Source organism: Nostoc sp., assembly GCF_036917355.1.
In the GTDB taxonomy this organism is placed as follows: Bacteria; Cyanobacteriota; Cyanobacteriia; order Cyanobacteriales; family Nostocaceae; genus Nostoc.
On sequence record NZ_JBALDP010000084.1, the window covers coordinates 1 to 57,671 of the forward strand.

A 57,671-nucleotide genomic window follows, 5' to 3' on the forward strand; every position below is an offset into this window, starting at 1 on the left:
TCGGGGTCATGCTTTATAACTGCTGAAATGCTTATCATATATACATTTTCGCAGTTTTTGACCCCCTTTTTTTATCTCTTTGTGAGAAATCCGGGCTAGTTCCCCAAGTTTCTCTGCCCAACGTTCTGCTCTAGTTGTCTCATCTAAACCATCTACTGCAATCAACACTCGAACTGGCAAACGTTTTGATATATCAACAGCGTTGGCAACGGAACGAACTTCAGATTGAATTGCTGCCGATTCAAGAGCATCAAGAACTTGCCGTAGATTCCACCCAGGCTGACCAATTGCATTTGCCAGTATTGATTCCCAACTTTGTGCTAACTCAACATCTCTAGCTCTAATTAACACAGCAGGTTTTTTCTGGGCTAGATGTTGTCGTACTTCTTCTGCCAAAGCATGAGTTTTCCCAACACCAGGATCACCAATATATATGACTGGCTGCCCCCAATCCTGCAATTTTCGAGGGGTAATTTTCCGCTCATACCAACGTTCAAGCAACTTCTGTAGTTGTTTCCCAATGGGTTCAACTGCGTTTTCTCGCGATCCCTTTTTTTCTTCAGGCAGGAGTACGTTAATTAAATTATGCAAACCCACAGCACCACTAGGATCACATTCAGTCCCAAAATCGGTAACTGGGAATAAGTTACCTGGACAAAGACAATTTTCTAACTTTACTTGCTCTGCGATCGCTTCTATCAACCAGCTTTGAGCAACTTTAATCAGAATTTCTGCATCTACTTGCTCCATAAATTCTGGGTAGCGTCTCAAGCGATTTGTTGCAATGTGTGCATCTTCTAGAAGATTACGCATTTGCCTAACGCCTTCTAGCCACCCAGGATAAATGCCAGGGCCATTCAATCGAATCTTCAAATCCTGCTCTATTTGGCCAGATTGATGTAAATCAGGGGTATATCGGTTACTCAGCCAACCATTTTGAGCTTGGTTGAACTTCATACCAATGTACTCTAGGTCAGTAACTGAGCCTTCAAACCAATAGCGACGCAATCCTTCACTGCCCAGTTCGGCTAGTAGAGAAGCAATCCGAGTTTCATCCCACAAATCAACAGTGATCCCTGGATGAGTTGTCTTAGCAAAAGTTATAAATTTATTCCAGCGATCGCGTTCAGTGTCAACATTTTGTCCGTTTTTACGAATTCTTCTGACATCACTCAAGTCACGAGGAACAACAACTACGTATCTTACTAACCCACTCCTTTGAGTCGCAGCTGTGCTGAGTGAACCTTTAATCTGACTAATTTGAGAAGATTCAAGTGGTTCTCTAAACCATTTTGCCTGTAATCCAATGATATCCCCATTATTCAACTGAGCATACGCTTCAACGCCGCCATCTCCTCAAGCCCCATTAACAAATATCACCTGCCTAACCTGTGAAGCATATTCACGGTGACACCATCGCTCGAAAATTATTCCTGTTAGAGATTCAAAAGCACGTTGAGGAGCATCGCCATGAAGATTGAAGCTAGACCAGTCCAATTTTCCCTAAACCTTGTTCTCAAGACGGATTTTACTTTATTGCAATTTTATCTCTAGAATTCTGCCGTGTCTGGGTGACAAATACTACTCTATTTGTTTCATAGACATATATTTTTTTTAGACATCTAGAGGTCAATAAATCTTTTGACGCTTTGCCATCTTTGCAAAAGACAGAGAACAATGAGGGCATTCACTTTTTACCCAATCTGAGGGAATTGAGAAAGGTGTCTCGCAGTTAGTACATTTGGTTAAAAAACCCAACTGGTGGCGATCGCATTTAAATTTATCCTTATACTGCCACTCAATTCTGTGACAAGGTACTTCTGCATAACAAGCAGCACATAACCGAATTGGTCTAGGCTTCATCGTCACTCCATTGGGCGGTAGCATCTCGGCTAATCTATCTGCATTAACTCCTACCAGAGATGCCAAAGCCTCTAACTCTTGTCGAGTAGGAAATGGGTTAAAGTACAGTTTTTCCCAACGTCCCGTAACAGCACCAAGACCAGCAATTTTTCCTAAAGAGTATCCTGAAGGCAAGCTGTTAGCCTTAAATCGACGCAAACGCCCCAAATAATGACTAATGCTCTCTCCTTCGTATGGTTCAACATAGCCTAGTTTTGCAAGAATTTCATCATCTTCATTCATTCCTCTTCTTGTTTTCGAGGGGAACGTATTTTCTGCCATAATGACTAGCAATTTTTTCTAAAATGCTTTCATCAACTCTGCTAAATCCATTTTTTAGAGAATGTAAAACTGCCTTTGTAAGTATCTTTACTAGAAGCCCCATTCGCGCACTTGTACTAAGCGCTAAAATTTCAAATATAGTTCCTTCAGCTAAATTAGACGCTTCTGGAAGAGATAAAATATCCAATTCTATTGTACTTAATGTCTTCTTAAAATCTTCATATTCCAGACGTTCAAACTCATACAGTGTTGGAAAAACTGTCAATAAATCACAATCTTGCAAGATATCGTCTAATTCCTTACCTCCAACTAAGACAATAGGAATATTAGATTCTTCAAAAAGTTGCTTTAAGTCTAAAAGCGCCTCTTTTTGAAGATTTTCAGCATTATCAATAATCACAATTTCTAGCCCAAATAGCTCCAGACTACCAGCTAATCTTGGACGTAAGTCTTGTCGCTTACCTGTTGGTGCAGCATGGTTAATATCCTTCAGTATTTGTGAAAATAGACGTTTAGAACTCGATGCTGACCAAGATTTTACATAGGAAACTCGTTTTTTATCCTCATTTCGATAGTGAAGCGATGCTCGACTTTTACCAACATCTCTTGGGCCAATGATTCGACCACATTGTTTGAGGAGACGCAGTTCATCTAACCATCTGAAGCATTCCGAAGCCCGGTCAGTTGTGATAAAACAACTTCTGAAAAGTTCCTCAATATCACTAGTTTTAGCAATTTGATCATTCCGGTCTAACTTTGGGGCTAGGACTTCAACAAAGGATTGGGTTGCAAGTTGCGATCGCGCCATAATTTACCAAATCTTTTTCAAGTTTTTTTGACGGTTAGAGACTACTAACTTATGTCTCTGCTCTTCTTGAGTATTAGTTTGTGTTGAAATATTTTCCTGAGCTTGTGGTTCTATCTTCTCAACTTTAATTTCTTCCCTGCAAACTCTTTCAGGTAAAACTTCCTGATTTTCTTCCTTCCTTAAAGATTTGGAAGCCCTACTTTTGCGTAATTCAATAAGATTTGAGCTTTTCTTAGATGTAGAACGTAAACGTTTTTGCTCTGCTCTTCTTTTTTCCTTCTTGTCTTGTTTGCGCTCTTCTACAAGTTCCTTGCGTTTACCTAGTGCTAATAAAGTATCATAATTAAAATGCTCCTTACGAGCTTTACTGCGCTGTCTATTCAGGGCTTTTAATTCTTCTAAACTCAGGTCATGAGTATCCATGTTGATGGCATGAGCATAGCCTAAGAAATCTTCTAAATTATCATCAGTTTCGCAACTGTAAACATATAAAGTCAGGATATGATCGGGATCATATCTCAGCGTCACATATTCACCTTTATATATCTTGAGTAATTCTCCTCGATAAATAAGGTTCTCAAACTGTATAGAGCCATGAGCTTGAACAACTCGTTGCGCTTCTTTCATTAAACAGATATCCAATTCTCGCTCATCCAAAGGCTCAGGTAGTTTTTCTCCCATTCCCTTGAACCAGCGTTTAAATCTCGTATCGAGAGCTTTATCGGGAAGATTTTTAGGATAAAGCTCGTGGTTATAAATCTCACAAAAGAAACTAGTGAGAATTTTATCCAAATCCTGTATTGTCAAACAGGCTTCTTTCTCTGCATTTTTGGGGCGTTCCTGAACATTTGCCCCTGTATAACCAGGTAAATCTTTGAGAACTTGAGTATTAATGGTTTGAAAAATTCGTTCTACAATACCACCTTCGGGAGGGCGATCGCGTAGTTCACACTTAAATCCTAGTTTCTTACCAATGGCTTTTAGATGTTTTGATCCCAAATCTTTTCCACCATCAGTAAAAAAATATTGAAAAGGAGTCCTGCATATTTCCCAAACTTTATTTAGCTGATAATTTTCAGGATAGTTCTTGGGCAAAATAGCATGTCTTAAGGCTAAAGCCACCTCTGTAGAACCTGGTTGTTTGATCCATAAGTGGAAACCAACAACACAGCTTGAAAAAGTATCCACAACAGTAGTTAGCCAAGGACGGTCAGACAATAAATTACCATTACTATCAACTATGCGAATATCCAGTTTGGTATGGTCGCATTGAATAATTTGGTTACTAAAGTCAGCCTTCAGTAGCTGTCCATCTTTTGTTACAACTGTCATCCAAGATCCCGAACCCGGATTTCTGACTTTTGTCTTCTGTTTATGTTGTGCAATTAAAGGATCTAAAATCCTATAAACAGTAGCTTGATGAGGATAATCTCCTGGTTTCAGCTTAAGCTCAACGCTCGCGTATCGTTTCACTTCGCGAACTATAGATGCTGCCGAAATTGGATGTTTGTTTTTAATACTTTCTTCATAAATTGCTTTGATAAATTCTTGCCAGTCTTCGCTGACTCGATGTTTTCCCTTATCTGAGCATTGTAACGACATTTAATTTGATAATCTAGGATTTACGACATAGAAAATACGAATTCAGCAAATTTATTTTCTATGTAATTAAATAGTTTATAATCCTTACAGGATAAAGGTTTCAATTATTTAAATCGGTTGCGACACATCTGCAAATCGCGACATATAATCTGCGAATGTACAGCAGGGGCTGTACCTTTTCTTAGTGCCATCCCCTTTACCCCTTACCCTTTTCCCCACAATGCCAAGAAGTCTAAAGATTAAAGCAAAATCAAACCCAGTCGCACACCCACAGCAACAGCCTCGGTGCGACTAGAGACACTGAGCTTTTGAAAAATGGATGAAAGATGAAATTTGACGGTATGTTCAGAAATATGTAAACGTTTTGCGATCGCTTTATTTCCCAACCCCGATCCAAGCATTCCTAAAACCTCTATCTCCCGTGGTGTCAAGCTTTGTACAGGATTCGTTACCACTTTTTCGCGGATAGATAGTAATTCTACAGCATTCGGGTGTAGCACCAGCAAACCAAAAGTGATCGCTTCCACAGCCGCGACAATTTCTGACTCTGTACTAGTACTGGGCAATATCCCCCGGATACCAGAACGTAACGCTGTCTCTAAGTCGATGCTGTCGAGTTCTTCAACAATGACGATCGTTCCTAGTGGGTATTGCTGTTCTTGAATAACCAGCAATTTTTCCCATACCGATTGTTGAAAATTACCGCTCAAATCTACCAGCACTACATCCGGCTGTAATTGCCCAACTTCACTCGCCAATACATCCAAATCGGATGCACTCCCCACAACCGTCAACCGAGGATTGGTTGTCACCACAGCTGATAACCCTGCTCGCACTACAGGGGAAGTAGCAACCACCATCACCCGGATCATGTCGCCTCCACAGCAGTTTGATCGGACTGCACGGGTACATAAATCACGACTTGCTGTCTACCCCGTAGGAGTTGTACCGGCACAGATCCTTTACTTTCATGAAGATATTTGCTTAAGTCATTCATGCTAGTGAATAATCGCCCCGAAACTCCAATTAAAACATCGCCGATTTGTACACCAGCATTTTCTGCCGCACTGTTAGGTAGAATTGACAACACCAATAAACCCAAGCTACGCCTACTTAAAAGCACAGGTTGCAGTGTAACTCCCAGCTGCGGACGACTATTTCCCTGTAAAAAACGCTCAACGGTGTTGCTGGGAACTGCCACAGCCAAACCATTAACAATCATGGTGTTAATTCCCACGACAAGTCCTTGACAATCGGCAAGTGGCCCTCCAGAATTACCAGGATACAGCCGCAAATCAGCCATAACTGCTCGTGAATTATTTGCATAGATAATTCCAGTTGTCACAGCGCCACTGTCAGCAAAGGGATTACCTACTGCTAAGACTAATTCACCCACTCGTAGCGCATCAGAATTGCCGATAGTTGCAGCAGTTAAATCAGTGGCAACAATTTTCAGAGCTGCTAAATCCTGCTGTGGATCGAATTGGGTACGCACTGCATCAAATACCCTTCCGTCTGCCAATTCCACAGTTGCGTGGTTGCTGGTTGCCACATGAGCATTAGTGATAATTAATCCGTCAGGTTGCCAAATGACACCAGAACCGACTCCCAGAGAGCCGCTTTTTACTTTGACAGTGCGTAGGCGTAGTTTAGCAGCTACCTCTGTCAATTCAGCAGCGATGTTAGTCAATGTTGTGTTTGCCATGTTATACAGTTTTTAAACGTGTCAAAGTAAAATCAGTCAAACGTTCAAGCAAAAAGTTCGAAGTTCCAAGTTCAGAAGCTCAACATTCGAGCAAAAAGTTCGAAGTTCCCAGTTCAGAAGCTCAACATTCGAGCAAAAAGGTCGAAGTTCCCAGTTCAAAAGCTCAACATTCGAGCAAAAAGGTCGAAGTTCCCAGTTCAAAAGCTCAACATTCGAGCAAAAAGGTCAAAGTTCCGTGTTCAGAGGTCAAAGTTTCGAGTTCAAAAGCTCAAATGAATAGAAGATTTAGATAAATCTTGACAGAGCTAATTAAACCGATCCTAAATTGGCATTATTCTTCCTTTGTAGGTCGTTCGCCAACTGCGATCGCTAACTCAATTAAGACTCCACCCCGGACAACTTGCACGTTGACAGCTTTACCAATGCGATCGCTACTATTGAGCAGCGCTAACACATCACCTGTATCGCCCACAGTTACGCCATCGAATGTTACCAAAACATCGCCAAGCAGCACACCTGCATTGTCAGCAGGCCCCGCAGCCTCAACATTGACAACAATTACCCCAGTTGCCGAACTTAAATTCAGAGCAGTTTTCAGGTTTTTTGGTAAACGTACAGGTTGCATTCCCACACCCAAGTAGCCCTTAGAAATGCGTCCTTTTGCTACTAATTGCTCAACTACGCGATCGACTGTCGCAGTGGGAATTGTCAGAGCAGTACCACGCCGCCCCGATGTATTCATGCCTACCACAAAACCCGCCGCATCTACTAGCGGCCCGCCCGCAAAGCCAGAGTAAAGGGTGATATCTGGGCGGATAAATTGGTCAATATTTCCGCCATTCATACTCCGCCAAGCACCGCTAACCACACTCACTGCACCCATAGCTGCCCTTAAGTCACCTTCGCCACCTCTTGCCAGTCCTAGCACGAGATGACTAACTTTGAGCGTTTTAGCATCGCCAACTTTTGCCACAGGTATTTCTGCATTTTCTAGTTTAAAAACAGCTATATCGGTGCTAGAGTCATGACCGACAAGTGTTACTGGTGCAGTACTACCATTTGATAAGGTGATGGTGATATCGTCATAGCGCTGAAGGCACTCATCAGAGGTAACAATGATGCCATTACGCCAGTGAATGCCGCTTGGAGAAACACGTGTACCCCCATTCACCGCAACCACAGCACTTCCAGCTTCTTCTACGGTGTCAGCTAAACTGTTGGACAAAGCCAGTAATGAAGACATAAGATTTTTGTGCAAATGTTTTTAGATGTTCAGATCGTGCCGTTTTCTCCACACAGATGACATCGGAAAAATGGGGAGTAATTCATCCTAGAAAAATGGCTAGGATTTGCATCAGCTTTTTGGCATTGCTAAATTCTTGTACTTCACTCAAGTGAGAACTGCTATGTTCCAATACGGTTGGTTATTGGTGTAGATAATTGGTCTTTCAAGACGCGATAAATCGCGTTTCTACATCTGTATTGCGCTATATTATTCAGCTTACGACGGCTAAGTGAGCGGTGAGCGCTCACTCTAGTCGTAGTAAAGAATTCAGCATGAATTCTTTACTACGACTGCGCTCGGCGACCACCTGACTCCTGAATTCTGTTTCGACAAACAAATGCACACCGAATCAAGAGAAATTAACCTGTTGACTCCATCGAGAAACTTACCTCTCTATGGCAAGAGAATTTTAGTAACAGCACCGAGAAATTATGCTTATAGGTTATCCGAACAAATTATCAAAAAAGGTGGTTTACCTGTTTTCATGCCTACCATCGAAACCTGCTATTTATCAAACTACACTCAGTTAGATGACGCTTTAGCCGATATAAACGAATTTGATTGGATTGTCTTTACAAGTAGAAATGGGATCGCTGCATTTTTTCACCGCATGAATGATTTAAATATTCCTATATCTGTGGTACAGAAATGTCACTTATGTGCTTTAGGAAAAGATGCCGAAAGCTTATTGTCTTTTTGTGGCAAGGTGGATTTAATTCCAACAGAATCTAGCCCAGCCGGAATTGTGGCTGAATTAGCAAAACTTCCGCAAATTCACGAGAAAAAAGTGCTGATCCCGGCTCCAGAAGTTGTTGGTTTGCCTGAGCCTGATGTTGTACCCAATTTAATTACAGATTTGCAACAATTGGGCATAGAAGTAACTCGCGTACCCACATATATTACGCAGGGCTTAGATAAAACTATCTACGGTATGGAATTAAACCTGATGCGTGAAGGAATTATTGATGTAATTGCCTTTAGTAGCACGGCGGAAGTAGAAAGCTTTTTGACAATGGTCAACTCACAAAGCAATTACGAACATTGTGTTATTGCATGTTTCGGCCCTTATACAACTGCTAATGCCCAAAAGTTGGGTATGAATGTCGCTATTGTGGCTAGAGATTATAGTTCATTTGAGGGATTTGCTGAAGCGATCGCAGCATTTTTTACTCCTACTTCCAGTTAAAACTAAGCGTCTCAAGATGTAGAGTAATCAACTATATTTCACTCTAGACTAGCTGCACATAAACCCGTAGTATCGAAAATGGAGTTTATATTGAGTTAGGAATTTTTACATGGCAACTTACAACGTTACATTGCGTACCCCAGATGGCGAAAAAGTAATTGAAGTCCCTGATGATGAGTACATCCTAGAGGTCGCTAACGAAGAATATAATCTGGACTTGCCCTATTCCTGTAACGCTGGTTCTTGCTCTACCTGCACCGGCAAGCTGATTTCAGGTACAGTTGACCAATCAGATCAGAACTTCTTAGACAACGATCAAATGGACGCGGGATGGGTTCTCACCTGCGTTGCCTACGCTACTTCTGATTGCGTTATCGAAACCCATCAAGAGGAAGCGCTTAACGCTTAAGAGTGGGTGAGGGTTGAGGGCGTTGGTATCATACTTAAGCCCAAACCCTTTTCAAATCTCGTTTCTCTGGGTGTAAATACTGCTGATTAGGCTGCTGCCTTCCTTGGTGGCGGTAGCAGCCCTCATTGTATACGTTACCCTAAAAGGAAATTAAGCTGCGATCGCAAGTGGGTGTAGATGTGCAGCAACATTTTGATAATTTGCATTGTCTGAAAGATTAATCAAAATTTACAACTGCTCTAAGTCTGGATAAAAAAGGGAAAAGATAAGGGAGGGTAATTTGAGTTGTGCATACACCGTAGCTTTATAAGGGGGGTAATAATTCAATTAAAATCACAACATACTACTTTTCAAACAACCTCTTACGCTGTATTCATTTTTAATTTTTAATTCCGCCTTGCGGTACTAGGTTGGGCTACGCCTACGCAGCATTCAAAGCAGCTATGCACACATTTGGCACAAAAATTTCATCATTGGGCTACATTTTAGCACTGGATTTAGGTACGACAGGCAACCGCGCTTTTGTATTTAACGCAGACGGCAAGATTGTTGGGCAGGCATATAAAGAATTAACTCAGTATTATCCTCAGCCAGGATGGTTAGAACATGACCCTCAACAAATCTGGCAGGATACCTGTTGGGTGATGAAAACCGCAATTGCAAATGCCCAGATTACACCATCAGCGATCGCAGCTTTGGGATTAACTGTACAGCGCGAAACCTGTTTGATTTGGGACAAAACTACTGGTAAACCACTCCATAAAGCGATCGTCTGGCAAGATCGCCGCACTGCTCCCCTTTGCCATCAATTACAAGAGCAAGGTTACGCTGATGAAATTTACGATCGCACCGGATTAATCATTGATGCTTACTTTTCTGCTACTAAGCTCAGATGGCTATTAGACCATGTTACTGATATTGACCTGAACAATGTCTTAGCAGGTACTATTGATAGCTGGGTGTTGTGGAATCTCACAGGTGGAAAAGTCCACGCCACTGACCACAGCAACGCCAGCCGTACAATGTTGATGAATCTCAAAACCTGTGAGTGGGATGAGATTTTACTGGATCTGTTTCAAATTCCGGCGCATATTTTGCCCCAGATTCAGCCGAGTTTAGGAGTATTTGGAGTCACTGATGCGACTTTGTTGGGTGCTGAAATTCCCATTACTGCCATCTTGGGAGATCAGCAAGCGGCTCTATTTGGTCATGGCTGCGATCGCCCAGGTTTGATGAAATGCACTTACGGTACTGGTAGCTTTTTGGTTGCTCACACAGGTAATCAAATTGTGCGTTCGCACCATCAACTCATTTCGACAGTGGCATGGACACAAGCAAATACCAGCGATACTTTAGATGTCGGCTATGCCCTTGAAGGTAGTATGTTTACTAGTGGAGCTTGTATTCAATGGTTGCGCGATCGCCTGAAGTTGATTAAAACTGCTGCTGAAACTGAAGCAATGGCCAATCAGGTAAAAGATAATGGCGGAGTCTACTTTGTGCCAGCATTTAGCGGACTGGGCGCACCCTACTGGGATATGAGTGCCAGGGGAGCTTTTTTCGGCATTACCGCCAGTGTACAACCAGAGCATCTAGTTCGCGCCGTTTTGGAAGCGATCGCTTATCAAGTTCTGGAGGTGGTGCAAGCAATTAACGCATCTAGCACTACTCCAGTTGAGCAATTAACCGTAGATGGTGGTGCTTGCGAGAATAATTTTTTGATGCAGTTCCAAGCTGATGTGTTGGGTATTCCAGTTGAACGTCCGAGAATGCGCGATACGACCGTTCAGGGTGCAGCATTTGCAGCAGGTTTAGCTGTAGGATTTTGGGAGAGCTATGAAGCACTCGTGGAACAACGGCAAATTGAGCGTGTGTTTGAGCCGAAGAGTGATTTCCCCTTATCCAAATTTGGTACTTGGCAAAAAGCAGTGAAACGTACTCTAGCTTGGGAGGAGTAATCAATAGACTTCTTGCAAAAGTCGGGGGAAAGGGTAAGGGGGAAAGGGTAAAGAAACTCAAAATCCTTTCCCTTTAACCTTTACCCTTTTCCCTAAGAGTGCAAAAACATATTTTTGCAAGAGGTCTAATCCAAAAACGAGTTAAAGCGAAATTCATATCTAATCTAAAACGGGGAAGGCGAAGAAACAAATACTATTACAATCAAGCAAATTGATGGAGTTTTGATTTATCATGCCCTACAGTCAATTCAATATTGACCGAGTGAAACAAGATTTTCATCTGATTACTGTTGAAGGAGTCCGCTTTTTCCCAGACTCCATTGAACCCATTACTCTAAGCTTTAGACTGCAAGGTATTTTAGAAGATTTACCGTGGGCAATTGCAGTAGATACAGAAAAAGCTCGTTCAGAGGCAATAATTAATCCCATCTTGCTAGAAGTGCGACGCATCTTCAATTCCACAATTAGCGTATTTTCAGGAGAAGAGTTTAACGTTGATGCGAGTATTGGACTCAACGGTGTATGTGACTTCCTACTTTGCCGTTCACCTGAACAATTAACAGTGGAAGCACCTGCAATTGTCATTGTTGAAGCGAAAAAATCAGACTTAAAATCTCGATTGGGACAATGCATTGCAGAAATGGTAGCTGCACAGCGATTCAATCAAGCAAAAGAACAACCCTTAACAGCAGTTTACGGTACTGTAAGCAGTGGAACCCAATGACGATTTCTGAAACTAGAGGGACAAACAGTCACAATTGATTTAATGGATTATTCCCTTCCTCCTATCGAATCAATCCTGAGCTTTTTGGTGTGGATGGTGAAAGCAGGTTAATTTCATTGCAAAATTGATCGTTAAAATAACTCTTATTTTTATAATTCATAGACATCTAGTGAAAAAATAGAGACTAGCAGTGCTAAGTACAGCCCACCACAAAAAAGTATGAAATTTAATCATTCGTAGGTTGGGTGGAACGCAGTGAAACCCAACGTCAACCCTCGATATTTCCGAACCCCTTTTACGGTGACGTGTACTAAGTCTCTACAAGGGTTCTGGATAACAGATATTTAATTTCTGGAAATATCTATTTAGCAGAAGTCAAGTAAGTATTAATCAGTCAAAATATCACTCACGCATAAGAAGCGCATGACTACTAAACCGAAGATTTTCATTGATGGGGAATCAGGAACCACAGGCTTACAAATATACTCACGCCTCAATCAGCGTGATGACATCGAGTTAGTCAGTATTGAAGCATCTAAACGTAAAGATGCAAATGAGCGAACCAAACTAATCAATGCTGTTGATGTTATCATTCTTTGCCTGCCTGATGATGCGGCCCGTGAAGCTGTTAGCTTAGTCAGTAATACTAAGGTTAAGATCCTTGATGCTAGCACTGCCCATCGTACCGCTAAAGACTGGGTATATGGCTTCCCTGAACTAAATCCAGGACAGCGAGAGAAAATCGCCAGCGCCCAGTTTGTCAGCAATCCGGGCTGTTATCCCACAGGATTTTTAGCTTGTATCCGTCCATTAATTGCTAAAGGACTCCTGAACAGTAACTTTCCCATCACCGTTAATGCAGTGTCAGGTTACTCTGGTGGCGGAAAGAATCTGATTAAACAGTATCATACCTTACACGAACAGCAAGCCGGAGCAGAATCACTCTACCCTTATGGCATCTACGGTTTGCAGTTTGGGCATAAGCACGTCAAAGAAATGCATCAGTATTCAGGGTTAGCATCACCGCCGCTATTCGTACCAGCCGTGGGAGATTTTGAGCAGGGAATGTTAGTACAGATACCTTTACCACTGGTAACTTTGGATAATCCACCATCAGGTAAGATTATTCATCAAGCGATCGCTGACTACTACCAAAGTGAAAAATTCGTGCAGGTTGCTCCATTCCAAGATTCTACACTGCTGAGAGACGGAACATTTCTGGATGCAATGGCACTAAATAATACCAATATTGTTCAGGTTTTTGTATTTGCCAATGACACCACCAAAGAAGTCTTGCTAGTTGCTCGTCTTGACAACCTGGGTAAAGGCGCATCAGGAGCCGCAGTCCAAAACCTAAACATCATGCTCGGTTTTCCAGAAGAGTTGGGATTGTCATGAAAAAGGGTTAAGGAGTGGGGAGCAGGGGGGCAGCACTTCTCTACGAGACGCTGCGCGTAGCTTGCTTCCACGTTCGCGGAGCGTGCCGTAGGCAAGTGGTACGGCTACGCTCTGTTACCGAAGAGAAGTTGCATATAGTAAGTTTTTCCCTCTGCCCCTCCGCCAGGGCAAACGCATCTTATTTACTAATAAAAACTAAGTCGCTTGAATATTGAAATTTAACCCTGTTTTCTCCCTTTGAAAGAATGCGATAAGCAAAAGAGTTGTGAAGCTTTGTTTTCCAGTTTTTGTCTAAACTAAATGACGAGTTATCAATGATAAATTATCTTCTTCTGGGTCTTTTATCTAATAAATGAACCGCAGCACCAGCCGCAGCACCATTGACACCATTTTTCCAGGTAGTTCCACAACCACCAGAAATTGCACCTGCCAATACACCAGCACCAGCACCTACACCGATATCTTGAACAGGTAAACGTCCGTTTCTTCTTCTGGCTCTGGTGCTTCTTGCACCATTGGCAGCATTAACAGCAGCACCAGCAGCAGCACCTTTAAAAGCATTGTCTAATACGGAACCACAATTTGTTACAACCCCACTTAATACACCTGCTCCGGCTCCAATGGCTGCATTATTAATAACTCGGTCATCAGCAGAAGCAGGTTGAACCGGGATTAAGCCAGTACCAGCTAAAGTAGCAGCCATCAATCCAGGTAGGAATGCGCGTTTTAGCATATTTTGCATGGTAGTACCCTCTACAAATCTTATGATTGGCGAACAACCAAATTTCAGTGCGATCGCTAATCCTTGTATTCCTGATTTTAGACAACAGTAATATTATCTAAAATCAGGATATTTTGGATAATTGCACCTACTAACAATGTAATTTTAGCCTAAAGCTTGTTGTATTTACTGAGTGGACAATAATTAAACTGACACATTAACTAAAAAACAGTAAACCAAAAAGTTTTTCCTCAAAGAGCGATCGCTTCGTTAGATGGAGGGTAGTCCATCGTCTCCCAATCGATTCTCCCAAGACTGCCGAAAGTTTTACTGATGTGAGCTATTGGAGTGATGAATGGTATGTTGTTTATTCAAGTTAATCAGAATAATATACCTCGATTAAAAACAGGAAACTTCAAATGAGAATTTTTGTTCCAGGGCGTCTTTGTTTGTTCGGAGAACACAGCGATTGGGCAGGAGAATATCGCAGTGTTAATCCTCTTATCGAAAAGGGCTACACCTTAATTGTTGGTACTAATCAAGGAATTTATGCCTCGGTCAAACCTAATTCTACTGAATTAATCATTCGTAGTTCTCTCAATTATGGCAGGAGTTATGAACCGTTGAAATTACCTATGGAATCTAATACCCTGAAACGCATAGCGGCAAAGGGTGGTTTTTTTAGTTATGCTGCTGGTACAGCTTATCAAATTCTGACTCACTATAATGTTGGCGGACTTGAGGTTGATAATTATCTAACCGACTTACCTATCCAAAAGGGATTATCTTCGAGTGCTGCCTTTTGCGTTTTGATTGCGAGGGCTTTTAATCGTGTGTATGACTTAAAGATGACAATTCGTTCAGAAATGGAGTTTGCCTATCTGGGAGAAAGAACCACTCCTAGCCTTTGTGGCCGTATGGATCAGGCTTGTGCGTATGGAAATCGCCCAATATTGATGATATTTGATGGTGAAAAAATCGACCTACTCGAATTGAAAGTGAGTGAAGATTTGTTTTTTGTGATTGTCGATCTTGGCGGCAGCAAAAATACACAAGAAATACTAAGACGATTGAATCAGTGTTATCCTTTGGCTACTAATTCAATAGAGCAAAATGTCCAAAAATATTTTGGTTCTATTAGCTCTAAAATTACCCAGGCAGCAGTTGAAGCAATACAACTCGGAGATGCTCAACTTCTTGGAGCTTTAATGACAAAAGCCCAAGCGGAATTCGATCTACACGTAGTTCCGGCTTGTCCTGAGCAATTAACTGCAAAAAAGCTGCATCTGCTTCTTGATCACGAGCCACTTAAACCTTATATCTTCGGAGGAAAAGGCGTAGGTTCTCAGGGGGATGGCACTGCACAACTGATCGTTAAAAATCAAGATAGTCAAACAAAAGCTATCGAAATTATTAAGCGTGATTTTCCTCAAATGCAAGCGTTACAGTTAACTATTTCAAGACTACCAACTCCTATGATTGACTTAGCTGAGGACGAAAAGCAGTATGGGGATGTTTGTTAAAATACCACCAGTCCACTAAATTAAATGAGACACATAGCTTATGATTACTCAAATGATGGTTCATCCCTGATTCCGGGTAAATTCTGGAATCAAATTCAGTAAACTTAAAGATATACATTTGTTTAAATTTACTGAATAATTACAGTCTCGACTCAAATAATTGTCTGAGAAAAAGAAAAGTGGATTGCTAACCACAGAAGAAGATGCTGAATTGGCAGGTATATTGGAACTGGATAAAATTTTTACCTTGCTTAATGCCAAAATCATTTCTAAATCATCATAGTTAATGATGGGACTAAAAAATTAGTTTGATTTGCAATTCCTGTAACTGTAGAAACGCGATCGCTCCTAATGTGGGGCACATAGTCCATCGCCTCCTCAATCAATTGTCTCTTTGATTGGAAAAATTTTTGCTGATGTGGGCTATTACAGTGGTGTGTTGTAGTAAATCTGGTACGAAGATTCGGTTTGGGAGTTTTTGTGCTACAAAAACCACTGCTAAGGGCAAACTTAAAGAATTAATTTTAATGGTAATAAATCACGAGAGAATAGTGTTTCGGGATATGTGCATAATAAATGATAGCTCTACCAAAAACATAACAGGAAAAGTTAGGCTTAATTTTGGCAGGATTAACGACTTGATACTAATCTGAGTCCCAGTACACCTGCCAAAATTAAGCCAATACAAATAAAACGCTTTACAGAAGCAGGTTCACCAAATAACAAGACTCCTAATAAAGCCGTACCCATTGCTCCTATCCCAGTCCAAACGGCGTAAGCAGTACCTACTGGTAATGTGCGTAGTGCTATCGATAAAAAGAAAAAACTCAATATCATACAAACAACTGTGGGAATACTGAAAGCCAGCTTGGTAAAGCCTTGTGAATATTTCAGACCAATTGCCCATGCAATCTCTAACAACCCTGCAACCAACAAATACACCCACGCCATTATTTATTCTCCTGCACATTGTAGAAATTAAAACTTTTATTTATTTTTTAACGATTTTTCTTATTGTCCCGAAAATTGTTGATTAGGTTTACGCAAAGCCAGATAAGGCAAAAGACCAATTACACCTGAACCTACTGATGCTACGGCAAAAGGCCAAAAAGGAATAGGTTGCATCCTGCCATCAATGAACAATAAACTACTGTAAATTAATAGCCAAATACCTACTAGAGAAAATAAAGAAAGGATAATTGGATTAATAGCAGCCCACTGAAAAGTAAATATATTTTTCAACAGCGTTAGCGTTTCATCTAAGTGTAAGGGCGGTGCCAACAATAAAATATAGGCGATAAATCCAGTCCACAGTAACCACAATGCAAGTTTAAGAGTCATAATCCTCATCTAGCTGCATAAATTCCAAAGACACAATTAATTGAGTGTTATAGTATCTCTCTGTTGATGCTAGAAGTTTTATAAGACAGCCAGCATATAACTATCAATTAGTTAAATCCTGGCTGCATTGTAAATTATGAATCCTCTGCTCGTTGTCGCTCAATAGGTAGAGCTTCTAAAGTTGAAAAAGGTAACATAGTTGCTCGAGGCATAGCCTCTAAGCTAGTAATTGCTGCTCATTCAAGGGAGGAAAAGAGAGCGATCTTTTGGAAGTCTTATGTGGTAAAACTTTGAGGAATTCCATCTCGATTGTTCGCCTTCAATATTTAGATGCGTTTGCCCTGGCCCCTCCGCTCCTCTGCACCTCTGCCTCTTGTGCCCAATGTCCACTTGCCCTGAGCATATCGCTAAAGCGAAAGCTCCGCTAACGCGTAGCGTCTCGCAGAGAAGGGATGCCCAATGCCCATTATCTTGATTTTTCTTTCAGTTCTTCAAGCAATTGAATTACATTATGTTCAAATGCTTTGTTTCGCTCATGAACTGATTCAATTAACGGTTTATCAAAAAGATTAACAACATATTTAGCTAGCTGAATACCTAAAGGTCTTAAATGTCCACCTGCTACAGTGTTGCGAAAATCTTGAGGTGGCTTTTGCAGAATATTAGTAAACCATTCACAGGTTGATTTAGCAATATTGTCTGATTTGAAACAGACTAAACCCATGATATTAAATAGCCCACTATCCTTGATTAAATAATGAGTTTCTTCAACAGTTGGTTTCACACCCCAGCTAAGATTATCGATGATATCCGCTAAAAATTGAGGGCGAATTGCACTCCCTGTGTCAGCAATAGCAGGTGCTAATAGGATAGAAACCTGTCCTTTAATAAAGACACTGTTAATTTTGATATTCTTATGCACATAAGTGTAAATTAATTTTTTAACTTCATCGGTTTTTCGCGTTAGTTCATCAAAGAGAATGTTAATGTCTGCAATCACACTTTCTATCTGTGACTCATCGGAAGTTTTAAATAGTAGCTTCCGAATAAACTGCTCTCTATCTTGACGCTCTGGAGGTAGAGCAGTAAATCCTTCTAACAGCGAGATATATTTACAGCCAAGGCTATGTCCAATCCAAGAAAAGTTCTTATCATCTAGATAGGCTTCATAATCATATCCTGCAACACTTGCCATTTTCACAAGCTCTGGAAGAATTTCATACTGTTCTCTCATGAGAAAGCCAGCTTCTACATAATGGTTAAAAGTAAAATTAAACGGCAAAAGAATAATTGTATATCCCTGCTCAAATAGAGATTGAAGCAGATAACGATAAAAAAGCATAGGGCCAAATGTACCAAAGAAAGCCCCAGCAATAAATTGAATTACCCCTTTAGGCTTTGGATGTAGAGCAACCCAACTGTGAGAAACTGGTTTAAATCTCAGTTTTAGATTCATATTTACCATGACTTATTTGTAGGTATATGCTAAATCTCCAAACTGAAGTTACTGCTTTTCGGATTCTTTAAAAGATATTTTTACAAGACTGAGATGCTTCGGCGAACAAGCTGCGATCGCCTCGTTATAAGTTTCTTATTGGAATAATCCTTATAGTCTTACCTGGAGAGCTACAAATTAATAATTTTTTAATACATTAGGTAGTTAAAAATACCTAATTATTTGATATGATTCACTTCCATATCTACTGAAGTAAATTGTAACAAATATGGCAATACCTGAATACGTAATGTCTTTAAGTAAGAGATGTTTACGATTAGCGATCGCTACAAGTTTCGTGGGAATGTTAGCTTGTCCACAGGCTGCTTTGGCGTGGAAGCCAACTACCCATGTCTACCTCGGTCAACAGGCACTCAATGATGCCCTTGATGATGGCAAAGTCACCATTTATCGTGTTGACTATCAAAATGGAAAAGTCCTCTCCAAACTAGGAGACTATCCGGTTGATCCTACTATTCTGGCAGCACTGAAGACCTACCCCGCACAATACCGTGCAGGCATATTAGGCCCGGATGCATACCCAGATATCCTCACTGGTCAGCAGGTGATTCACCCATCTCCAAACGACACAGGAATAGCTGGTGGATCTGGTACGTGGTTAAAATATCTATGGAACCTTAGTAATACTCCAGGTAACAATACACCACAGAAAAAAGCATTCGTGACTGGTTATCTCACCCATGCAGCGGGAGATATGTATGGTCACACATTCATCAATAACTTTAGTGGCGGTCATTTTGTAATTGCACCACCAGGAAATGCAATTAAACACATTCTTGTAGAAGGATATGTTGATAAGCGCTTGAATAAGCAAGAACTCAACGCTAATTTTTTCAACGCTAGTATTGCCGGAGTTGAAGATTTCATCTATGACAACACGATCGATGCCAAACCTGGTTCATATCTAGACACAACACTTTTGAAACCAGGAGGCGGCGGAACTGAGTTATCCATACCACGCATTTACTCTACCTTGAGAGCGAAGTTGCAACGTGATATCGATGCTTATTATGCTGCGAAGTCAGACTATGACCGACGCTATGACGATAAAGTTCGCAAAGCCAAAGCTTGCAAAGCCCTAGATTTTTCTTGTAGTGCCACAAAATTATATGCTGAAGCAGCAGCAATTCAGGTACAAAAAGGTGCTTATGTAACTGCTAATGGTTTAACAGTAACTTACAAAGAATATTGGCGTGAGGATATCAACAGTGGTTTGAAAGCATGGCCTCAAGTCAGCGATCGAGTTGCTAAGGCGCTGTTTTTTAATCCCGATCGCAAAGCGAAAGTAGAAGAAGCTAAAACTATTCTCCAAAATTACGTCAACAATCACTTGATATCAATGTCTGGCGCACCGGATGCTGTGGGACAGTTCGCGGCGTTAGCTAGTAAACTTAGTACCATTATTGGTGATGTTCTGGGCCCATTAGCTGCCCCTATCAGACAACTGAAAGCTAATATTTATGATGCCATTGTCAAGAGTGCCACTGGTATGAGTATAGATGAGCTAAAAGCATATTTAGAAAACCCAGAAAGGTACTTTGATCGGGTGTTTTCTCAAGGTGCTGGAGAACATGTGAACTTACAAACATTCAACAATAAATATTTGCGGATTAACGATTCAGGCTACACCAATCCTTCAGAATCGTTTGACTACCAACAATTTCCTGCAGCTTATAATACGGCGACAATCAGCAAGCTAATATTAGTCAGCAAAGATGGGGTGAATCAGCTATTGACAGATTTAGGGAGTAGTTCCCGGCTGAATGAGTCAAACATTATGTTGGGCTTTATCCAGACTCTTGATGGTGATAATGAGTGGATAGGGGGAAGAGAAGCACCCACACATCCCCAACAAAAAATGGTTGTGGCTGAGAACTGTCAAGCCTACAAGCAGATTTTTATGCTCCAACCTGGCGAACAGCCTTGTCAATAACGTGTTCTCGGCTAAAATCCTGATATGGTGGGCAGTTGCCTTTTAAAAGCTTCAGTAGAAATACAAAAGCCATCCGGTACGTAGATTCCTTAAATCCTAGTAAGTTCCCCCAGGTTCACGCCTTTACCCCCAACAACCTTGAGTTTTATTTTATCAATATCTTGAAAACAAAGCACAAATGAACTCATCAGTTTCCCTCCTTTGGCAATTCATACTTTGGTAATTTTGACTGCATCACAAGCTCTCGACGATCGCTCACTACAAACTAGGAGTTTATTTTATATTTAATTATGTCTACCCACTTAGCTGTGATTAAAACTATTTAACCTTAGTACGGAAGCGGACAAAACCATAAGAATTAGCTGGTGTGCCAGATCCAGTGGCTGCGGGTAGATTGGGAAAACTGGGAACTGTAATATTGACCACTACTGCTCCATTGGTGTTAGTACCGCAGTATGATGGTGTACCTGATTCATTAACTGTATAAAAATACCCGCGATCGCTATCTCCGACATTCGTCAGATAAAGCGTAGGTGTATTAGAACCAATAGCTAGGGCAATTCCTCGATCTGCTCCTGGTAAGCCACCATCACTAGGAGTCATGCCATTAAAAGCAGTAGGAATAAAATTAACATTAGTTGGAACTAAGTCACAGAATTTCACATTAGTTGCATTACCAAGACCATTGGAAAGAAAATATATAGTGTATTCCAATTCATCTCCTGGTTTGACAGTGCCAGCATTAATTAATCCTCGCAAGTAGCCAGCAGGCCATTTAGGATCGCTATCATCAGTAGCATAAGGTTCTGGTACATAGTTACTGGCATTAGTAGCAACGTCACTGCGACCATCCACAATATCAGTTAAATCTTGGTTATTGAGGCGGGTAATGCGTTTAATTAATAGCAATTTAGGGTTAGAACTAATAATATTTAATACTGTAAATAAAGTAGGGTCATCATCTGCTGTACTGGCAGGATTATTACCAGTATTTACACCATTATCAGTAATTTGCAAGAACGAATTACCGAGAGTCGGTGGATTATTAGTAGCGCCAGCAGAGTCTGCATCTGTGAAGACTGTACCAACAGTTCCTGTAGGATTATCAGGTGTGTTAAAAGTAGCATTTGCTTGGTTACTAATTGGATTACCGCCATTGGCATTATTAATCGTGGCAGTAATTTTAATGGTAATCGTATCACCTACACGGAGAGTTCCAGAATTTGTCACAGTAACAACACTAGTACCGTTGTAACTGGGATTGAGTGTGATGTTATTCCCTGAAGTTGCAGCAGTAATTACTGCACTCACAAAGGTTAATTGTGAGGGTAATGAGTCGTTAATAGCAAAGTTAATTGCATCGCTATTACCTGGATTCAGGTTGGAATAAGTGATGGTATATTCGATGCGATCGCCTACAGTCACTGTTCCACTACTATCATTGTCTGCAAGGAAGCGAACAGATTTGGTTCCTATGACATTTGCTTGAGTGTTAGTAGTAATTACCAAGGGAGTAGTAATTGCCTGACTTGGGAAATATGTCCAAGTATCTATTCCCTTAAAGTCACCATAATTACTACTAAATTCATGCTCTCCCGTCGCACTATTGATCCCTCTAGCAGCATTACGCGGGTTAGTAGCTCCCGTACCATTTAAGTTAATCGCCGTGCCGTTAGCGGTAGTATAGTTGTTGTCGTTGTAATAAATGGTAGTCGATCCAATTTGCTGTCCATTTTGATCTACAAGGTTAGGAAAAGCAGCAGGAGGATTTTCCATTGTGATTTTAAACCCCAGCGGATTATTTTCAGCATCCAACATGGGAAAATGATATTCACCCGATCGTGTTGTGATTATGGCATTGTATGCTGCATTTCCTGGTAGAGGTTGGAGATTTACCCCACTTGCATTCTTCCCATCCCAAAACACCACATTTGAGCCGACAGACAGCACATTTTGTATTACTCTATCGCTACTAGGGTCAAAAATGCCATCATTATTGGTGTCAATAGTTATTTGATAGCTACCAGTTGAGGCAGCATTGAAACTAAAATTGCCTCCCACACCCACAGAAGTTTGGTTCCCACTACCTCCATTACCCCCAGTGAATTTGAACGAAGTCGGTACTGTGGGAATCGTCGCTGCAATAGGAATACTCAAAGAATTGAGGGTTGCCGTGTCGGGTCGATTGAAGAAAACTAGGTGGGTAATGTCTGTTGTAGTATCAGAAACATTTGGATTTTGAACTTGCACATTGCCGGGAAAGATCAAACTATTATTACTAGCACCGCCAGCAGAATGGTAAAGAGTGCTGCTATTTGTTGTGTCAATATATCCCCGGTTATTAGCAAAAAAGATGAAGCCAAAAGGATCGACTCCATTCATGTCAGTTTCGTAACGATACCCATCTTTGGTTTGAATATAAAGCTTAGAGTTGAGTGCTACGGGAGTACCACCACTGGCATTTGCCCCCATATTCATAGCAATATAGTTAGTAAATACTCGCCCTTTTTTGGCAACACCGTTACTATCTCGAACTGTGATATCCCAAGCAGCTACCCCTGAAAATTGAGTATTACCTGTAGGAAATGCAGCCGTTGCAGCTGTTGGCGGCGGATTGCTTGCACCAGCTGTATTCGGAGAATGAAACTCAACTTCGTAAATACCTGTTTCTGTAGCGACGAAATTACAAGGGGTATAACCACCGGGATTAGGTAAAGGGCCGACCGCTTCTTTAGCAAGGGTGTCAATAAAACCAAAACCAGTAGTCAGAACATCACAAGAGCCATTTTGAGTACCAAAGGGACTGCGGTAAACAATATCTTGTGGGTTCGAGAAACTAGTAGTCACACTAGAGCCAAGATTAACTATTTCTCCTTGCTGAACATAAACTTTGAGTATGGTTTTCCGAACAATACCTGCCAGTAGTAAATCTGACCATTCCAGGTAAGGTCTGTATCCGCCATCAGAAACTAACTCTTTGCTGCCTTCAGCCCAGCTAGGTTGGATACCATTCCCTAAAATACATAAAAAAAAGCCCAGGCTACTGAGCCATAGTTTTTGGTGTCTACTTGTTAATGGCTTTTCCATATTTTTTTTTACTGGATTGTCCACAGCCAGAGAAAATTTATCATTTTCATCAATATTTACTGTGGCGATCGCTTTTAATTTCTTAAGTAAATATTTCATCATTTAGTTCCAATAAAAATACATAATATGTAAGTAATGATATTGAGTTTATAAATATACAAATACCAGGATAAAAATTGAACAGTTTTTGCACTAGATTCAAAGCGGATAAAAAATCGTTACGACAATAGTATTCCCACAGGGAAAGGTTAAATTCGTATATAAAGGTTGCAACGAACATCTCTACATCAAATAACCTGTTTATATTTCACGCTTTTGCATCCCCCTCATTGCAGCCTTGAGTTTACCCACCAAAGTTTTCATCGCCGATTCCTGTGGCTGGCGCGCTATAGGTTTTTGTTGTCCAAAGCCGTCAAACAATTCATTGAGCTTAACTGTAAAGCCTAAATACGCACCTCCCGCAGAACGTGTTCCTGAGAAATCTCGGTCATCAACTTTCCCAAAGACGTAACCAGCCGAAACGCGCAGGTTAGGCGTGAGGTAGTAGCCTGTTTCAAGAACAAAGCCTGTCTCACTGTAGCTAGACTGACTAATTACACGAGCCTCACCCACCAAATCCCAGCTATATCCCAAACGATAGGTAGCGCGTACTTGGGCCAGATTTACTGTGCTAGTACCGGCTAAATCGTTAGCTATATAAGAGGTGCTGTTACGCAAAGCATACTTCCCGTAGAATTCCCATTGCCAGTTGGGAGCGTAAATCGCTTCTAAAGCAAAGGTATGGTCTTGAGAACCCGTACCACTTCCTAACAGGATAGTCTCAGGGATGGTTGATGGATTTTGGCGATATTCATAACGCAACAAAGCATTAAATTTATCGCTATTGGGGTCGCGGTAGGCTAAACCCAACTTGAGGTTAGCAGTATCTCCCAATCCTGAAAGCTTTTGATTGGAAGAACCTGCTTGTTGATAACGTACTAAAGCTGTGAGAGCCGGAGAAATTTTACCCGCAGCACCTGCGGTAATTACTGTATTACTACCACCAGAAGAGGAACGATGTTCATAACGGACGCTAGCTTGAAACTGCGGATTATCACTGTATTCCAGCCCCACACTGTAGCTATCGCCACCATCAAACCCGATCGCAGATGCTGATTGACCAAAGGCATAAGGTTGGGCATATTGTTGACCTGCTGCCGTGCGTCCAAAGAAGTTGCCAAATACGTGTTCGTAAGCAACGTTCAGCCGCAATCCCGAAGCAATAGTCCAACGGTTATTTATACCAATTGCACCTTGGGTAGTCATTTCGTTAGCACCACCCAAAATTGAGTAGCGACCAGTCAAGGTAGTATCCGAACCGAGTTTGTGTTCGCCATTGACACTCAAGCTAGTGATGGAATTACCCGAATATTGACCGCTACTGTAATACTGTTGGGCCAGACTAACGCTGACACCAGGAATTACCGCCCAATTCAACCCCAAAATGGTACGGTCTGGGTAAACAGTATCTTTTTGGGAAGATAAGCTGAGTTCATTTTGGGCTTGGAAGGTCAGATTCTTAGCTAGAGGAACTGAAAAACGCGATCGCAATTGATCGGAATTACTACTCAAGCTACTGTCGGGGATACGGTCTTCCCGACGACGATGAATCCAATCCACATCCAGAGTAGCTTTACCCAAACGTTGTTGAATCCCAGCAGAAATCGTCGTCAGCGAATTATCAACTTTGCTTCCAGGTATCGCCTCATAACGCGGTGCAAACAGTTCTTCAAAGGTGTCTAGGGGTTGGGGAGCAATCCCAAAATTGTCTTCGTGGTCGTATTGCGCTCTGACGTTGGTAGTTGAGGTGAGTTTAGCTGTAACCTGCGCTCCATAACGGGTTTGTCCTGGGACAAAGCTGATAGTGGCATTATTGCCAAAACCAGTATCAGCAAAACGATAATAGGCACGACCTTGAATCCCATTAGTAATCTTTCCTTCAGCTTCTAAACGGTAAGCATCACCTCTGACCTTTCCCACAACATCAGAATCATTTGTGGAATGGGCATATTCTGCGATTAACTTACCGTTATCACCTAAAGCAATCAGCGCATCTGCGCCGTAGAGTTGAAAGTCACGCACCCCGTGATTTTCTTGAACGTAAGTTGCTCCTATCCAACTTTCCTGATTAAGTTTGCGGGAAAGATTATATTGCAAACGACCAGCATAGATGCTCCCGTCAGAGTCTTCGCTGTCATATTGATAGCTAACAACAATCCGACGTACCAACACTTGTCCGGTTCGATCGATATCGGTACGAAGAATCGGTTCGCGGAATAATAAAGTACCGCGATCGTAGTCGATTTCGTAGTCTGGTCCTCGGTTAAGTTGTTTGCGTTCTAATACAGTTCCAGGACGATTGAGTTCTTCTAACTCGATAAAGACATTTTCGCTACCTGCTTGTAATAGTCTGCGAGACAGGAAGTAATAGCCACTAGTACCATCAGGAGCAATAGTATCTCGTTGAAATCCTTCTAAGCGATCGCCATAGAAACCTGTAATTTGTAGGTTTCCTAAGTTGTAATTAGCCTTAAAACCGTGGAGTTGGCGAGTGATAGAAGTAAATTGCTGCGATCGCCGCGCAAATTCTTCTGTGTTATAGTCACCCCACATCGCATAATCAGGATCGGAGCCGGGGGTACGAGCTGAACGCTCAAAACGCAAAAATACACTGTCAATGGAAGGAGCAACTACATCAACTTTTGAGCTATCGCCGTAGACAGGATAGTTTTGCTCGCTGAATTGGTAAGTTCTAAACAGGCGATTATCGCAGTTGCAATCTTCATTGAGGCTACGAGAACTGTTGTATGCACCTGTAAATAACCATTCTCCGATCGCACCAGTGGCAAATATCGCTGAATGGAAATCTAATTGGGTTCCGTTGTTTTTGTCAGGAGGGAGGAAATCACGGAAACTGCCGTAATAATTTGTACCTCTAGCGCCCAAACGTAAATCTATTACTCCAGTAACTAAACTCGGACGCAATGCGGTTTCAAATTGTAGTTGAGTGAAGGCTTCTAAATCATTTGCGATCGCGCGAATTGTGACAGTTTCCGCCTTCAGTTGCGATCGCAACGTAGCTGTAAATTGCCCCGCTTTCGCCTCCACTTGAAATCCTGGTTCATCAGGCTTGAAGTCTTTCCCGACCAACTCCCCAGCAGTGGGTATGAGGGTGACAACAGCATCACGATTCGAGCGATTGCCACTTGCATCGATGAGTTGACCCCGGATTGTCGCCGTAGAACGTCCATCCGCCGGGATACGAGACTCCACTGTTTCTACAGTTAATTGCTGCGGCGCTCCCCGTACTGCAACTTGCACTGTTACAGGGGGTTCTGTTCCTCCAACAACCTGTGCAGAGATGGTGTTTGTACCTTCTTTCAACGATACACCATACCATGTCTGCGTTACTAAGTTGGTGGTAGCATCAGTTTCCGTCCGTCCCACTAAAGAAGGGTCTACCAACGCGCCATTTACCCGTAATTCCAGTTGACTACCAGCGGGAAACTGCACAATCACTGTGCTAGCTTGTACATCTACAACACTGTCAGCCGTCGGAGTCAGGATTTTAATTGCTGTAGAGATAGGGACAGTGGGGGACACGGGAAGATTTTCATTCACCCCTTGTCCCTTTGTCCCCGCGTCCTCTACTCCTGCAATCTTGCGTAATCCTCTAGGCAAACCTACAGAAGTTGCTGGTTGAAATGGTTGTATTTCTGTTGGAGAAGCATGAAACAGTGTCTCAGTATTTTTGCGTTCGTCGTTCTTGTTCTCTATTCCTACTGTTTTGCCTAAGTCTCTGGGCAAATCTACAGAAGTTTCTGGTTGAAATAGTTGTATTTCTGTTTCACTTGGCTGGACATCTGGAATTTCAGGAGCCGATGCTGAAGAAGTTGAGGCAAATTCGAGAGGTGGAGAATTTAAAGCCTCTCCCTTAGAAGAAGAGAGGTTTTCCAGATGCGCTGAAAAATCAGGATCTTCGACACTCTTTTCTGCTTGCGAAGGTGAATCAGGGAAAAGGAGATTTTCACTAGTGATTTCTGCTTTGACTATTGCAGGATACAAAACAAGGCAAAGAGCTACTGGCATTGCCCCCATCAATCTCAGGTTAAATGTAGTTAAACAGTGCAGTCTGGGTTTCATTTCTTGACTGGCTCCTGAAATGTTGGGGTTACAGCGAAGTTCATGCGTACTAAGCCACCAGGCTCTAAATGCACCAAGCGAGATTGGCTATTTCGTTCGCGGAATTTTTCGTTATGAGCTAGGGTGTAACCTCCTACACTGCTGAGGTCTAGTACACCTGTGTGGTATCCAGGTAAGGCATTAGCTAAGGAGAACAAACCATTAGGATCTGTAGTGATGCGGTTTCCATCCTCCAGAAAAATCACCGCATTTGGTACTCCAGGCTCACCACGCTGTTGTTCCCCGTCAAAGTTTTTATCAACAAACACTCGACCGATAATCGTGCCACAGTCAGAAACGATTCCTGGACGAATTTTCAATTGGTGAGTTGCTGGGCCATCCTTAGTACTAAAACGGTTATCAGCTCGTTGAGCATTAACGATCGCAGTGTTGCGACCAGTACCACGCAGCGCATCAGCTGTTATTTGAGCAGCGTAGGCAATATTCAAGACTTTCTCTGGGGAAATTGTTACGTCTGTGCGGAATGTCACTGTGTTACCGTTGCGTTCTGAAGCGATCGCGACTGGTTGACCATCTAGCTCTGCCTGCACAGATTTCGGTAAAAACTGGAATCCTAAAGGTAGGTCGTCGGTGACAAATATATTACTTAAACCAGCATCAGCGAGATTTTTTACCGACAGGCGGTAGATTACCGTATCTCCAGGTTCAGCAGTAGCGCGATCGCCTGTTTTGATAATCTGTAACTGATTGGCTTGACACAAATTTGTGGTGAATTCAAAGGCTAATAAATCCAGTCCCACCGTTTCTGCATTGGGAACTAAAACAACTGTTTGCTCTACTCTGGTTTCGCCTGTAAGACTGATTGGTTGACCATCTAGAGAAGTAGCAACATATCGCACGACACCATTAGCTTGTGTGCCATTATTAGCAAGGATTTCAATCTTGACCCGCCGCTGTTTATAGATAGAACTTGGTGGTGGATTAACTACGAAAATGTAGGTTCTACCTGGAGCGGTTTGACCCTTATTCGGATCGAGTAGGAAATTGTAGACACCCGCAGGGTTATTCGTAACGAAGTAGGGATTACTATTCTCAGTATTCGGCGATTTCCCACCAGGAACGTTGTTATTAGGAATATCTGGTAACTCTGTTCGAGTCAAAGTAACCAAACTGCCCAATTCTATCCCCGTTGGATCGCTAGAGTTCGGTTCGTAGACCCCAACTGAAAAACCTGTATAGTCAGGTAAAATTGTCCCAGCGCAACCTAAAATCCGTCCTAATGGATCGAGTAAGGGGATAGGACTAACATTAATTTGCTCAGAACTCCCTTGATATTGATCGTTGCTAGCAGAATCTGTATAAGTATAAGTAGCTTGATTTATTAATGGCACAGACGCAACCAGATTGTTAGTCTGTTGCGCGATCGCTGGCATAGAGATAGTAGTATGCAAAAAAGTTTCCAGAAGAACAGTAGCTGTTAACCGTCGCCACCAGCTACCGCTAGAAGTAATTTGCTTTTGGTTTTGAGGACGGCTCACCTAACACAATCTCCTCTGAAATGTCAAGCTTGTTGTTAATAAAAGCACTTATTTATTTGGGGAAATCCAGTTAAGCTAAAACTCTTTTAAAATCTCGTTTCCAGATGGAATCTAAAAATATTCTTGATTGCGGCTCTTTTCCGAGTTAGCAAAGCGGCGCGTTAATCAACGCACTTGGGTTTGATAAGTTGCCTTGACTGTTGTCTTCGCTGCAAGCGATGGAATCTGCAAACGGATATGAGTGTAAGCCGTGGCTGGGGCTGGTTTGGTTTCCACTTTGCCGCCAGGAAGAGTAACTTTAACAGTGGGATTTTCGACGAAGCTACGCCCACCATCAATGCTGTAAATAACTTTGGCATTTTTGGCGACATTGGTAGAATTCAGCACGTAGACCATTCCTTTGGGAATAGGTTGATTAAAAGTCAAATTTTTCACTGGGCGATCGCTCTTATTTTCGCCACTCAAGGTATATCGCAATACATCTCCTGGTCGCACCACAACTTGACCTTTCAAAGGTTCCCATTTTTGGCTTTGCTTACCTTGTTGATCCTGAGCCACCACTTGCTTTTCTGCCTCTAAACGCAATTGAATTTGCCCTTGAGTTTTGATATTCTGAGCAACAGCACTTTCTGAATGCCAGACTCCCGGAATTTGACCGACAAATGGAACTGTGGCAATGAGAGCGAATGCTCCTAAACCTGCAAAAGAAACACGCTTCATATAAATAACCTCAAAAAACTTCCAGAATGTAAATTGTTGACTTATCTTTCCCAGCTTTTGCTAAGAAAAAGTCACTCTGCTATTTGCTTGCTGTTTGGGGTTGAGGATCGGGTTAAACGGTTCGCAGACTCTTCTATACAAGAGTCTGCAAACTTCGGAGTTCCCAATCCCAACGAATTAGTTCACCTTGCGTTGGAAGGTAAATGTTCTTTGAATACCCGGTGCAATCGTGCCCGTGACAGTATCTATGTACTTAGCAACATCAGTGTTTGCCGTAGTTCCAGTTTGGTCGATACCAGAGCTAGTAGCTGGATTACCACTAAAGAATTGGATGGTTGCACTCCCGGAATCCTTTGCTGAACCAACAATGTTGCTAGTATCAATTTGACCGCTAGCATCGTTGTCTAATGCCCAGTTATTGGGGCTTTTCGTACCATCTTCAGTAATCACGACTTTGTTAGCATTCAAAATCACATTCCCAGTTCCAGATTGAGGATCGGAAATATTTGTGTATTGAATTTGGTACTCAATAATGTTCCCTGGTGCAGGCTTCTTCGGATCGATACTGAATGTGCCATCATTCCCTTGGACTACAGGCCCAGTACCTTGTAAAACTCGCGACACTTTCAGCAGTTTCAGGAAGCCAGTGTACACGCGATCGATAGTAGTGTTGGTTGAATCAAAGGTATTATCGTTGCCAGTATCCTTAATTCCATCACCGTTGGTATCTGTCGTATAATTGTCAATCGAAGCAATGATGGGTACTGGGAAGCCTTTACTAATATCAGTAGATAACTGCGTGCCTGGAGGTAAATCAATTTCTACACCATAGTTGATACTTGCACCAGGAGCAACGTTGGGGATTGTAATTGCTGCACCAGGTGTTGTAAATGCTCCATTAATATATGTATAGACAGCAGACTGACTACCGTAGGTAATAGTCACTTTCGTATTATTCGGTAAATCTCCTGGAATTGTTGGTGGCGTTGGCTCTATCTTCAAAACACCTGAGTCAGTACCACTGTTCTTAACTGTATTGGTGAAACCAACTGATTGTGGGTCAAGTGTACTACCAGGTGCTGTACCAGCAGGAACGAGAGAAGATTTGTTAGTGAAATCATCGTTGGTTCCACCTGATGGCCCAGTAGCATCCGGGGCATTTTGCGGCCCGTTGAGTAACGCTGAAGCAATAGGCGCTTGCACTGTGAAGACGTTCGCCTCACCACCTGTACCAGTACCACTGTTGTTATTACCTGCGTCAGTTCCAGTTTCTGGAGATGCTGGAGTATTAATATAGCCATCATCAACGTTACCGGGCGGTAGAGTATCGGGAATACCATCACCATTGGTATCTGTACCCGTAGGGGGTGTCATACTGCCTGGGGAACCGTCGTAGTTGCTGGGATTTTGGTCGCCAGAATCGTCGTATACTGGGAAATTGCTACTGGGTGTTTGACCAAACAATTGAGCGATATTAGCGACGGTTAAGGGTGAAGATGCAGTTGATTCAATGGCTAGCTGAATCGAGAAGCCATTCACCGTTGTACCAGGAGCGATGGAAGTAATAGTCGCTGGATTATTGATAAAACCAACGCGAGTAACTGAGGCCAAGGGTGGTGCTGTCGTAGTCCAACTCGCTGTATTAGCATTAGTTGTAACTGAATTAGTGGTATAGACAGTTTGCCAACCAGGAGGCGCAGTTGGTGCTGCTGCCAAATCTGTACCCAAAGGAATCGCATCAGAAACCAAGATATAAGTGCCAGCAACACCATTAACATTGATGCTTGTACCCGTCAAAGCTGATGGTGTAATTCCCTGTCCTGTGGGATCGTTGGACTCAACTCGCAAACTCAAATCGTAGGTCAATTTATCATCTGTAATCGCAGTTGTGCCAGCATTGTTATAAGCACTGCGAATCTTGAGAATAGTGGCTAAAGCATAGGTCTTCACCGTTAAACCAACCTTAATTTGCTCGGTGGCGCTAGCTTCCCGTGTACCATTAACTGGTGTGCCAGATACCTCACCAGCACTACCATCCGGGTTATCTACGGTGAATATGTCACCACCATCAGGACTCCGCAGTTGGTTTTGAGCATCACCAGGAGTATTACCAAGAGTAACGGTAATGACATCATTGGTTTGAGCGCCGGCTTGTACAGTTACTGGCACACGTACTAACACAGTACCGTTAACCGGAACAGAGGGTGTATCTACGCCACCTTGAGGGACGTTTATCCAAGTTTGACCACCATCAGTGCTATATTGCAGGCTATTAACTGTACCACCATTTGGTAATGTACCAGAAACTGTACCCGGCCCAGTTGTTGTCGCTTGGTTGGGAATGTGGAATTTGGTGGGGTCATTACCTACGTTGGTTAAGGTGTAGGTGTAGATTAGTAAGTCGCCAACTGCAACATTACCGCCATTGTTATCTGTGACTCCAGAAGCTGTGACGGTGATTCCAGCAACCTCTGCTACGGTGACAACGACAGTGTTAGAAGTGGCATTAATAGTTGTCCCTGGACTGTTGGGATCTTCGTAGGTTGCTGTTGCAGTGTTACTGATAGATGTACCCGCAGTCGTTCCGTCAGCTAATACGGGTGCGAGAAATTGGAAAAGGCTACCAGTTAATAATGCTGTTGCTACTAGAAATTGGTAAAGTTTATGCTGCTTATTTACAGATTGATTTCGATTTACCATAGAAGTAGTTTGTTTGCTGAACTTGTATCTCAGATTTTGAGACAGGATAAAGTTCGGCAATTCCCTTTAAGGAATTACCGATTATGGCTGCCCAAAACGTTGAAGTTTTGGGAATGCATATTTAAGGAGTTAAATTATTGGCACTCCTTGAAATTTATATTGAGACAATAACCAGAAATAACTTGTCTAGTTGTTTTACGCTTACCCTTGAGAATCAAAGCTGGCAATCGCAAATATGTGTAATTTATTACTGTATTTTGCTTAGTTAGAGATGTAAATAGCAATGTAGCTTTTAAAGCAAAAAAAATCTTCCGTATAAATAAGTAACTTCTATAGCTGTGAATGAGTGCATCAAAGCTGGAAAATTAACTTTATTTTGGCAACACACATAGTAATTTTAGTGGTTTAATAAGACGCTAAAAAGACTAAAACTTATATAATCAAATGTTTTTGAGTCTTTGTTGTCAGAAATATATACTGCTCTATAGAGTCATTTAGATCAAAAAAATTGAAAGTTAACTAAGCGATCTAGATCGCTTAAATAGGATAGCAATTTCAGTAAATGCAACTTTATCATAAAAAAATGCGATTTAATCATATTAATTTACCGTGTTAATGCTGAAGAAGGGAAGCTATTTTATTTTTTCATAACATTAAAGATATACGTGTAAATACTAAAAACAGAGATTACTAGTATTAAAGTTTTACAAGAATCATTCCTCTCAATACCAAACATACCCGACTAAAAATGTCGGGTATGTTTGACTGGTATTTTTGCTCGTGTTAGTATCAGGCGACAAGTGACAGACAAACAGGGAAAGCTAGTTTATGACTCAGGCAATCAAAACCCAAACCCAAACCCAAACCAGCACTGCCTACTTTCAAGCCTTGAAGTGTAAGGAATGTGGTGCGGAATATGAACTCAAAGCCAGTAATGTTTGTGAGTTATGTTTTGGCCCGTTAGAAGTCAAATATGACTACAATGCCCTACGTCTGACTGTCACTCGTGAAACAATTCAAGCTGGGCCCAATTCAATTTGGCGCTACCGTCCCTTTTTGCCTGTCGCAACTGACAATGTTATAGATGTGGGAACTGGTATGACTCCTCTAGTTCGTTCTCACCGTCTTGCCCGTCGCCTGGGTCTAAATAAGCTTTATATAAAAAATGATGCCGTGAATATGCCCACCCTGAGCTTTAAGGATCGGGTGGTGTCTGTCGCTCTATCCAGAGCGCGGGAGTTAGGATTCACTACTGTTTCTTGCGCTAGCACTGGTAATTTAGCAAATTCTACGGCGGCGATCGCAGCTCACGCCGGTTTAGACTGCTGTGTGTTCATCCCCGCAGATTTAGAAGCCGGTAAAATTCTCGGTAGCTTGATCTACAGTCCCACCCTCATGGCCGTCAAGGGCAACTACGATCAAGTCAATCGTCTCTGTTCGGAAGTTGCTAATACACATGGCTGGGGTTTTGTCAACATTAATCTGCGTCCTTATTACTCTGAAGGTTCTAAGACACTAGGTTTTGAAGTTGCGGAACAACTAGGCTGGGAACTACCCGATCATGTTGTTGCTCCCTTGGCATCTGGTTCGCTCTTTACAAAAATTTATAAAGGGTTCCAAGAATTTGTCGAAGTTGGTTTAGTAGAAAACAAGAGCGTCCGTTTCAGCGGTGCTCAAGCTGAAGGTTGTTCGCCCATCGCCCAAGCCTTCAAAGAAGGACGCGACTTTATTAAACCAGTTAAACCGAATACAATTGCGAAATCGCTAGCGATCGGCAATCCAGCAGACGGTATTTATGCTGTGGAGCTAGCTCAGAAGACTGGTGGTAACATTGAATCAGTCAATGATGCCGAAATTATTGATGGCATCAAGCTGCTGGCAGAAACCGAAGGCATCTTCACAGAAACGGCTGGTGGTACAACCGTGGCCGTGCTGAAAAAACTGGTAGAAGCTGGCAAAATTGATCCAGATGAAACTACGGTGATTTACATCACTGGTAATGGTCTGAAAACTCAAGAAGCAATCCAAGGCTACGTTGGCGAACCCTTGACTATTGATGCGAAACTCGATAGTTTTGAACGTGCCCTAGAGCGATCGCGTACTCTCGATCGCTTGGAATGGCAACAAGTTCTCGTTTAGTTAGGAGTTAGGAGTTATGAGTTTTTTATATTCATAACTCTTTGCTCTTAATTTTATTCCTAACTCTCCACTCTTCACTTTTTACTTCTATGGCTGTAAAAGTTTTAGTTCCTACGACTCTTCAGAGTTTTACTAATAATCAAGCTACTTTAGAATCCAGCGGTAACACTATTGCTGAATTGTTAGATTCCTTAGAACAAAGCTTTCCTGGCATTAAATCCCGGTTGTGCGATGAGCAAGGTAAGCTACGTCGGTTTGTAAATTTTTACGTCGATAGCGAAGATATTCGCCATTTAGATGGTATAAATACAACACTTAAAGATGGCGATGAAGTAAGTATTGTCCCAGCTGTCGCTGGTGGTTAGGGACTTCCAGTTAAAAAAATATCCCGTCGTAGGGGCGCAAAGCCTTGCGCCCCTAGTGTTACTCGCAGCAAGTATGATGTAGCCAGCATTTCCAGAGAAATATAGGTGGAAATAAGATTTTCTCCCATTCATCTTTTGGCTTAATTTGATACTAACTAAGTAATGTCGCACAACTTATCTTGTGGGACTGTTTTTACCTAACTAACTATACAGAAATGATCTGGGCAAGTCTTTGTTGCCAAGATTCATTGTTATCAATAGTTAAAATAATCCGCTTGTAGGATTCATCTCGCAATTCAATGGTTAAATAATTTGTCTCTCGATTCACATACCAAAACTCTTTACCTCGGTTAGTGTAATAAGTTCCAGCTTTAATCACTCCAGGAATAAAGCTACCAGGGGCACGTAATTCTCGCCAATTACTTTGGGGTTCGGCTGTTGTAACTTGTTCAATATGGGCTAATGATATTTCCCAAAGCTTATTCAAACGAACAGCTAGCAGTTGCTCTTTAAATGTAAATTCTATCTGCAATGTATCATCAACTATATTTAGGTTCATGATGAAATTTTTCGTAAGTAATTTTTTATCTAATATTACCCACAAAATGCTGATAAAAATATCCCATTACAGAGAAATTAATATTCAGTGTTTTATGGGTAAGTATTTGGCAATTTGGCAGATTGTGATTAGAGTATCTTGATATATTGCAGAAATTACCAAGATGTTTTTACTTAATTATACAAAAGGCGGCCTAACCCCCGTCTTTTTTATTGCTAATTATTAGGCTACGACAGATTAATCTTATATTTTAGGTATTCGGTGATACTGGGAAAACCGTATCAGGTATCAGCATATTTGCACACATCCTATAGGAAGATGCCCTATGAATACAATAATGAGTAAATTAGTTTGGGATGTTGTTATGCACTGGATTTATATAGAGGTTTGACTCACAGCCAAACCTTTTTTATATCTATTCAAAATCTCGCATGGGTCGTTAAAAAAGAGATTTTTAATGTTTTTTGCGCCCAGTTAGATGTCATTATCTTAAGTTATATAATTTATTTGCAAGCAGAATTAAAAACTAAAAGTACTACGCAGAATGCCGATAGTAACTGAGTCACTATCTGGGGTATTACCAGGCTGGATAAGATGAATTATTCCTGGTGTAATGCTGATATTATTTGTTAACTGAAAACGATAAAATGCTTCAATTTGAGTGGTCGTACCTGGTTGTCCACCTGCACGTCCTAAACCTGTATTGATAAAATCAGGGACATTATTCCCTACAGGTAAGTCGCTACTAGTGATTTTAGGAGGTTGACCGACATAAATTCCTCCTAAATTTCCTTTAGCAAATAAATCAGGAAAATTTAGAAACACCATATAATTTGTCGTTTCTACACTTCCCGATTGCCCAGGAATATAAGATTTAGTATAACCACCCCACGCACCTGCGCTAATGCGGGGAGAAATTTGCCAAGTGAGAGTCGCACCTATCGCGTTAGTTTGTAGGGGTGCTGATTTGCCAGTGGTAGTATTAACTGTAGTTAAGCATTCATCACCAACAAAGGTTAGCAAACAACCATCGGAAGCGTAATTGTTAACATAATACAAACTTAAATCTAGAGTATCGGTTGGTGTTAGCAGTAGTTGCACACCTGTAGTAGTGGTTCCATCAAATAAACCGCTACCTTTACCAGGATTTCCTGGGTTATAACTAGTATAAATAGCCTGCAAACTAGCACGTTTAGCAAATTGCCAATCAATAGCTATACCGCCGTGACCATATCCCATATTTAAAATTGGGTTTCTTTGGGCAAAATAAGATAATGGCCCTGTTGCAGCACTTTCTACCCGATTGGGGCCTCGGAAAGCAGCTGGCATACTTACGCCTTCTGTTCCTACCATTACTGCTAATTTATTTGTCACCAGCCAATGAAAATTTAGGTCACTGACAATCAAGCTATCTGTAGGAAATTCGTAGCCAAGTAAAACATCATTTCGGGAAACACTATTGGTAAATCTAGGTGTAGTTTTTCCGTTACCATCTAAAAGACCTGTAAACAAGTAACTACTAGGAGTGATTTGACTAGTCAAATACAGCTGTGCCAGAGATATAACATTAACATTTGTCCCGGCATCATCTGTATCTTTTTGTCCATCTCTAGGATTAACATCACCACGATTGTTAGTTCGTCCTTGAATGCCAACTATCAGTAGTCCACTGAGTTTAGTTGTTGTTGAGAATTGGTTGGCTTCAATTTCAGCAGTTTTGGCTTCTAAATTATCGACACGACCCCGCAAAGTTGCTAATTCAGGAGCAAATTCTGACTGTAATTTTTGTAATATTGCTAAATCTTCGCGAGTGACTAAATCGCTGGTGGCTGTAGCGATTAATTCGTTAACTCTATCTAAACAAGCGTTTACACCCGCAGCAAATTCATACCGAGTTAAGGCGCGATTACCGCGATAGTTGCTATCTGGATAGCCGGCTATACAACCATAACGTTCTACCAAAGACTGCAAGGCTTGGAATGCCCAATCGTTGGGTTGTACATCCTTGAGTTGAGATACCGATGTAACTTGGGACATCGGTTCTTCTGGGGAGAGGGAGGAAGATGAGGGAATAATATTATCACCCTTAACTCCTATCTCCTGAGTAGTTTCTGGATTGATGTACTCTTGTGCTAATGCTTTTTGTGCAACTCCATTTATTCCCGCAATTAGTAACCATGCGAGCATCCAGGTTTTGCGATGACTGCGGCTAATAAGTCTACCTTTCAATTTTTTACACTCTGCTCACATACTTAAGTGAAGAGTGTATTCGCGATCATCTAAAGTTCACATGGGGACATTTACGGATTTTGTCCCAAATTAGACTTAATGCTTCTGGGCAACTTTTGAAAGGGCGAGTATAACAGGGTATTGGGGAATGGAGACTGGGGACTAGGAAAGAGTTTCTCAATCCCTAATCCTCAATTCTCTAATCCCGAATCTATGGCAAATCGTTCACGCAAGCTGAAGCCAAAAGCCTCTAAACTAAATCAACCTCGTGCTGGTGCGATGAAACGCGTCGCTAAAAAACCCCAGAAAAAGCTAAAACTAGGAAGTTGGTTGTCGTCAATATTAGCGATCGCAATTATCTTAAGTAGTGCTAGTCTAATTATGGCTTTTGCCTGGATTAGTGTTCTCTTCATCTTCAATCCAGACGAAGTAAGCTGGCTAAATAAAATTTTACCTGCATGGGCACAAATTCCCCTTGGTAAACACGAACGCCCCCAAACTCTCAAACAAATTCAACTCGATTTGAGTAAAAAAAACCAAATATTTGGGGAAACTCTGCCTTTATATCAGGATGTGAAAACCTCATTTTTACTACCAGTTTTTCAACAACGTGCTAATTGTCAATCTGATTGTGAAGAACTGGTGGAACTCAGGGTTTACGAGCGCTCAAAAGAGTTAGAGTTTAAATCTCAGTCAGAAAATTACTACTATCTAACGACTCAATTACCTGTAACTGGCCCAGATGAATCCTTTGTGATTTCTTCTCTGCTTGATGGAACATCAGAACCCCAGGATATCAGTATTCCCCTACCTTTAACTGAAGTGCAACGTTTTGAAGGTAAGACACCATCATCAGGGGTTTGGTTTGATTTGCGCGGTAAACGCCAACAAGGAACTAGTTCTATCCGCTACGGTTACGTCGTATACTACAATCCAGAACGCACGAATTTACTACAAATGTTGTCTTGGACTAGTCCTAATGGACAATTGCCCAAATGGCAGCAGGTAACTGGTGATGCTACAAAAGAGTTAGTTGTCGATCAAACAGTGGGTTTAGAACCGCACTTACAGGTTTACCAAGTCAAACCTTTGAAGTTATTCCTCAAACCAATTCAATTGGAGGCAATTAGTCTCAAATCATCGACCTTCAATGATTCTGGATACCAAAGTGCCCTGTCAATTGCTCGTAGTGGATTGTGGACACCAGCCTTTGAATGGTTGAAATTTATCAAGAAACAGCGCAAAGGAGTTTTACCAGAAGCGGCGCAAGCACAAATGGATTTGATTCGCTTGCATTCTCAACTTACTAAAACCCAAGCCCAGAAAATTTGGGCAAGTCCTAGTCAAGAAGTGCTGGCAGATTTGATTGATGGTCGCTGGGAGAAAGCTTTACAGGTGTTTGAAGCGTCGCCACATAATGCCCAAGAAATTGCTACTCTACTCAAAGCTGATGAAAAACGGTTATGGAATCGCATAGCAGCAGCGTTGCAGGTGAACCCAAATAGACGAGAGGTACAAGCTTGGTTCGCGCTGATTTTAGCAGTGCAGCGGGGAAAAGGACATGCTAATTCTTGGTTAAAGGCGCAACCAAAAGTTACCAAAGAGAATCTTACCTATATTCAAGATTTGTTGGCAAGACTCAATGGTAAGGGGACATCGCAAATATCCTCTACTCACCCTAGTCAGATTGTTGGTACGGTGCAACCAATTACTCAAGTTACCAATACCGAATGGCTGCAACCAAATTCCCAAGCAGATTTGAAACTGATGGATAACCAAGTTTGGTATCAGGTGGAGGTGAGTGCATTTAATGACGGGAAACGTTGGCTCAATTTTCCTTTTGAAAATTTCAACCCTCCGAAAACTGACGCCGCCAAATTTTTCTGGAAAACTTTGGGAATCACTTCTGACCCGGAAATCCAGATTGTAATCTGGTTGCCTAACGGAGAACAAAAAATCACTATAGCTGCTATCAAAGCAGTGCAAGTACGGGGTAAAATTTTGCGCCTATTAGCTGCTGGCCCAAAAATTCCAGATAATCAAAACGATGTTCTCCAACCCAAACCTTTAGCTTTGACAAATGCAGCACTGGAATGGGTGCAACCATCTCCTATTACTCTACGAGAACTGCATCAACAAAATCCCCAAGGGGTGAAAGTAATACTATCGAGTCTGTGGCAATCTTTACAAAAATCCGATGAAGTTCCGGCTGGTGCTATTCCTAGCTTTGAACAGATGCAGGAAAAATTGGGTGATTGGCCCGTTCAAGTGATTGATTTAACAAATAACGCTCAATCAGAAATAATCCTGACTATCTCACCAGAAGCAATAGCATCCTTGAATCAGGCGACACCCGAAATTCAGGGAGAAAACACAGAACAGCGCCGCGACCGGACTATAATTTTGTCTGATGTAAATAAAGTCATTTACACTGATTTTACAGGAAATTACTTACAAAGACTCTCTGCGATCGCCAAGCTTTCTGGGGTGCAATCCTTAGCTTTACTAGTAGAAAATGCTCATAACTACAGTTTGAGGCGCTGGTCAGAGAAAAATCAGCGCTTTGAATAACGCACCCCTGACTCAAATTTCCCCTTGACTCAAATTTAAATTAAAGAGGGGAAAAGCGTAGGCGTAGCCCTTCGGCTGCGCTCAGGAACCAACCGTCGTAGACATCGCTATCTAAAAGACTGACTTATTCTTCTTTTTGGTTGGTTTCGGCTAGACGTTGGTGCTTCAGGTTTTCCAACTGCTGCAACAAAGAGTCTACCTCTGCTTGTAAATGCATCAATTTAGCTTGCTGATCGTCTTGATAATAAGACTTGGTTAACTTACTGACCCAGGCAGTCTGGGACTCGCGATCGGAAACACTAGATAAATAAGTAGGCATCGCTAATTCAATCCACTATTTAACTCACACCATTAGAAATATTATAATAATGCTCTTTTAAGCTTTATTAAATTATTGTATATTTTCAATCAATTACTCTAATGGATTTTGGGTTCAATCATAAAAGACGGTGATTAGTATGGCTGTGTTCCAAAAAAACACTGACCCAAGTATGTAAAGCATCTTTCCACTGGAAGGTACTTAGGAATAATTAATTTATACTCTGTCAATTATGGTTGTACAAACAATTATCGCTGTTTTCGAGGAATTTACGCAAGAAATTTATGTAGACTATATCAAGAATTACGCTAAATGATGAAAAAACGTAGGGCGAAGCACTTGCACTTGGTGCAGTCTCTCGTAGGAAAGGGAGGTGAAAGGCTAATATCAAAAAGAGACAGCCTCTTAAGTATTTTCCTATCTTCGTTGAAACACATAGGGTGGGAAAATACATAGATGCGATTGACTAAAATAATCCACTAAGCGCGACTTAAACCACGGAGAAATAAGAGTTTTAGAGAGTTATGACGTAAGTCTAATATGGGAATAAGGTTTGATTTCTGAATTTACTTCTATAGACAGTGAACACAGAATAAGGAATAGGATAAATACGTACTCAGTCTTGTTCAAAAATCAAATAAGAGTCCTATAGATTTACAGATGATTTTTCACCTTGTCAGTCTCCTTTAAGGTAATTTGTTGAACCGAAGGTCGCCGTGGCGGTTTATGATAAATTAACGTTCTAAATAAAAATAGCAAGTGAAACGCCTGCACCACAAAAAATAATATTCTTAACAAGATTCTTTGGGATTAGGGAACTCTGAACAGGCAACTGGTAACGAAAAATCTACTTTCTTCCTCTTTCCCATTTTGCGCTTCCCGATCCCACCCTTTCTAAAATATCCAATCCTTACATTAAGAAATTTTAAATCCCGTGACTTTGAGCCTGTCTGTTGCTACATCTCATCGCCAACCCTGGCCCGGACTGATAGAAGCCTATCGCGAATACTTGCCTGTCAGCGAAAAAACACCGATTGTGACTCTGTTGGAGGGCAACACACCTCTAATACCAGCGCCAGCGATCGCAGAACGCATTGGCAGACAAGTACGGGTTTTTGTAAAATATGATGGTCTGAATCCCACCGGCAGCTTCAAAGACCGGGGGATGACTATGGCAATTTCCAAGGCCAAGGAAGCAGGGGCAAAAGCAGTAATTTGTGCCAGCACGGGCAACACCTCAGCCGCCGCCGCCGCTTATGCCAGACGGGGAGGCATGAATGCCTTTGTATTGATTCCCGACGGTTATGTGGCGCTGGGTAAGTTAGCTCAAGCGTTGTTGTACGGCGCAGAAGTATTGGCAATTAAAGGTAATTTTGACCAAGCTCTAGAAATTGTCCGCGAGATGGCCGAAAGCTATCCGATCACTTTGGTGAATTCGGTCAATCCCTACAGGCTAGAAGGACAAAAAACAGGAGCCTTTGAAATTGTCGATGCATTGGGTGATGCACCAGACTGGTTGTGTATTCCCGTGGGCAATGCCGGCAACATCACGGCATATTGGATGGGCTTTTGTCAATATCATCAAGCCAGAAAGTGCGATCGCTTACCCAAGATGATGGGATTCCAAGCCGCAGGAGCAGCCCCCTTGGTACACGGTAAGCCAGTGGCGCATCCCGAAACTCTAGCGACAGCAATTCGCATTGGCAACCCTGCAAGTTGGGAATTAGCGATCGCAGCCCAAACCGCCAGTCAGGGAAATTTCCACGCCGTCACCGATGCAGAAATTCTCGATGCTTATCGACTTTTGGCAGCATCAGAAGGTATCTTCTGCGAACCTGCTAGCGCCGCTTCTGTCGCTGGGTTGTTGCAGGTGAAAGACCAAGTTCCCACAGGGGCGACAGTCGTTTGTGTTCTCACAGGCAATGGTCTAAAAGACCCAGATACAGCGATTAAACACAATCACAGTCAATTTCAACAAGGTATCGCGGCGGAACTGGGCGCAGTAGCCAAGGCAATGGGATTTTAAGGTATTGGGCATTGGGCATCGGGCATTGGGCATCGGGCATTGGGCATTGGGCATTGGTTATTTCTCCCTTATGCTCCCCTGCTCCTCTGCTCCCCTGCTCCCCTACTCCCCCTTCCTCCCTACCCCTGCTCGTTCGTGTGCCAAGCTATCAATAGCATCACCCAAGGCAGTAGTCAGGTTATTGCGAGTTTGGGCGTGATTGTCCTGCTCAGTTTTCAAAGCTTGCAAGAGGCGATCGCGTTCTTTAATCGCGGCGATAAGTTTAGCTTGCAAGTCTTCCACAGATTTTAGCTGTTCTATTTCTTGTTGAATCGCTACTGGTGTCCCAGCAGCGAGTATGTCTACTTCAAAACCTTGGAGTTTATGCAGTTCTGCCTTGAGGGAGGCGATCGTCTGTTGAGAAAGTTGGGCATCTGTGCGGCGTTGTTCTGCTTCTGTGTTATAAAGCTGACGCCATTTTTGGGCACTTTCCCAAGCCGTATCGCGCTCGTGTTGCAGCTGTGCCATCTGCTCTTTGATTACCTGGATTTCTGTCAACCACTGTTGTGTTAAATCTTGATTCATAGATTAATAGTCATTAGTTAGGAACTTTCCACTCGGTATTCTTGCGGTAGAAAGATAGATGCGATCGCTACGCAAAATTTAGCACAGTAGTTAATAAACCCAACCAGTTTTAACTCTAAATTATGCCAAAGCCTCGTTTTTTTCGCTTCTTTGTCCATCTCAATTGGCGCACGATTAAAAAAACTTTTTCCAGGACAATCGAAAGGCGACTTTTTGGACTCGCCTCGGAAATCGCCTACAATGCAATGCTATCGCTGTTTCCAGCAATTCTTGCTATCATCACAGCTATTGGTTTATTGGCAAAATCTTTACAAAACACCTTTAAACAACTGGCAGTGCAACTAAGTCAAGTCTTACCGGAACAAGCCTTGGATTTGATTCGTGATTTTGCCACCACAGAAATTACCAACTCCAAAAACAGCGGTTTGTTTTCTCTAAGCTTTGTATTAGCAATTTGGACTGCTTCTGGGGCGGTAAATACAGCTATGACAGCTCTCGATCAAATCCATCAAATTCCTCCAGAAAACATCCGCCCTTTTTGGAAAGCCAAGCTCGTCTCTCTAGGATTAACGGTTGGTACTATGTTGCTTTTAGTATTGGCTTCTTTCTTAGTGTTTACTAGCGATTGGCTATTGGGAATGGTAGTACGTGAAAATACTTCTTTAATCTTTTTGTTACATCTTTGGCAGCTGTTACGCTGGCCTTTAGCTTTAAGCATTGTTGCTGTCGCCTTTGGCTTTGTCTATCGCTATGGGCCAAGCAAGTGGAACTCAGGCACGCCAATGATGCCTGGAGCAATTTTAGCAGCTGTTTTTTGGGCAATGTTGTCTGCCCTATTTCGGCTGTATGTGGCGAATTTTGGCAATTATAATAAAGTATATGGTGCTGTAGGAGCCGTGATAGTTTTAATGCTCTGGCTATCAATGAGCGCTGCTGTTCTGTTAATCGGCGATCAGTTGAACGTAACTGTCGGCGAAGATATGCGCTCAAAAGCCCAGTTAAAAGCCCAGCCACAATCGCAAGTCAAATATTAATTCGTAAATCCCTGAGAAAATGATTGCAAAAGCTCAGTAGGGGAGTAAAATATCTAACGATTCAATACAAAGTTAGCGATCGCCTCCATGCCTGATTCTCCTCCTCGATTTCCGATGATTGAACCTGATGCCAAAGCACCCACATTGAAGCGCCTGCGTCAGTTAAGTCGGCTGCTGGATAATGTTATTACCATTCCTGGTACAAAGATTGGTTTTGGTTTAGATCCAATTTTAGGACTCATACCGATTGGTGGTGATTTTTTGGGAATAATGTTTTCTAGCTACATCATTCTAGAAGCAGCACGGCTAGGCGTATCTAGAGCTACTCTAGGTAAAATGGTTTTGAACGTAATCATTGATGGCTTGGTAGGCGCTGTGCCAGTTTTGGGAGACTTTTTTGATTTTGCCTGGAGAGCTAATACTAATAATATCAAGCTCTTGGAAGAATACTTAAAGTTTCCTAGCGAGCAAAAGAGTGCAGACAGATGGTTTATCTTTGCCGTTTTGGTTGGATTATTGCTAATCTCCATTGTCTTAGTAGCATTGCCCGTGATTCTAATTAGAATCCTGTGGAGCGCCTTTACAGGCGGTTAAATTGTTTATTGATAAAAGAATGAAAGATTGGTGGCAAGCTACTTTTCCTAAAGGGCGGCAAAGTCTAGTTATTACTGATGCTAAAGGGTATCCTATACAAATTGCTTATGGCGAAAAAGGTAGAGGTAAACCGCTAATTTTGTTACATGGAATGGGGAGTTGGAGCTACAATTGGCGCCACAGTGTAGCAGCATTATCTAAACATTACCGAGTAATTTGTTTTGATGCCAAAGGTTTTGGTTTTTCCGAAAAACCATTGTCTCGTAAAGAACACAACGGTCATCAAGTTATTGAGTTTCAAAGAATTATTCAGGCATTATGTGACGAACCCGCAGTGATTGTGGCAGAATCTCTGGGGGGATTAGTTGCCCTTGCTCTTGCTCAAGAAAATCCGCAGTTAATCGGACGGCTTATAGTAGTAAACGTACCTGTTTTTGCAGAACAGCTACCCCATTGGTCTATGTGGTTGCTTGCCAAAACGCCCCTAGAAGTAATGCAAACAATTGACTCCTTACGTCTGGCATATTTGTTTGCACCTATATTTAGAGAAGTTATGGCAATAGAAAGACGTGGGGTATTATTCGATCCCTCAATTTTGACGCAGGAAGATATCTATTGGATAACTTACCCATTTACTGAATTGCCTGGTACGATCGCAAAAGTTGCCGAAGAGTTACAAATAGCCGCGCGAGAAATTGAGAATTGGCAAGCAAATAAACCCAATATGCTCACCAAAATTCAAAATAACCTGAGTGCAATTAAGTGTCCCACACTAGTTTTGTGGGGTGAGCAAGATAGTTGGTTTCCTGCTAGTCATGGTAAAAAATTACATCAAAATATCCCCAATTCCAAATTACAGATTTTATCTAACTGTTGTCATGATGCCTCAACTGGGGCTTCTGAAGTGTTGAATAAAACGATTCTTGAGTTTTTACAAGATACTAATTTCTAAAGAAGAATTCTGAATTCTGAATTCAGTAATCTTTTAGTAGGGCTATTAAATCCGGTGATTCAGACGTTCTCTACGTTCGCGCAACGTGTCGCAGACAGACGGTGCGCGTAGCTTGCTTTTGTGTAGGAGTCCTACTGTTGCGCTATATACCAGTTGCAAAAAATTCATTTTGACCCCTGAATCTTAGTGGTGCAGATACGAATACTTAAGTTAAAACAACAGCCTAAGCCAACAAACGATTACGTTGATTCACCAGATTCAAAGCCGTAAATGGTTCACCGTCAAATTCAATTTGCTTTTTTCGTTTACCGTGCTTTGCTAGATAGTCAGATACATTCATCCAACGGATTTGTTGGTCTGAAGTACGGATAACAAGCATCACCGGATAATTTTGGCTGTCGGGATGCCAGTATTCAGCGTGGCGTGGTTTAATATTGAAAATCTCTTTACCGTCTCTTTTGCGCTTAGATAGATATGAGTCTCCAGACTTAAGCTGCAAATAAACTCGCTTGCCGCTAGCTTCTCCTTGGTCGTTTTTGAACTCGATCTCACCATCAATGCCCCAGTCAGAGTTTGAGATTTGGCGAAAGATTTGTCCTGCTTCCCCAGCAATCGCATAAGCATGTCCCACCAAAATCAGTTCTTTGCTTTCGTTATCAATCCCGGCTTGGGATTGAGCTTCTAATTTACGGACTCGCTCTTGAAACTCCGGTGAGGCAAATTTTTCCTCAATTAAATCCCACAGGGGAACTCGCTGCTCACAATCGACGCAGAGAATGTCTTCTTTGCCTGCTTCTAAGCGTTTCTGAACCGTTTTGAGATTTTCGACAGGGGTGGCACAGTGGGGGCAAACATAGTGGCGATCGCGATGCACGTCCGTACCTTTTTGGAATAGGTGCTCATGGACGTATCGAATAAATGTGACTTTAGTATCGATGTGAATTTGAGGGTTACAGTAGACCATTAACTCTGCCGAGCCTTCCCGCTTCTTTGTCAACTTAAAGCCAATTTGCTGACCTGTGGGAGTTTTGAAGTCGGCGGCAAATTTCCAGAGACGGTCATTGTCAAAGGCTGACGTATGATGCAGGCGCACCACCAGGGTTGCATAAATCTCTTCGATCGCCCCCTTAAACCGATAGCTCACGATCGGGGCGGGATGATCTTCCAGGTCAGGACGTTCGCGTTTGAAGAATGACGGCAATACGAGTTGCCTTCCCTGTTCGGTTTCTTCTCTTAAGCAGATGCCATAATTCACCAAGGTTTGATGCATTGCCCGCAGTACAATGGCTTCGTCGTCAGGGGGTAGCCGCTTCATGCCTTGAAAATCCAAATTGGCATCGAGGATGTCTCGCTCTAAAATGCAGCCGATTTCTTCGGGATGTTCGCGAACCTTACGCACCAAGGCTGAGGCATAAGCGCTGATGCGTTCGGGCTGAAGCAGCACAAAATCGCCAAACTCAAGCTTCCAAACTAATCCTGGCCCAGCCAGCAGACCGACAACGGCCCGTAGTTCTTGAATCGTGAAGGATTCATGCGGCAGACGGAATTCAAGCTGCTGTTTGAGTTCCGCCATACGGAGCAGAACCTTATCTTCGTCCCTCAGCTTGATGATTTCCTCTTTGAGGGTTTTGAACGTCTGGGTAGTCGCTGTCCAGGGGATAGAATCCCAATCGATGTTTTCGATAATGGCCTGGAGCAGGCCGTCGCAACCAGCACCCGTTTGAGCACTGGTTTCCAGATAAGCCGCAAAGCCTCGCTCTTTTTGAAATTCCTCAATGCCCTTTTTGCTGACCATCAAGCCGCCTCGGTCACAGCGACCCGCAACCAGCAGCTTTTTGAAAGGGCGACGAGACGCTTTTTCTAAGTCGCTGTCCCACTGCCCTAGCCCTTCAAAGGGATTGTCTTGCTGGGGATTAAACACCATTACCGCTAGCTGGGTTTCATCCATAAATAGCTGATGGATAAGGCGATAGTCGGGCTGTCCGGCAAAGTCCCAGAGCCAAATCTCGCGGGCGGTATTTGGGGTGTTGGTGTCTTGGGATAGCTTGAACTGAGAAGCCCAGTGAGCATCAGTGGAGATTGTCGGTTCAAAGGTGTTACGGCTGAGGCGCAGAGCTAGCCCAGATTTGCCAACGCCGGTATCCCCCGCCAAAATAACTTTGGCATTGGTGTAGCGCGTTGCGAGAGTGGCTTCGCTCGAACTATCAGGCTCAGGTAGTTGCCAAATCCTCAGCGTTCCTTTCGAACTTGATATGACGGTCTTGCCATCGGCAGTAATAGCAACTGTCCACACGAATGCTATGTGGTCTGTAAACGTGGCTCGGCATTGTCCAGTAGCTAAATCCCAAACCTTGAGGGTATGATCCCCAGACCCCGATACAACGGTCTTGCCATCGGGAGTAATAGCAACTGCCTCCACACCATCCGTGTGGCCTTCAAACGTGGCTCGGCATTGTCCAGTAGCTAAATCCCAAACCTTGAGGGTATTATCCTGAGACCCCGATACAACGATCTTGCCATTAAGAGTAATAGCAATTGGGTACACTGTATCCGTGTGGCCTGCAAACGTGGCTTGGCATTGTCCAGTAGCTAAATCCCAAACCTTAAGGGTATGATCCTCAGACCCTGATACAACGCTCTTGCCATCGGGAGTAATAGCAACTGTGTACACATCACCCATATGGCCTGCAAACGTGGCTCGGCATTGTCCAGTAGCTAAATCCCAAACCTTAAGGGTATTATCCCCAGACCCTGATACAACGGTCTTGCCATCAGGAGTAATAGCAACTGCGTACACAGCAATCGTGTGGCCTGCAAACGTGGCTCGGCATTGCCCAGTAGCTAAATTCCAAACCTTGAGGGTATTATCCTCAGACCCCGATACAACGGTCTTGCCATCGGGAGTAATAGCAACTGCGTACACATCACCCGTATGGCCTGCAAACGTGGCTCTGCATTGTCCAGTAGCTAAATCCCAAACCTTGAGGGTATGATCCTCAGACGCCGATACAACGCTCTTTCCATCGGGAGTAATAGCTATGTATAGAATATTACTATCTTGTTTAAGAACTATTGGCTTCTGGATAATAGAGTCCATTGACAGAGCAGATTCTGATGGCTCAACTTCTCGCCCTCGGCATGTAGCTAAAAGCTTGTCGTAAGCCTCATCCGATGTATTGCGCCAGTCGATGTAGAGAAACTGGGCAATAATGTTGGGCGGTTCACAATCAGCAATCAAAATGGGAATGAAGCGACGTTGGGTATTGGTAGGATCGCGAAATAAAAGTGATAGGTGTTCTAGCTTGCCCCACTCAGATTCAAAGTAGTTAGGCGACATTCACATCAGTAGTGTGCGTGACTGCTTTACTCCCTGCTGAATCTTGAGCGATATTGAGTCTCCCGGTTCAATCACCCAGGCATCAAGCCATACCCGGACAGCATCGTTCTTTAGCCTCTCTGCCAGGTTATGAACAACAGCCTTGTCTTTTGTGCTATAGCTCAGGAAAACATCAAATGCAAACTGATTACTCATGGCTCAATTGGGCAGCTTGATAGAACTATCATCATGATGTTTGTTCTTTTACCAATGACAAAGCTGGTTCAGCATTTCAACTCTTCCAGTGCTGAAGCACGATTTTTACAAACCCAAAGATACGGCTCCTGCTTAAAGTTCATAAACAAGACCCTATAGCAATAGCAAATTTCCAAGAAAAACTTGCTCAATTAACAATAGCACGAGTGGCTGCTGCCACCCTGATTGCCATTGCCGTTGCTCTGGTTGTCGTGCGTGAAGTCCGGCGCAAAATGCTCGACTGGCATAGTCTGCGGGGATTAAGTTTTTTACAATTAGGATTACAGCGGAATTGGAGGCGTTTATGTTATCAACGCCTCCAATTCCGCTAGTAGCTACCTTACCTCGAAAGAGTCTTCCACCTGCCACTGCTTCACTAAAAAAACGATCGCAGATAGAGCAACAAATTGAGTTCTCTCGTGTTACAGTCTTCTCAACTTGAGACTCCAAAAACTTTTCTGCACCACTAAGCTTCTGAATCCTGAATTCTGGCTCCCGACTCCTGAATTCTGTTTCGATAAAAAGAGAGTGGGAGGAAGCATATCAGTCAGCTTTCAAACTCCCACTCTACCATTTGCTGCTGAAGCGAACAGGAATGTATACAGACGTTACCCGTTACTTGGGGGCTAATGCGTAGTTTAACAACAACGCCTGCACGCATTTAATATTCCTGTTGCAGCAAATGCCAAACCTAATTATTGAATTTATTTACTGAGATAAATACTCTGTAAATAATTGTTATAGATAGCTTTTTGTTTTTGTAACCCACTTAGTAAATAGTGTTTTACAAAAGGAATTGGCTTAGGTAGTAGCCCCTGATAATCAAACCCTTGAAGTCGTTTATCTTCATACAATTTAACTTGAATCATCAAAAGCTGGTTGCCATTTTGGCAAGTTTTTAAATTTCCTAATTTGCTCATATCTAACTTTTTAAAAGCGGTTTAACCGCTATATAGCGAATAAATTATTCGTACATAACAAGATTCCCGACTTCTTAAAAAAGTCGGGAATCTAAACCAAGCTAATTGGCAAAAAGTGTTAATTTAACGGGGTTTTACTTTACCGTAATATTAATACTGGCGTAAAATGGCAGACAATGAACTATTTTTACGAAGATCCATTAAGTCTGCTAAAGGTTCTGTGCGCGTATCCAGGTGGTGCTTGTGTTCTGCTGGAAGAACAGTTACCAGATGCTTTGTTTTAGGTTGCATCTGCATAAGGGGCATTAGTTGTGGCTGTGGCACAAAAATTGGCTGACTCTTGGGAAGATTTGGTTCCAATTTTTGGTGATGCTTCTGTGCCAAGCGTACCTGATGGCGATTAACCTGTTTTTGAACTTTTTGCGGTTGCTTGGTGCGGTTAAGCATTCGGAAAATCAGCAAAGAACCACCACCACAGCTGAGAACGATCGCAGCAATCATCCATAAAGGTGTAGGATTGCTATTCTCAGAGGGCGGACTGATTGGTTCTTCAACTATAACTGGGATTTTTTCTGGTTCTTCTTGTGGCACGGGGCCAGCATTACCTAAGCTATATAAGGCAAAGGCACCACCTCCCAGAAACATGGCTAAACACCCGGTTAACAATAGCCAAGGATGATGTGCAACCAGATATATCAGAACATTCGAGCTGTTTCTTAGTCTCGATTTCCTGTTTGTCAGCTCTGGAGTAGCCCTTTTTAATTGGGTTCGCTCGCGCTGTACACTCTGACTTTTTTCCATGATTACTTTCAGATTTGTACCCCTCTAGTCAATAAATTGTACTGGAGGAGTCAAGCATCAGGTATCCGTAACAAAGTTCAGATTTTAGTAGCTTTTTTGTAAAACATAAGCTACCAAATCTGGCTAATTTTTGCCAAAGTTCTGTATTTATTGTGACTTTTTACCGTAATAATCGGAAATCAGTTTGCTGATTTATTCTGTTAGCTAGGAGAATGCCTTTCAAGAGCAAGTTGAATTAACCGATCGACTAATTCTGGAAAGGAGACTCCACTATGGGCCCAGAGTTGGGGATACATACTTGTCGCAGTAAAGCCTGGTAAGGTATTGATTTCGTTAATAAATACTTCTTGTGTTGCTTCCACATAGAAAAAATCTACCCTTGCTAACCCAGCAGCGTCAACAGCAGCAAAAGCTTGCAAAGCCATGTCCTGAATTTGACGAGCGATCGCCTCTGGAAGCTGTGCGGGGATCAGTAAATCTGCCCGACCTTCAGTATATTTAGTTTCATAATCATAAAAATCGCTGTCATAAGTAATCTCTCCAATGACAGAGGCTTGGGGTTGCTCGTTACCTAAAACGGCACACTCGACTTCTCTAGCGACTACTCCAGCTTCTACAACTAGTCGGCGATCGTAACTGGCAGCACTATCTAAAGCAGCTTCTAATTCTTGGCGCGATCGCACTTTGGCAATACCCACCGATGAACCCAAATTAGCAGGCTTGACAAAAGCAGGATAACCTAATGCTGCCTCAATGTCATCACACAGTTTCGGAAATACGCAAGGATTAGACCAAACCTGCGCTCTAGTTACCGCCTTGTATTTTACCTGTGGTAATCCCGCTTGCTCAAAGGCAATTTTCATGGCAATTTTATCCATCCCCATTGCCGAACCTAACACCCCAGAACCGACAAAGGGGACTTGCATCAAAGTCAGTAACCCTTGAATCGTTCCATCTTCACCGTTGGGGCCGTGGAGAATGGGAAACCAAACATCTACTTGGGCAACTTGAGAGGGAGATTGCCACTTGCTCAGAGTTTGGGCTTGAGGGTTGGATGTCAGATTTCCTTCAGAAGTTGATGCTTCCGATTCCAGCAGCGGACTGCCGGTTGCTAAAACCTTTTGGGGTGCTTCTCCTGCCAGCCAGCGGCCATCTTTTTGGATGTAAAAAGGCAATATTTCGTACTTACTAGCATTTTCCCCTGCACTCAAGGCGTTAGCGATCGCCCCTGCTGATTTGATCGAAACTTCATGTTCTCCCGAACGACCGCCAAACAGTAATCCCACCCGCAGCTTAGTCATTTTCGGCTCCTCCACACTTCTCAAGCAGATAGCGTATCACAACCTACAAAAATTGCCATATTTTTCTATATTATTTTATCGAGGAAGGCCCCTCCCTCCAATTAAAACAATCGTGTTGTCAGCTACAGTAATATTCCAGGAAAATGGGCAACAATATTGATAACTAACTAGAAATGCAGCCCTACCTGTAAAAGATGCTGCCGTTTCATGAAACCCAGAATTATTGTTTGTGGCTTAGGACGTACCGGATATAAAACCTTTCGTCTGCTGAGACATCAGGGAGCCTTCGTTGTTGGTATTCATCACCAATCTATCCCTGGCGAAACAACAGGAGATGTGATTGTTGGAGATTTACAAGCAGCTTCTACTCTGACAGCAGCAGGCATTCAACAGGCGCACACTTTAGTCATCGCTGGATCTAAAGATGCTCTGAATTTATCTATTATGATGCAAGCGCGGGTGCTGAATCCCCAGATTCGGATTATCAACCGTTTTTATAATACAAACTTAGGGGAGCGCCTAGATCAAAGTTTGCCAGACCACTTGAGTATGAGTGTTGTGGGATTAGCAGCACCCGTATTCACCTTTGCAGCGCTGGGAAACCGAGCGATCGGACAAATCAAATTATTTCAGCAAACTTGGCCAATTCACGAAGAATACATCGATCAAAACCACTTCTGGAAGGGTCGAAAGCTCAGTGAATTGTGGTCAGACCGATCGCGGATGCTAATTTATTACTTGCCAGTCAAAGGTGAGATGGATTTGGTATCAGCTGTCATAGCTGGTCAAGAAATCCAAGTAGGCGATCGCTTAATTATTGGCACACAACCCCGCATCCGTTCTCCTCGGAGATCGTTGATTAGAAAACTGCTGAAAGTTATGACTAATTTTAGGCAGTTTCAGGAACACGGGCGATCGGTAGTGGTGGGTGCTATTGCACTATTGACGGTTATTGCGATCGCTACATTCACCTATATGTCGGCTGAGTTGAGTTTGTCTCCTGTGGATGCTTTATATTTTTCTGTAGGCATGATTACGGGAGCGGGTGGTAATGACAAAGTAGTAGAAAATGCTCCTAACAGTATTAAGTTATTTACTGTTGTGATGATGCTGATTGGAGCAGTGGTGATTGGTATTTGGTATGCCATGCTCACCGATTTTGTCTTAGGAAGCCGCTTTAAGCAATTTTGGGATGCAGCCCGAATTCCCCAGCGATCGCACTACATTGTCTGTGGCTTGAGCGGTATTGGGGTGAGAATTGTCCAGCAACTCCACGCCAGCGGACATGAAGTTGTAGTTGTTGAACCCGACTCCAACAATAAATATATCAACACCGCCCGCGAACTCGGTATCCCTGTGATTCAGGGCGATGCCAGCTTCCGTACAATACTCAAAGCTAGCAATATAGAATCTGCCGCCGCAGTGATGACTGTTACTAGCAATGATGCTACCAATTTGGAAATTGCCCTCAAAGCCAAAGGTTTGGCACCCAGTATTCCAGTGATTGTTCATTATGCCGATCCTGATTTTGCTGGCATAGCGCAACAGCTATTTGGCTTTGAGGCCGTACTTAGTCCGGCGGAACTAGCAGCCCCAGCTTTTGCCGCTGCTGCACTAGGGGGACGTATTCTGGGCAATGGCATCACAGCTGACAGTCTTTGGGTGGCTTTTGCGACTGTGATTACAGCTTCACACGTCTTTTGCGGTCAGTGGGTGAAAGATGTAGCGATGTCTGCTGATTGTGTACCTTTGTACGTAGAAACAAATCACCAAACCCTTCATGGTTGGGATTTACTAGAAACTAACCTCAGTGCTGGCGATGTTTTATATATGACGATGCCAGCAACGCGGCTGTATCAGTTATGGCGAGGCGAGCAAGTTTGCGAATCACACGCTTAAATAATTCGTAATTCGTAATTAATATACTGCTCCCCTGCTCCCCTGCCCCTCTGCTCCCCACTCCCATTTATTTGTTAACTACTCGTTGTTGATATTCTTGCTCAGTAATCATATCGAGAGTGTTCTCTAGGCGATCGACAAATACGATACCGTCGAGATGGTCATATTCGTGTTGAAAAATCCGAGCGATAAAATCGGTTAATTCTTGTTTTTGTAAGTTGCCTTGAGAGTCAGTGTATTCGACTTCAATAGATTTATAGCGAGGAACTAACCCCCTAATTCCAGGAACACTTAAACAGCCTTCCCAATCTTTGACAACTTCAGTTGAATGAGCAATGATTTTGGGATTAATCATCGCAGTAGGCTCCATTTCCGGGGCGTTGGGATACCTGGCATTAGGACGGGAAGCCACAATAAATAAACGATAGGATTGTGCTACTTGAGGCGCAGCAATTCCTACACCGTTAGCCTTAGCAACAGTGGCGATTAAATCTTCAATTAATTTTTGGATCTGCTCATCTTGAATATTTTCAACCCAAGCAGCTTTTTGGCGCAATGTTGGATTGCCTAATTGAATTATTGGCGCTAATTCAGTCATGATAAAACTCCTTTAAATAATGGGGAGTAGCGAGTAGGGGAAGAAGAACTATTTACAAATGACGAATGACGAATGACAAATGACAAGTATTATCCTTCACGTCTGACTGGCAAAGGAGCAGGTTGAACTCCTACTTGGACAATTTGCCCATTGCGTTCCACTTCTATGGGTAATTTAGTACCGATTTTGCTCTTTTCTACTAACTTTTGTACTTCTTCAATTTTAGTAACCGGCTGGCTGTTAATGCTTTTAATCACATCACCGACTCGTAGTCCAGCTTCAGATGCAGGCGATCGCGGCACAATCTCAACCAGCAAAACGCCTTCATCTGCTGTAAGATTTAAGCGATCGCCTGCGACATTTTTGATTCTTTCTTTATTTTCTGGTGTCAATGTCACCATCTGCACACCCAAATAAGGATGATCCACTTTACCTTTAGCGATTAATTCTTGGGCAATTCTTTGCACGGTGTTAATGGGTATAGCAAATCCCAAACCTTGAGCGCCTCGGATAATCGCTGTATTCATTGCAATCACTTGACCGCGAGCATTGAGCAATGGGCCACCAGAATTACCAGGGTTAATTGCAGCATCCGTTTGGATGTAATCAACCCGCTTGTCACTAGCACCGATATCGCTACTAGAACGCCCTGTAGCACTAATAATTCCAGATGTGACAGTATTATTCAAGCCTAAGGGATTACCAATGGCAATTACAGCCTCTCCTGGTTGCAAGGCATCGGAGTTACCTACAGCTAGAGTTGGCAGATTATTCGCATTAATTTTGATCGTTGCCACATCCGTTACTGGGTCTTCACCCAAAACTTTCCCATCAAAAGTCCGGCCATCTTTGAGTATAACAGTCACTCTATCAGCACCATCTACCACATGGGCGTTGGTAACAATTTGACCAGAAGAGTTAATAATAAATCCAGAGCCGCTACCGCGCTCTACCCTTTGTCTAGGCTGTGGGCTTCCCTCTCCAAAAAACCGCCGGAAAAATGGATCGTTAAATTCGTCTGGTACGCGAGAAGTGATTGTTCGGGAAGAATCAATGCGAACTACCGCAGGCCCCACCTGTTGCACTACTTTCACTACAAAATTAGGATCTCCAGACGAAGAGAAAATCTGCGGGGGGACAATTACCGGATTAGGTTGTGTTGTGTTTTGGGCTTGAGTATCGCTTTGCTGATTATCAACAGTCTTAGCAGGTAGAAGAGAGCAGCTCCCCAGGAACACCACTGCTAACCCGTATGAGAGCATCCATAACCTATGGGGTAAGCCCCTGGTTTCAATCTTTTTGGGCGCTGAGTGATGGTTTGTTATCTTCATGTGTCGTTGCTTCTCCCTTGTCAGTCCGTGGATGTTAGGATCTTGCCTACTGGGTATGTCCCAAAATGATTACAACTTAAAAGCTTATTTTAGGTCTAGCGTGTCTCAATGCTAAATTAGTGCTTTCTCTTCTATTGTGACGATTAGCAGCAAAGGTGGTGGATAATGGAAATTCCCATAGAAAGTCTGTGGAGTCAGGTACTAGAGCGCCTAAAGCTTGAACTATCCCGACCTACCTTTGAAACTTGGATCAAAACTGCTAGTGCAGAGCGATTAGAAAATAATTGTTTGGTTATCCGCACTCCTAACCCATTTGCTCGTAATTGGTTACAGAAGTATTACATCAATACTATTGCTCATGTAGTCCAAGATATTCTCGGTCATCCCGTGGGAATTTACATTACGGTTGCTCAAGGTGATGAAGTTTCTCATTTTAGTGAACGAGAGGTTGCTTGGGAATCACCAAATTCCAGCAGTATTTCTGAACCTGTTCCCGATCGCAATCATAAAACTACTGATTTAAACTCTAAATATGTCTTTTCGCGATTTGTAGTTGGTGCTAACAATCGCATGGCTCATGCTGCTTCTTTGGCAGTTGCAGAATCTCCAGGTAAAGAGTTTAATCCTTTGTTTTTATGCGGTGGTGTCGGCTTGGGTAAAACTCATCTGATGCAAGCTATTGGTCATTATCGCTATGCAATTTCTCCTAATTGTAAAATATTTTATGTTTCTACTGAGCAGTTTACTAATGATTTAATTACAGCCATCCGTAAGGATAGTATGCAAAGTTTTCGAGAGCATTACCGGGCGGCTGATGTTTTATTAGTTGATGATATTCAGTTTCTTGAAGGGAAGGAATATACCCAAGAGGAATTTTTCTATACTTTTAATACTCTACATGAAGCTGGTAAACAAGTTGTCATTGCTTCCGACCGTCCGCCTAACCAAATTCCTAGCTTGCAAGAACGTCTTTGTTCTCGGTTTTCTATGGGGTTAATTGCCGATATCCAAAAGCCGGATTTAGAAACGAGAATGGCAATTTTGCAGAAAAAGGCTGAGGATGAAAATATTAGTCTTCCCCGCGACGTGATTGAGTATATTGCTTCTAACTATACTTCTAATATTCGAGAATTAGAGGGAGCTTTAATTCGGGCGGTGGCTTATATTTCTATTTGGGGTTTACCGATGACGGTGGAAAATATCACGCCAGTTTTAGAACCGCCTAATGAAAAAATGGCAGCTACCCCAGAAGCAATTTTAAAGGTGGTGGCGGATAATTTTGATGTTTCAATAGATGACCTCAAAGGTAACTCGCGACGAAGAGAGATTAGCTGGGCGCGTCAATTAGGAATGTATCTGATGCGCCAACACACAGCCT

Annotated in this window: 42 protein-coding genes and 3 pseudogenes (1 of these 45 running past the window's edge); 18 read left to right on the top strand and 27 right to left on the bottom strand. The window is 42.4% G+C overall.

Annotated features, from left to right (window positions below; all coding sequences use genetic code 11):
* Nucleotides 1–6: 6 nt before the first annotated feature.
* From V7K53_RS26565 to V7K53_RS26595, 7 genes are all read right to left on the bottom strand, one after another.
* On the bottom strand, nucleotides 7–1,326 hold the full coding sequence (locus V7K53_RS26565; RefSeq protein ID WP_335200503.1) for a hypothetical protein: 1,320 nt from the start codon (nucleotides 1,324–1,326) through the stop codon (nucleotides 7–9).
* 303 nt (nucleotides 1,327–1,629) lie between these two features.
* Nucleotides 1,630–2,145, bottom strand: coding sequence for a TniQ family protein (locus V7K53_RS26570; RefSeq protein WP_335200504.1), 516 nt, complete (start codon nucleotides 2,143–2,145; stop codon nucleotides 1,630–1,632).
* Nucleotides 2,138–2,992, bottom strand: a complete 855-nt coding sequence (locus V7K53_RS26575; RefSeq protein WP_335200505.1) for an ATP-binding protein — start codon at nucleotides 2,990–2,992, stop codon at nucleotides 2,138–2,140. The genes V7K53_RS26570 and V7K53_RS26575 overlap by 8 nt, the downstream gene beginning before the upstream one ends.
* Before the next feature lie 3 nt (nucleotides 2,993–2,995).
* Complete coding sequence (locus V7K53_RS26580) at nucleotides 2,996–4,594, bottom strand: Mu transposase C-terminal domain-containing protein (RefSeq protein ID WP_335200506.1); 1,599 nt, start codon at nucleotides 4,592–4,594, stop codon at nucleotides 2,996–2,998.
* A gap of 239 nt (nucleotides 4,595–4,833) precedes the next feature.
* Complete coding sequence (locus V7K53_RS26585; RefSeq protein ID WP_335200507.1) at nucleotides 4,834–5,466, bottom strand: response regulator transcription factor; 633 nt, start codon at nucleotides 5,464–5,466, stop codon at nucleotides 4,834–4,836.
* Nucleotides 5,463–6,299: a S1C family serine protease gene (locus V7K53_RS26590; RefSeq protein WP_335200508.1), complete on the bottom strand. Its 837-nt coding sequence runs from the start codon at nucleotides 6,297–6,299 to the stop codon at nucleotides 5,463–5,465. The genes V7K53_RS26585 and V7K53_RS26590 overlap by 4 nt, the downstream gene beginning before the upstream one ends.
* A gap of 331 nt (nucleotides 6,300–6,630) precedes the next feature.
* The gene (locus V7K53_RS26595; protein ID WP_335200509.1) at nucleotides 6,631–7,542 is read right to left on the bottom strand and encodes a S1C family serine protease; all 912 of its coding nucleotides are present in this window, start codon (nucleotides 7,540–7,542) and stop codon (nucleotides 6,631–6,633) included.
* A gap of 379 nt (nucleotides 7,543–7,921) precedes the next feature.
* Here V7K53_RS26595 and V7K53_RS26600 point away from each other — a divergent pair, with 379 nt between their 5' ends.
* The 5 genes and pseudogenes from V7K53_RS26600 (at nucleotide 7,922) to argC (ending at nucleotide 13,259) form a co-directional block, all read left to right on the top strand.
* Nucleotides 7,922–8,770, top strand: a complete 849-nt coding sequence (locus V7K53_RS26600) for a uroporphyrinogen-III synthase (protein WP_335200510.1) — start codon at nucleotides 7,922–7,924, stop codon at nucleotides 8,768–8,770.
* Between the two features lie 109 nt (nucleotides 8,771–8,879).
* Complete coding sequence (locus tag V7K53_RS26605; RefSeq protein WP_335200511.1) at nucleotides 8,880–9,179, top strand: 2Fe-2S iron-sulfur cluster-binding protein; 300 nt, start codon at nucleotides 8,880–8,882, stop codon at nucleotides 9,177–9,179.
* Nucleotides 9,180–9,622: 443 nt separating this feature from the next.
* Nucleotides 9,623–11,137: a glycerol kinase GlpK gene (gene glpK / locus V7K53_RS26610; RefSeq protein ID WP_335200512.1), complete on the top strand. Its 1,515-nt coding sequence runs from the start codon at nucleotides 9,623–9,625 to the stop codon at nucleotides 11,135–11,137.
* 232 nt (nucleotides 11,138–11,369) lie between these two features.
* Nucleotides 11,370–11,972, top strand: a pseudogene (locus V7K53_RS26615) (hypothetical protein).
* A gap of 312 nt (nucleotides 11,973–12,284) precedes the next feature.
* The gene (gene argC, locus V7K53_RS26620; protein ID WP_335200513.1) at nucleotides 12,285–13,259 is read left to right on the top strand and encodes an N-acetyl-gamma-glutamyl-phosphate reductase; all 975 of its coding nucleotides are present in this window, start codon (nucleotides 12,285–12,287) and stop codon (nucleotides 13,257–13,259) included.
* 322 nt (nucleotides 13,260–13,581) lie between these two features.
* On the opposite strand, the gene V7K53_RS26625 is transcribed toward argC, so the two are convergent.
* Entirely contained in the window at nucleotides 13,582–14,001 is a 420-nt protein-coding gene (locus V7K53_RS26625; RefSeq protein ID WP_335200514.1) for a hypothetical protein, read from the bottom strand.
* A 398-nt stretch (nucleotides 14,002–14,399) separates the two neighbouring features.
* Between V7K53_RS26625 and V7K53_RS26630 the strand changes: the two genes are divergently transcribed.
* Together V7K53_RS26630 and V7K53_RS26635 are read left to right on the top strand one after the other, a co-directional pair.
* Nucleotides 14,400–15,503, top strand: a complete 1,104-nt coding sequence (locus V7K53_RS26630; protein WP_335200515.1) for a mevalonate kinase family protein — start codon at nucleotides 14,400–14,402, stop codon at nucleotides 15,501–15,503.
* A gap of 88 nt (nucleotides 15,504–15,591) precedes the next feature.
* Nucleotides 15,592–15,786, top strand: a pseudogene (locus V7K53_RS26635) (hypothetical protein).
* A gap of 347 nt (nucleotides 15,787–16,133) precedes the next feature.
* Here V7K53_RS26635 and sugE read toward each other — a convergent pair.
* The 3 genes from sugE to V7K53_RS26650 form a co-directional block, all read right to left on the bottom strand.
* Nucleotides 16,134–16,454, bottom strand: a complete 321-nt coding sequence (sugE, locus tag V7K53_RS26640) for a quaternary ammonium compound efflux SMR transporter SugE (RefSeq protein WP_335200516.1) — start codon at nucleotides 16,452–16,454, stop codon at nucleotides 16,134–16,136.
* A 60-nt stretch (nucleotides 16,455–16,514) separates the two neighbouring features.
* The gene (locus V7K53_RS26645; protein ID WP_335200517.1) at nucleotides 16,515–16,844 is read right to left on the bottom strand and encodes a hypothetical protein; all 330 of its coding nucleotides are present in this window, start codon (nucleotides 16,842–16,844) and stop codon (nucleotides 16,515–16,517) included.
* A 466-nt stretch (nucleotides 16,845–17,310) separates the two neighbouring features.
* Nucleotides 17,311–18,300 carry a DUF1350 family protein gene (locus V7K53_RS26650; RefSeq protein ID WP_442940515.1) on the bottom strand — a complete coding sequence of 330 codons (990 nt, stop codon included), beginning with the start codon at nucleotides 18,298–18,300 and terminating at the stop codon, nucleotides 17,311–17,313.
* A gap of 268 nt (nucleotides 18,301–18,568) precedes the next feature.
* Between V7K53_RS26650 and V7K53_RS26655 the strand changes: the two genes are divergently transcribed.
* Nucleotides 18,569–20,293 carry a hypothetical protein gene (locus tag V7K53_RS26655; RefSeq protein ID WP_335200519.1) on the top strand — a complete coding sequence of 575 codons (1,725 nt, stop codon included), beginning with the start codon at nucleotides 18,569–18,571 and terminating at the stop codon, nucleotides 20,291–20,293.
* Nucleotides 20,294–20,611: 318 nt separating this feature from the next.
* On the opposite strand, the gene V7K53_RS26660 is transcribed toward V7K53_RS26655, so the two are convergent.
* The 5 genes from V7K53_RS26660 to V7K53_RS26680 form a co-directional block, all read right to left on the bottom strand.
* Nucleotides 20,612–23,482 (bottom strand): hypothetical protein, encoded by a 2,871-nt coding sequence (locus V7K53_RS26660; RefSeq protein WP_335200520.1) that lies wholly within the window; start codon nucleotides 23,480–23,482, stop codon nucleotides 20,612–20,614.
* A 198-nt stretch (nucleotides 23,483–23,680) separates the two neighbouring features.
* Entirely contained in the window at nucleotides 23,681–27,562 is a 3,882-nt protein-coding gene (locus V7K53_RS26665; protein ID WP_335200521.1) for a TonB-dependent receptor, read from the bottom strand.
* Nucleotides 27,559–28,995 (bottom strand): hypothetical protein, encoded by a 1,437-nt coding sequence (locus V7K53_RS26670; RefSeq protein WP_335200567.1) that lies wholly within the window; start codon nucleotides 28,993–28,995, stop codon nucleotides 27,559–27,561. The genes V7K53_RS26665 and V7K53_RS26670 overlap by 4 nt, the downstream gene beginning before the upstream one ends.
* Before the next feature lie 270 nt (nucleotides 28,996–29,265).
* Nucleotides 29,266–29,820, bottom strand: coding sequence for a hypothetical protein (locus V7K53_RS26675; RefSeq protein WP_335200522.1), 555 nt, complete (start codon nucleotides 29,818–29,820; stop codon nucleotides 29,266–29,268).
* A gap of 177 nt (nucleotides 29,821–29,997) precedes the next feature.
* Nucleotides 29,998–32,520: a beta strand repeat-containing protein gene (locus V7K53_RS26680; protein ID WP_335200523.1), complete on the bottom strand. Its 2,523-nt coding sequence runs from the start codon at nucleotides 32,518–32,520 to the stop codon at nucleotides 29,998–30,000.
* A gap of 828 nt (nucleotides 32,521–33,348) precedes the next feature.
* On the opposite strand from V7K53_RS26680, the gene thrC (V7K53_RS26685) reads away from it, so the two are divergent.
* Complete coding sequence (gene thrC / locus V7K53_RS26685; protein WP_335005004.1) at nucleotides 33,349–34,659, top strand: threonine synthase; 1,311 nt, start codon at nucleotides 33,349–33,351, stop codon at nucleotides 34,657–34,659.
* An 89-nt stretch (nucleotides 34,660–34,748) separates the two neighbouring features.
* Nucleotides 34,749–35,024: a ubiquitin-like small modifier protein 1 gene (locus V7K53_RS26690; protein ID WP_289795521.1), complete on the top strand. Its 276-nt coding sequence runs from the start codon at nucleotides 34,749–34,751 to the stop codon at nucleotides 35,022–35,024.
* Here the strand turns inward: V7K53_RS26690 and V7K53_RS26695 are convergent.
* From V7K53_RS26695 to V7K53_RS26705, 3 genes are all read right to left on the bottom strand, one after another.
* Entirely contained in the window at nucleotides 35,021–35,152 is a 132-nt protein-coding gene (locus V7K53_RS26695) for a hypothetical protein (protein WP_335200524.1), read from the bottom strand. The genes V7K53_RS26690 and V7K53_RS26695 overlap by 4 nt on opposite strands.
* Before the next feature lie 77 nt (nucleotides 35,153–35,229).
* On the bottom strand, nucleotides 35,230–35,583 hold the full coding sequence (locus V7K53_RS26700) for a hypothetical protein (RefSeq protein WP_335200525.1): 354 nt from the start codon (nucleotides 35,581–35,583) through the stop codon (nucleotides 35,230–35,232).
* A 519-nt stretch (nucleotides 35,584–36,102) separates the two neighbouring features.
* Nucleotides 36,103–37,770 (bottom strand): iron uptake porin, encoded by a 1,668-nt coding sequence (locus tag V7K53_RS26705; protein WP_335200568.1) that lies wholly within the window; start codon nucleotides 37,768–37,770, stop codon nucleotides 36,103–36,105.
* 255 nt (nucleotides 37,771–38,025) lie between these two features.
* Between V7K53_RS26705 and V7K53_RS26710 the strand changes: the two genes are divergently transcribed.
* Nucleotides 38,026–40,383, top strand: a complete 2,358-nt coding sequence (locus tag V7K53_RS26710) for a hypothetical protein (protein WP_335200526.1) — start codon at nucleotides 38,026–38,028, stop codon at nucleotides 40,381–40,383.
* A 124-nt stretch (nucleotides 40,384–40,507) separates the two neighbouring features.
* Here the strand turns inward: V7K53_RS26710 and V7K53_RS26715 are convergent, their stop codons facing one another.
* Nucleotides 40,508–40,702, bottom strand: a complete 195-nt coding sequence (locus V7K53_RS26715; RefSeq protein ID WP_194041136.1) for a hypothetical protein — start codon at nucleotides 40,700–40,702, stop codon at nucleotides 40,508–40,510.
* Nucleotides 40,703–41,636: 934 nt separating this feature from the next.
* Here V7K53_RS26715 and thrC (V7K53_RS26720) point away from each other — a divergent pair.
* Nucleotides 41,637–42,728 carry a threonine synthase gene (gene thrC / locus V7K53_RS26720; protein WP_335200527.1) on the top strand — a complete coding sequence of 364 codons (1,092 nt, stop codon included), beginning with the start codon at nucleotides 41,637–41,639 and terminating at the stop codon, nucleotides 42,726–42,728.
* A 102-nt stretch (nucleotides 42,729–42,830) separates the two neighbouring features.
* On the opposite strand, the gene V7K53_RS26725 is transcribed toward thrC (V7K53_RS26720), so the two are convergent.
* Nucleotides 42,831–43,292, bottom strand: a complete 462-nt coding sequence (locus tag V7K53_RS26725; protein WP_335200528.1) for a hypothetical protein — start codon at nucleotides 43,290–43,292, stop codon at nucleotides 42,831–42,833.
* A gap of 122 nt (nucleotides 43,293–43,414) precedes the next feature.
* Between V7K53_RS26725 and V7K53_RS26730 the strand changes: the two genes are divergently transcribed.
* The 3 genes from V7K53_RS26730 (at nucleotide 43,415) to V7K53_RS26740 (ending at nucleotide 45,872) form a co-directional block, all read left to right on the top strand.
* Nucleotides 43,415–44,326, top strand: a complete 912-nt coding sequence (locus tag V7K53_RS26730) for a YihY/virulence factor BrkB family protein (protein ID WP_335200529.1) — start codon at nucleotides 43,415–43,417, stop codon at nucleotides 44,324–44,326.
* Between the two features lie 87 nt (nucleotides 44,327–44,413).
* Nucleotides 44,414–44,920 (top strand): DUF4112 domain-containing protein, encoded by a 507-nt coding sequence (locus V7K53_RS26735; protein WP_335200530.1) that lies wholly within the window; start codon nucleotides 44,414–44,416, stop codon nucleotides 44,918–44,920.
* A gap of 19 nt (nucleotides 44,921–44,939) precedes the next feature.
* Nucleotides 44,940–45,872, top strand: coding sequence for an alpha/beta fold hydrolase (locus V7K53_RS26740; RefSeq protein ID WP_335200531.1), 933 nt, complete (start codon nucleotides 44,940–44,942; stop codon nucleotides 45,870–45,872).
* Nucleotides 45,873–46,095: 223 nt separating this feature from the next.
* Here V7K53_RS26740 and V7K53_RS26745 read toward each other — a convergent pair whose 3' ends face one another.
* Together V7K53_RS26745 and V7K53_RS26750 are read right to left on the bottom strand one after the other, a co-directional pair.
* Entirely contained in the window at nucleotides 46,096–48,969 is a 2,874-nt protein-coding gene (locus V7K53_RS26745) for a DUF4365 domain-containing protein (RefSeq protein WP_335200569.1), read from the bottom strand.
* A 60-nt stretch (nucleotides 48,970–49,029) separates the two neighbouring features.
* Nucleotides 49,030–49,404 (bottom strand): annotated as a pseudogene (locus V7K53_RS26750) (toll/interleukin-1 receptor domain-containing protein); the annotation flags it as partial.
* A 206-nt stretch (nucleotides 49,405–49,610) separates the two neighbouring features.
* Here V7K53_RS26750 and V7K53_RS26755 point away from each other — a divergent pair.
* Nucleotides 49,611–49,775, top strand: a complete 165-nt coding sequence (locus tag V7K53_RS26755; protein WP_335200532.1) for a hypothetical protein — start codon at nucleotides 49,611–49,613, stop codon at nucleotides 49,773–49,775.
* A 738-nt stretch (nucleotides 49,776–50,513) separates the two neighbouring features.
* On the opposite strand, the gene V7K53_RS26760 is transcribed toward V7K53_RS26755, so the two are convergent.
* Complete coding sequence (locus tag V7K53_RS26760; protein ID WP_335200533.1) at nucleotides 50,514–51,164, bottom strand: hypothetical protein; 651 nt, start codon at nucleotides 51,162–51,164, stop codon at nucleotides 50,514–50,516.
* 200 nt (nucleotides 51,165–51,364) lie between these two features.
* Nucleotides 51,365–52,465 carry a D-alanine--D-alanine ligase family protein gene (locus tag V7K53_RS26765; RefSeq protein ID WP_335200534.1) on the bottom strand — a complete coding sequence of 367 codons (1,101 nt, stop codon included), beginning with the start codon at nucleotides 52,463–52,465 and terminating at the stop codon, nucleotides 51,365–51,367.
* A 207-nt stretch (nucleotides 52,466–52,672) separates the two neighbouring features.
* On the opposite strand from V7K53_RS26765, the gene V7K53_RS26770 reads away from it, so the two are divergent.
* Nucleotides 52,673–54,364 (top strand): NAD-binding protein, encoded by a 1,692-nt coding sequence (locus V7K53_RS26770; RefSeq protein WP_335200535.1) that lies wholly within the window; start codon nucleotides 52,673–52,675, stop codon nucleotides 54,362–54,364.
* Between the two features lie 67 nt (nucleotides 54,365–54,431).
* Here V7K53_RS26770 and def read toward each other — a convergent pair whose 3' ends face one another.
* Both def and V7K53_RS26780 read right to left on the bottom strand, forming a co-directional pair.
* Nucleotides 54,432–54,962: a peptide deformylase gene (def, locus tag V7K53_RS26775; RefSeq protein ID WP_179068956.1), complete on the bottom strand. Its 531-nt coding sequence runs from the start codon at nucleotides 54,960–54,962 to the stop codon at nucleotides 54,432–54,434.
* Between the two features lie 89 nt (nucleotides 54,963–55,051).
* Nucleotides 55,052–56,293, bottom strand: a complete 1,242-nt coding sequence (locus tag V7K53_RS26780) for an HhoA/HhoB/HtrA family serine endopeptidase (RefSeq protein WP_335200536.1) — start codon at nucleotides 56,291–56,293, stop codon at nucleotides 55,052–55,054.
* A gap of 165 nt (nucleotides 56,294–56,458) precedes the next feature.
* Between V7K53_RS26780 and dnaA the strand changes: the two genes are divergently transcribed.
* A protein-coding gene (gene dnaA / locus V7K53_RS26785; RefSeq protein ID WP_335200537.1) for a chromosomal replication initiator protein DnaA crosses the window boundary here: on the top strand, nucleotides 56,459–57,671 show its 5' portion. Its footprint extends 170 nt past the window's final position; only the first 1,213 of its 1,383 coding nucleotides appear in the window; the start codon lies at nucleotides 56,459–56,461; its stop codon lies off the right edge, out of view.

Bases quoted from the DNA above. Each gene is read 5' to 3' on its own strand.
- V7K53_RS26570 (WP_335200504.1), bottom strand. From the start codon at position 2,145: ATGAATGAAGATGATGAAATTCTTGCAAAACTAGGCTATGTTGAACCA.
- V7K53_RS26575 (WP_335200505.1), bottom strand. From the start codon at position 2,992: ATGGCGCGATCGCAACTTGCAACCCAATCCTTTGTTGAAGTCCTAGCC.
- V7K53_RS26580 (WP_335200506.1), bottom strand. From the start codon at position 4,594: ATGTCGTTACAATGCTCAGATAAGGGAAAACATCGAGTCAGCGAAGAC.
- V7K53_RS26585 (WP_335200507.1), bottom strand. From the start codon at position 5,466: ATGATCCGGGTGATGGTGGTTGCTACTTCCCCTGTAGTGCGAGCAGGG.
- V7K53_RS26590 (WP_335200508.1), bottom strand. From the start codon at position 6,299: ATGGCAAACACAACATTGACTAACATCGCTGCTGAATTGACAGAGGTA.
- V7K53_RS26595 (WP_335200509.1), bottom strand. From the start codon at position 7,542: ATGTCTTCATTACTGGCTTTGTCCAACAGTTTAGCTGACACCGTAGAA.
- V7K53_RS26600 (WP_335200510.1), top strand. From the start codon at position 7,922: ATGCACACCGAATCAAGAGAAATTAACCTGTTGACTCCATCGAGAAAC.
- V7K53_RS26605 (WP_335200511.1), top strand. From the start codon at position 8,880: ATGGCAACTTACAACGTTACATTGCGTACCCCAGATGGCGAAAAAGTA.
- glpK (WP_335200512.1), top strand. From the start codon at position 9,623: ATGCACACATTTGGCACAAAAATTTCATCATTGGGCTACATTTTAGCA.
- argC (WP_335200513.1), top strand. From the start codon at position 12,285: ATGACTACTAAACCGAAGATTTTCATTGATGGGGAATCAGGAACCACA.
- V7K53_RS26625 (WP_335200514.1), bottom strand. From the start codon at position 14,001: ATGCAAAATATGCTAAAACGCGCATTCCTACCTGGATTGATGGCTGCT.
- V7K53_RS26630 (WP_335200515.1), top strand. From the start codon at position 14,400: ATGAGAATTTTTGTTCCAGGGCGTCTTTGTTTGTTCGGAGAACACAGC.
- sugE (WP_335200516.1), bottom strand. From the start codon at position 16,454: ATGGCGTGGGTGTATTTGTTGGTTGCAGGGTTGTTAGAGATTGCATGG.
- V7K53_RS26645 (WP_335200517.1), bottom strand. From the start codon at position 16,844: ATGACTCTTAAACTTGCATTGTGGTTACTGTGGACTGGATTTATCGCC.
- V7K53_RS26650 (WP_442940515.1), bottom strand. From the start codon at position 18,300: ATGAATCTAAAACTGAGATTTAAACCAGTTTCTCACAGTTGGGTTGCT.
- V7K53_RS26655 (WP_335200519.1), top strand. From the start codon at position 18,569: ATGGCAATACCTGAATACGTAATGTCTTTAAGTAAGAGATGTTTACGA.
- V7K53_RS26660 (WP_335200520.1), bottom strand. From the start codon at position 23,482: ATGATGAAATATTTACTTAAGAAATTAAAAGCGATCGCCACAGTAAAT.
- V7K53_RS26665 (WP_335200521.1), bottom strand. From the start codon at position 27,562: ATGAAACCCAGACTGCACTGTTTAACTACATTTAACCTGAGATTGATG.
- V7K53_RS26670 (WP_335200567.1), bottom strand. From the start codon at position 28,995: ATGCCAGCGATCGCGCAACAGACTAACAATCTGGTTGCGTCTGTGCCA.
- V7K53_RS26675 (WP_335200522.1), bottom strand. From the start codon at position 29,820: ATGAAGCGTGTTTCTTTTGCAGGTTTAGGAGCATTCGCTCTCATTGCC.
- V7K53_RS26680 (WP_335200523.1), bottom strand. From the start codon at position 32,520: ATGGTAAATCGAAATCAATCTGTAAATAAGCAGCATAAACTTTACCAA.
- thrC (WP_335005004.1), top strand. From the start codon at position 33,349: ATGACTCAGGCAATCAAAACCCAAACCCAAACCCAAACCAGCACTGCC.
- V7K53_RS26690 (WP_289795521.1), top strand. From the start codon at position 34,749: ATGGCTGTAAAAGTTTTAGTTCCTACGACTCTTCAGAGTTTTACTAAT.
- V7K53_RS26695 (WP_335200524.1), bottom strand. From the start codon at position 35,152: ATGGGAGAAAATCTTATTTCCACCTATATTTCTCTGGAAATGCTGGCT.
- V7K53_RS26700 (WP_335200525.1), bottom strand. From the start codon at position 35,583: ATGAACCTAAATATAGTTGATGATACATTGCAGATAGAATTTACATTT.
- V7K53_RS26705 (WP_335200568.1), bottom strand. From the start codon at position 37,770: ATGCTCGCATGGTTACTAATTGCGGGAATAAATGGAGTTGCACAAAAA.
- V7K53_RS26710 (WP_335200526.1), top strand. From the start codon at position 38,026: ATGGCAAATCGTTCACGCAAGCTGAAGCCAAAAGCCTCTAAACTAAAT.
- V7K53_RS26715 (WP_194041136.1), bottom strand. From the start codon at position 40,702: ATGCCTACTTATTTATCTAGTGTTTCCGATCGCGAGTCCCAGACTGCC.
- V7K53_RS26725 (WP_335200528.1), bottom strand. From the start codon at position 43,292: ATGAATCAAGATTTAACACAACAGTGGTTGACAGAAATCCAGGTAATC.
- V7K53_RS26730 (WP_335200529.1), top strand. From the start codon at position 43,415: ATGCCAAAGCCTCGTTTTTTTCGCTTCTTTGTCCATCTCAATTGGCGC.
- V7K53_RS26735 (WP_335200530.1), top strand. From the start codon at position 44,414: ATGCCTGATTCTCCTCCTCGATTTCCGATGATTGAACCTGATGCCAAA.
- V7K53_RS26740 (WP_335200531.1), top strand. From the start codon at position 44,940: ATGAAAGATTGGTGGCAAGCTACTTTTCCTAAAGGGCGGCAAAGTCTA.
- V7K53_RS26745 (WP_335200569.1), bottom strand. From the start codon at position 48,969: ATGGACTCTATTATCCAGAAGCCAATAGTTCTTAAACAAGATAGTAAT.
- V7K53_RS26760 (WP_335200533.1), bottom strand. From the start codon at position 51,164: ATGGAAAAAAGTCAGAGTGTACAGCGCGAGCGAACCCAATTAAAAAGG.
- V7K53_RS26765 (WP_335200534.1), bottom strand. From the start codon at position 52,465: ATGACTAAGCTGCGGGTGGGATTACTGTTTGGCGGTCGTTCGGGAGAA.
- V7K53_RS26770 (WP_335200535.1), top strand. From the start codon at position 52,673: ATGAAACCCAGAATTATTGTTTGTGGCTTAGGACGTACCGGATATAAA.
- def (WP_179068956.1), bottom strand. From the start codon at position 54,962: ATGACTGAATTAGCGCCAATAATTCAATTAGGCAATCCAACATTGCGC.
- V7K53_RS26780 (WP_335200536.1), bottom strand. From the start codon at position 56,293: ATGAAGATAACAAACCATCACTCAGCGCCCAAAAAGATTGAAACCAGG.